The organism is Luteitalea sp., assembly GCF_022842525.1.
Lineage (GTDB): Bacteria > Acidobacteriota > Vicinamibacteria > Vicinamibacterales > Vicinamibacteraceae > Luteitalea.
Genome location: NZ_JALHPM010000006.1, coordinates 1 through 56,467, shown reverse-complemented (window position 1 = coordinate 56,467; position 56,467 = coordinate 1). Strand labels below are relative to the sequence as shown.

Annotated in this window: 52 protein-coding genes, 1 tRNA gene and 1 pseudogene (1 of these 54 cut by a window edge); 32 read left to right on the top strand and 22 right to left on the bottom strand. The window is 69.7% G+C overall.

The window, feature by feature from the left end:
• From Q0C41_RS02595 to Q0C41_RS02580, 4 genes are all read left to right on the top strand, one after another.
• Positions 1–723, top strand: partial view of a hypothetical protein gene (locus Q0C41_RS02595; protein WP_291980887.1) — the 3' portion only. It extends 678 nt beyond the left edge of the window; the window shows 723 of its 1,401 coding nt (coding positions 679–1,401); its start codon lies beyond the left edge, outside the window; the stop codon is at positions 721–723.
• 4 nt (positions 724–727) lie between these two features.
• Positions 728–2,131: a GMC oxidoreductase gene (locus Q0C41_RS02590; RefSeq protein ID WP_291980886.1), complete on the top strand. Its 1,404-nt coding sequence runs from the start codon at positions 728–730 to the stop codon at positions 2,129–2,131.
• On the top strand, positions 2,131–2,412 hold the full coding sequence (locus tag Q0C41_RS02585) for a hypothetical protein (protein WP_291980885.1): 282 nt from the start codon (positions 2,131–2,133) through the stop codon (positions 2,410–2,412). Before Q0C41_RS02590 ends, Q0C41_RS02585 begins: the two co-directional genes overlap by 1 nt.
• Positions 2,413–2,491: 79 nt before the next feature.
• Entirely contained in the window at positions 2,492–2,833 is a 342-nt protein-coding gene (locus Q0C41_RS02580) for a hypothetical protein (RefSeq protein ID WP_291980884.1), read from the top strand.
• A gap of 9 nt (positions 2,834–2,842) precedes the next feature.
• On the opposite strand, the gene Q0C41_RS02575 is transcribed toward Q0C41_RS02580, so the two are convergent.
• The 4 genes from Q0C41_RS02575 to Q0C41_RS02560 form a co-directional block, all read right to left on the bottom strand.
• Positions 2,843–3,634, bottom strand: coding sequence for an SDR family oxidoreductase (locus tag Q0C41_RS02575; RefSeq protein WP_291980883.1), 792 nt, complete (start codon positions 3,632–3,634; stop codon positions 2,843–2,845).
• Between the two features lie 4 nt (positions 3,635–3,638).
• Positions 3,639–4,949, bottom strand: coding sequence for a Gfo/Idh/MocA family oxidoreductase (locus Q0C41_RS02570; RefSeq protein WP_291980882.1), 1,311 nt, complete (start codon positions 4,947–4,949; stop codon positions 3,639–3,641).
• Positions 4,950–5,036: 87 nt separating this feature from the next.
• Positions 5,037–6,488 (bottom strand): Gfo/Idh/MocA family oxidoreductase, encoded by a 1,452-nt coding sequence (locus tag Q0C41_RS02565; RefSeq protein WP_291980881.1) that lies wholly within the window; start codon positions 6,486–6,488, stop codon positions 5,037–5,039.
• A gap of 130 nt (positions 6,489–6,618) precedes the next feature.
• Positions 6,619–7,404, bottom strand: coding sequence for a TIGR00730 family Rossman fold protein (locus Q0C41_RS02560; protein WP_291980880.1), 786 nt, complete (start codon positions 7,402–7,404; stop codon positions 6,619–6,621).
• A gap of 108 nt (positions 7,405–7,512) precedes the next feature.
• Here Q0C41_RS02560 and Q0C41_RS02555 point away from each other — a divergent pair, with 108 nt between their 5' ends.
• Genes Q0C41_RS02555 through Q0C41_RS02540 form a run of 4 tightly spaced genes read left to right on the top strand, consistent with a single transcriptional unit; the run spans position 7,513 to position 12,486 of the window.
• Entirely contained in the window at positions 7,513–7,815 is a 303-nt protein-coding gene (locus Q0C41_RS02555; protein WP_291980879.1) for a hypothetical protein, read from the top strand.
• 37 nt (positions 7,816–7,852) lie between these two features.
• On the top strand, positions 7,853–10,432 hold the full coding sequence (locus tag Q0C41_RS02550) for a sodium/solute symporter (RefSeq protein WP_291980878.1): 2,580 nt from the start codon (positions 7,853–7,855) through the stop codon (positions 10,430–10,432).
• Positions 10,405–11,574 (top strand): sialidase family protein, encoded by a 1,170-nt coding sequence (locus Q0C41_RS02545; protein ID WP_291980877.1) that lies wholly within the window; start codon positions 10,405–10,407, stop codon positions 11,572–11,574. Before Q0C41_RS02550 ends, Q0C41_RS02545 begins: the two co-directional genes overlap by 28 nt.
• A gap of 12 nt (positions 11,575–11,586) precedes the next feature.
• The gene (locus tag Q0C41_RS02540; protein WP_291980876.1) at positions 11,587–12,486 is read left to right on the top strand and encodes a dihydrodipicolinate synthase family protein; all 900 of its coding nucleotides are present in this window, start codon (positions 11,587–11,589) and stop codon (positions 12,484–12,486) included.
• Between the two features lie 30 nt (positions 12,487–12,516).
• On the opposite strand, the gene Q0C41_RS02535 is transcribed toward Q0C41_RS02540, so the two are convergent.
• The 3 genes from Q0C41_RS02535 to Q0C41_RS02525 all read right to left on the bottom strand — a co-directional run bounded on the left by Q0C41_RS02535 (position 12,517) and on the right by Q0C41_RS02525 (position 15,575).
• A complete protein-coding gene (locus Q0C41_RS02535; RefSeq protein ID WP_291980875.1) occupies positions 12,517–14,601 on the bottom strand; it encodes an ATP-binding protein in 2,085 nt (694 codons plus the stop codon).
• 81 nt (positions 14,602–14,682) lie between these two features.
• Positions 14,683–14,758: transfer RNA gene (locus tag Q0C41_RS02530), tRNA-Thr, on the bottom strand.
• 61 nt (positions 14,759–14,819) lie between these two features.
• Entirely contained in the window at positions 14,820–15,575 is a 756-nt protein-coding gene (locus tag Q0C41_RS02525) for an arginyltransferase (RefSeq protein ID WP_291980874.1), read from the bottom strand.
• A gap of 92 nt (positions 15,576–15,667) precedes the next feature.
• Here Q0C41_RS02525 and Q0C41_RS02520 point away from each other — a divergent pair, with 92 nt between their 5' ends.
• Positions 15,668–16,357 (top strand): DUF1080 domain-containing protein, encoded by a 690-nt coding sequence (locus Q0C41_RS02520; protein ID WP_291980873.1) that lies wholly within the window; start codon positions 15,668–15,670, stop codon positions 16,355–16,357.
• Positions 16,358–16,580: 223 nt separating this feature from the next.
• Here Q0C41_RS02520 and Q0C41_RS02515 read toward each other — a convergent pair whose 3' ends face one another.
• From Q0C41_RS02515 to Q0C41_RS02500, 4 genes are all read right to left on the bottom strand, one after another.
• Positions 16,581–18,875, bottom strand: coding sequence for an ATP-binding protein (locus Q0C41_RS02515; protein WP_291980872.1), 2,295 nt, complete (start codon positions 18,873–18,875; stop codon positions 16,581–16,583).
• Positions 18,876–18,970: 95 nt separating this feature from the next.
• Complete coding sequence (locus Q0C41_RS02510) at positions 18,971–19,966, bottom strand: hypothetical protein (protein WP_291980871.1); 996 nt, start codon at positions 19,964–19,966, stop codon at positions 18,971–18,973.
• A complete protein-coding gene (locus Q0C41_RS02505) occupies positions 19,959–21,278 on the bottom strand; it encodes an MFS transporter (RefSeq protein WP_291980870.1) in 1,320 nt (439 codons plus the stop codon). The genes Q0C41_RS02510 and Q0C41_RS02505 overlap by 8 nt, the downstream gene beginning before the upstream one ends.
• A 3-nt stretch (positions 21,279–21,281) precedes the next feature.
• Positions 21,282–22,037: a glucosamine-6-phosphate deaminase gene (locus Q0C41_RS02500; protein WP_291980869.1), complete on the bottom strand. Its 756-nt coding sequence runs from the start codon at positions 22,035–22,037 to the stop codon at positions 21,282–21,284.
• 99 nt (positions 22,038–22,136) lie between these two features.
• Here Q0C41_RS02500 and uvrA point away from each other — a divergent pair, with 99 nt between their 5' ends.
• The 3 genes from uvrA (at position 22,137) to Q0C41_RS02485 (ending at position 27,017) form a co-directional block, all read left to right on the top strand.
• Positions 22,137–25,019: an excinuclease ABC subunit UvrA gene (gene uvrA / locus Q0C41_RS02495; protein WP_291980868.1), complete on the top strand. Its 2,883-nt coding sequence runs from the start codon at positions 22,137–22,139 to the stop codon at positions 25,017–25,019.
• A gap of 42 nt (positions 25,020–25,061) precedes the next feature.
• A complete protein-coding gene (locus Q0C41_RS02490) occupies positions 25,062–26,318 on the top strand; it encodes a HEAT repeat domain-containing protein (protein ID WP_291980867.1) in 1,257 nt (418 codons plus the stop codon).
• Positions 26,319–26,393: 75 nt separating this feature from the next.
• The gene (locus Q0C41_RS02485; protein WP_367079090.1) at positions 26,394–27,017 is read left to right on the top strand and encodes a DNA-3-methyladenine glycosylase; all 624 of its coding nucleotides are present in this window, start codon (positions 26,394–26,396) and stop codon (positions 27,015–27,017) included.
• 15 nt (positions 27,018–27,032) lie between these two features.
• Here the strand turns inward: Q0C41_RS02485 and Q0C41_RS02480 are convergent.
• Positions 27,033–27,224 (bottom strand): annotated as a pseudogene (locus Q0C41_RS02480) (helix-turn-helix domain-containing protein); the annotation flags it as partial.
• Between the two features lie 135 nt (positions 27,225–27,359).
• Between Q0C41_RS02480 and Q0C41_RS02475 the strand changes: the two are divergent.
• Entirely contained in the window at positions 27,360–28,130 is a 771-nt protein-coding gene (locus Q0C41_RS02475; protein WP_291980865.1) for a type 1 glutamine amidotransferase domain-containing protein, read from the top strand.
• A 41-nt stretch (positions 28,131–28,171) separates the two neighbouring features.
• Here the strand turns inward: Q0C41_RS02475 and Q0C41_RS02470 are convergent, their stop codons facing one another.
• Together Q0C41_RS02470 and Q0C41_RS02465 are read right to left on the bottom strand one after the other, a co-directional pair.
• The gene (locus Q0C41_RS02470) at positions 28,172–29,296 is read right to left on the bottom strand and encodes a trypsin-like peptidase domain-containing protein (RefSeq protein ID WP_291980864.1); all 1,125 of its coding nucleotides are present in this window, start codon (positions 29,294–29,296) and stop codon (positions 28,172–28,174) included.
• 2 nt (positions 29,297–29,298) lie between these two features.
• Positions 29,299–29,685, bottom strand: coding sequence for an Hsp20/alpha crystallin family protein (locus Q0C41_RS02465; protein WP_291980863.1), 387 nt, complete (start codon positions 29,683–29,685; stop codon positions 29,299–29,301).
• An 86-nt stretch (positions 29,686–29,771) separates the two neighbouring features.
• Between Q0C41_RS02465 and efp the strand changes: the two genes are divergently transcribed.
• Entirely contained in the window at positions 29,772–30,335 is a 564-nt protein-coding gene (gene efp / locus Q0C41_RS02460; RefSeq protein ID WP_291980862.1) for an elongation factor P, read from the top strand.
• A gap of 115 nt (positions 30,336–30,450) precedes the next feature.
• Complete coding sequence (locus tag Q0C41_RS02455; protein WP_291980861.1) at positions 30,451–31,029, top strand: thymidine kinase; 579 nt, start codon at positions 30,451–30,453, stop codon at positions 31,027–31,029.
• A 158-nt stretch (positions 31,030–31,187) separates the two neighbouring features.
• On the opposite strand, the gene Q0C41_RS02450 is transcribed toward Q0C41_RS02455, so the two are convergent.
• The 3 genes from Q0C41_RS02450 to Q0C41_RS02440 are packed head-to-tail and all read right to left on the bottom strand — an operon-like array spanning position 31,188 to position 32,613.
• Positions 31,188–31,748 carry a hypothetical protein gene (locus Q0C41_RS02450; RefSeq protein ID WP_291980860.1) on the bottom strand — a complete coding sequence of 187 codons (561 nt, stop codon included), beginning with the start codon at positions 31,746–31,748 and terminating at the stop codon, positions 31,188–31,190.
• 59 nt (positions 31,749–31,807) lie between these two features.
• Positions 31,808–32,020 carry a hypothetical protein gene (locus Q0C41_RS02445; RefSeq protein WP_291980859.1) on the bottom strand — a complete coding sequence of 71 codons (213 nt, stop codon included), beginning with the start codon at positions 32,018–32,020 and terminating at the stop codon, positions 31,808–31,810.
• Positions 32,017–32,613, bottom strand: a complete 597-nt coding sequence (locus Q0C41_RS02440; protein WP_291980858.1) for a CDP-alcohol phosphatidyltransferase family protein — start codon at positions 32,611–32,613, stop codon at positions 32,017–32,019. The genes Q0C41_RS02445 and Q0C41_RS02440 overlap by 4 nt, the downstream gene beginning before the upstream one ends.
• Positions 32,614–32,743: 130 nt before the next feature.
• Here Q0C41_RS02440 and uvrC point away from each other — a divergent pair, with 130 nt between their 5' ends.
• From uvrC to Q0C41_RS02410, 6 genes are all read left to right on the top strand, one after another.
• On the top strand, positions 32,744–34,585 hold the full coding sequence (gene uvrC, locus Q0C41_RS02435; RefSeq protein WP_291980857.1) for an excinuclease ABC subunit UvrC: 1,842 nt from the start codon (positions 32,744–32,746) through the stop codon (positions 34,583–34,585).
• Positions 34,586–34,720: 135 nt separating this feature from the next.
• Positions 34,721–35,377: a site-2 protease family protein gene (locus Q0C41_RS02430; RefSeq protein ID WP_291980856.1), complete on the top strand. Its 657-nt coding sequence runs from the start codon at positions 34,721–34,723 to the stop codon at positions 35,375–35,377.
• On the top strand, positions 35,374–36,363 hold the full coding sequence (gene trpS / locus Q0C41_RS02425) for a tryptophan--tRNA ligase (RefSeq protein WP_291980855.1): 990 nt from the start codon (positions 35,374–35,376) through the stop codon (positions 36,361–36,363). The genes Q0C41_RS02430 and trpS overlap by 4 nt, the downstream gene beginning before the upstream one ends.
• On the top strand, positions 36,363–37,280 hold the full coding sequence (locus tag Q0C41_RS02420) for a segregation/condensation protein A (RefSeq protein WP_291980854.1): 918 nt from the start codon (positions 36,363–36,365) through the stop codon (positions 37,278–37,280). Before trpS ends, Q0C41_RS02420 begins: the two co-directional genes overlap by 1 nt.
• A complete protein-coding gene (gene scpB / locus Q0C41_RS02415; RefSeq protein ID WP_291980853.1) occupies positions 37,277–38,389 on the top strand; it encodes an SMC-Scp complex subunit ScpB in 1,113 nt (370 codons plus the stop codon). The genes Q0C41_RS02420 and scpB overlap by 4 nt, the downstream gene beginning before the upstream one ends.
• A gap of 17 nt (positions 38,390–38,406) precedes the next feature.
• On the top strand, positions 38,407–39,363 hold the full coding sequence (locus Q0C41_RS02410; RefSeq protein ID WP_291980852.1) for a pseudouridine synthase: 957 nt from the start codon (positions 38,407–38,409) through the stop codon (positions 39,361–39,363).
• 49 nt (positions 39,364–39,412) lie between these two features.
• Here the strand turns inward: Q0C41_RS02410 and Q0C41_RS02405 are convergent, their stop codons facing one another.
• Both Q0C41_RS02405 and Q0C41_RS02400 read right to left on the bottom strand, forming a co-directional pair.
• On the bottom strand, positions 39,413–39,802 hold the full coding sequence (locus Q0C41_RS02405) for a four helix bundle protein (protein ID WP_291980851.1): 390 nt from the start codon (positions 39,800–39,802) through the stop codon (positions 39,413–39,415).
• A 261-nt stretch (positions 39,803–40,063) separates the two neighbouring features.
• Complete coding sequence (locus tag Q0C41_RS02400; RefSeq protein WP_291980850.1) at positions 40,064–41,299, bottom strand: hypothetical protein; 1,236 nt, start codon at positions 41,297–41,299, stop codon at positions 40,064–40,066.
• Between the two features lie 60 nt (positions 41,300–41,359).
• Between Q0C41_RS02400 and cmk the strand changes: the two genes are divergently transcribed.
• The 7 genes from cmk (at position 41,360) to Q0C41_RS02365 (ending at position 47,501) form a co-directional block, all read left to right on the top strand.
• Complete coding sequence (gene cmk / locus Q0C41_RS02395) at positions 41,360–42,016, top strand: (d)CMP kinase (protein ID WP_291980849.1); 657 nt, start codon at positions 41,360–41,362, stop codon at positions 42,014–42,016.
• A gap of 209 nt (positions 42,017–42,225) precedes the next feature.
• Positions 42,226–43,914, top strand: coding sequence for a 30S ribosomal protein S1 (locus Q0C41_RS02390; protein ID WP_291980848.1), 1,689 nt, complete (start codon positions 42,226–42,228; stop codon positions 43,912–43,914).
• A gap of 7 nt (positions 43,915–43,921) precedes the next feature.
• Complete coding sequence (locus Q0C41_RS02385; protein WP_367079089.1) at positions 43,922–44,314, top strand: integration host factor subunit beta; 393 nt, start codon at positions 43,922–43,924, stop codon at positions 44,312–44,314.
• Between the two features lie 4 nt (positions 44,315–44,318).
• A complete protein-coding gene (locus Q0C41_RS02380) occupies positions 44,319–44,822 on the top strand; it encodes an HIT domain-containing protein (RefSeq protein WP_291980847.1) in 504 nt (167 codons plus the stop codon).
• A gap of 12 nt (positions 44,823–44,834) precedes the next feature.
• Positions 44,835–45,974 (top strand): acyl-CoA dehydrogenase family protein, encoded by a 1,140-nt coding sequence (locus Q0C41_RS02375; protein WP_291980846.1) that lies wholly within the window; start codon positions 44,835–44,837, stop codon positions 45,972–45,974.
• A complete protein-coding gene (locus tag Q0C41_RS02370) occupies positions 45,971–46,798 on the top strand; it encodes a GNAT family N-acetyltransferase (RefSeq protein WP_291980845.1) in 828 nt (275 codons plus the stop codon). Before Q0C41_RS02375 ends, Q0C41_RS02370 begins: the two co-directional genes overlap by 4 nt.
• A gap of 13 nt (positions 46,799–46,811) precedes the next feature.
• Positions 46,812–47,501: an HAD family phosphatase gene (locus Q0C41_RS02365; RefSeq protein WP_291980844.1), complete on the top strand. Its 690-nt coding sequence runs from the start codon at positions 46,812–46,814 to the stop codon at positions 47,499–47,501.
• Here the strand turns inward: Q0C41_RS02365 and Q0C41_RS02360 are convergent, their stop codons facing one another.
• Positions 47,502–48,317: a PEGA domain-containing protein gene (locus Q0C41_RS02360; protein WP_291980843.1), complete on the bottom strand. Its 816-nt coding sequence runs from the start codon at positions 48,315–48,317 to the stop codon at positions 47,502–47,504.
• 50 nt (positions 48,318–48,367) lie between these two features.
• On the opposite strand from Q0C41_RS02360, the gene Q0C41_RS02355 reads away from it, so the two are divergent.
• Positions 48,368–49,981, top strand: a complete 1,614-nt coding sequence (locus tag Q0C41_RS02355; RefSeq protein WP_291980842.1) for a SpoIIE family protein phosphatase — start codon at positions 48,368–48,370, stop codon at positions 49,979–49,981.
• On the opposite strand, the gene Q0C41_RS02350 is transcribed toward Q0C41_RS02355, so the two are convergent.
• Positions 49,968–50,777: a DUF5829 family protein gene (locus Q0C41_RS02350; RefSeq protein ID WP_291980841.1), complete on the bottom strand. Its 810-nt coding sequence runs from the start codon at positions 50,775–50,777 to the stop codon at positions 49,968–49,970. The genes Q0C41_RS02355 and Q0C41_RS02350 overlap by 14 nt on opposite strands.
• Positions 50,774–51,940: an acyl-CoA dehydrogenase gene (locus tag Q0C41_RS02345; RefSeq protein WP_291980840.1), complete on the bottom strand. Its 1,167-nt coding sequence runs from the start codon at positions 51,938–51,940 to the stop codon at positions 50,774–50,776. Before Q0C41_RS02345 ends, Q0C41_RS02350 begins: the two co-directional genes overlap by 4 nt.
• Positions 51,941–52,147: 207 nt before the next feature.
• On the opposite strand from Q0C41_RS02345, the gene Q0C41_RS02340 reads away from it, so the two are divergent.
• From Q0C41_RS02340 to Q0C41_RS02330, 3 genes are all read left to right on the top strand, one after another.
• Positions 52,148–54,235 (top strand): VWA domain-containing protein, encoded by a 2,088-nt coding sequence (locus tag Q0C41_RS02340; protein ID WP_291980839.1) that lies wholly within the window; start codon positions 52,148–52,150, stop codon positions 54,233–54,235.
• A complete protein-coding gene (locus Q0C41_RS02335; protein ID WP_291980838.1) occupies positions 54,232–55,809 on the top strand; it encodes a methylmalonyl-CoA mutase family protein in 1,578 nt (525 codons plus the stop codon). The genes Q0C41_RS02340 and Q0C41_RS02335 overlap by 4 nt, the downstream gene beginning before the upstream one ends.
• Positions 55,810–55,942: 133 nt before the next feature.
• Positions 55,943–56,359 carry a cobalamin B12-binding domain-containing protein gene (locus Q0C41_RS02330; protein WP_291980837.1) on the top strand — a complete coding sequence of 139 codons (417 nt, stop codon included), beginning with the start codon at positions 55,943–55,945 and terminating at the stop codon, positions 56,357–56,359.
• Positions 56,360–56,467: the final 108 nt, after the last annotated feature.

Genomic DNA, 56,467 nt, shown 5'->3' with positions numbered 1-56,467 from the left:
CTGTTCGACCGCCCGCTCACCGAGCGCCGTGGCACCGCGATTGGCGTGCTCACCGCCGTCCTGGCACTGGCGTACGTGGCATTCGTCCCGGTTGCCCTCCTCGTGCTCGTCACGTTCGCGCTGGCGCGCCGCGACGAGGCCGCGCGTGCCGTGCTCGCGACCGTGGTCACCGGCACCGTCATCGTCGCCACCTGCTGGCCGGAGGGCGTCACGCACTATGTGCGGGCGCTGTACGCCGTCATCAACGTCGGCGAGGCCAACCTGATCCCGCGCTACGCCGGGCAAGTGGCCGGCCCCACGTCGATCTTCTTCGGCGCTCACGCCACGCTCACGTCGACGCATGCGCGCGACGTGGCCTACGCGCTCGTCTGGGGCGGCGGCTGGTGGACCCTGCCGGCCCTGGCGGCCGCGGCGTGGTCGTGGCGGGACACGCCCGATGTCGCGTGGCGGGCCGCCCGCGACCCGCGGGCCTGGCTCGCGGCCGGGCTCCTGGTCTGGCACCTCGCCTATCTCGTGTGCATGGTGCCGCGCCTCGGGCCAGAGGCAGACATCGATCTCTTCTTTCCGACGTACGTGTACGTACCCTTCCTGGCGGGCCTCCTGCTGGATCTCCGGACCGCCACCACCGATCCCTGGCGCGGGCTGGTGGTCGCGGTGGCCTGCGGCGCGCTGGTCCTGACGGTGCCGTGGCTGGCCTGGTTCGGCCTTCCCGCTCTGCCCTGACCGCATGCGACTCACACATCTGGGAGCCGAGGGCCTCGCCCCGTACGACCTCATCATCGTGGGGACCTCGTTCGCCGCGCTGCCCGTGGCCGTGACGCTCGCTTCCAGGGCGCGCATCCTGCTCATCGACGGCGGCGACGTGCTCGAGCGCGACGACGCGACGGCGCAGACGCAGACCGATGACTACGGGCACTTCTCGGACGGGTACTGGGCCGGTCACTGGATCCGGGCCGTTGGCGGCACGTCTCGCCGCTGGTCGGGCGTGGTGGCCGCGCTGGAGGAGGAGGACCTGCAGGCGGGCCGTGGTCGCCCGGGGTGGCCCATCACACGTGCCGAGCTCGCGGATCCGTACACGCGCGCCGCTGCCTGGCTCGGGCGTCCGCGCGCCGTGTGCACACCGGCGCGTCCGTTCGGTGACACGTTGCTGGCCGCTCCGCTCTCGCACGACACTCCACGGCGCCTGCCCGACCTCGCGCTCGACCTGGCGCGAGGCCCGCAGGTCGATTTGCTGGTCGGGCACACGCTGGTCCGGCTGGTCAGCGCCGACCGACGGTTCGTCGAGGGCCTGGTCCTGTGTGGGCGCACCGGCGCACCGCGCCTCTGGCCCCTGACGGCCGGCCAACTGACGGTCCTGGCGTGCGGCGGGCTCGGCAATGCGCAGGTCCTGCTGCAGCCGCTTCCGGACTGCGGCGTGCCCGTCGGCAACGAGTCGGAGCAGGTCGGCCGCTACCTCATGGAGCATCCGCATGTCGCCAGCGCCGACGTCCTGGTGCGGACGGACCGCCTGCCACCACCTCCCGCGGGCTTCGGCCCAGGGATCGCCGCCTTCCGGTTGTCGGCCGCGACGATGACGCGTCACGATCTGCTTGCCTGTTCCCTGGCCGTCCAGGGCCCGATGCCGGCCGCGGCGGACGGGCTCGAGGTGCAGCGCTATTTCGAGCGCGCCTTCGGCGGTGCACTGGCGTGGGCGGCGCTGTTCGCGCGGACGGAACAGGAGCCCGCTGCGACCAACGCCGTGGAGGTGCTGGCCGACCGCACCGCCGCCGGCAGCCACCGCCTCCTGACGCGGTGCGTCTTCTCGGCGCGCGACCTGCGGTCCATCGAGGTCAGCACGCGTCTGGTGGGCGAGGCGCTGGTGCGCGCGCGCGTCGGCGTCGTCCGTCTGCACAACCGGCGGATTTACCGCGAGACCACCGGCGGCGGGCACACGATGGGCACCACGCGGATGGGCGCCACGCCAGGCGACTCGGTGTGCGACGCCAGCCTGCGCGTGCACGGCTATGGCAACCTCTACGTGGCCGGGAGTTCGGTGTTTCCGTCGGTGGGCGCCGCCAACCCGACCCTGACCATCGCGGCGCTGTCGTTCCGACTGGCCGACCACCTGCGCACCCGACTGCGAGCGGCTTGATGGACGCGACGCGACGCCATCTGCTCCGGACCACCCTGTGTGTCGCGGCCGCGACGCGCGTGCGCGCGCAGGCTGCTGCGCCCCCTCCGGCACCAGTCCTCCCGTCGTCGCTCGTTGGCTGCGGCCCTGATGAGGCCTTCGTCGATCATGCGGGCTGGATCATCCCGCGCGAGGACCGGGCCGCCCTGCTGGCCGGTGCGCCGCCGACGCCGGTGGCCCAGGCACGGCCGTCGCGGGTTGAAGCCGACGAGGCCGGCGCCGATTCATCGGGACGCAGGTGACACGCGGCCGGTGACCGCGTCCGCCAGGCTGCGGCGCACGACGTGCCGCGCCAGCCGCCCGAGAGCGGGGAGAGACGACATGCGCGCACGCGTTGCAGCCGGTGTATTGATCCTGGTGGCGTCCGGTGGCTGTGCCACCGTCAAGGACACGCTGAAGACCACGCCCGACACGATCGAGCGGCCGGCCACGGGGCTGCCCGGCACCTTCCTCCGCGCCGACGGCCTGCCGAATCTGGGCACCGTGTGCCTGACCCCGCTGGTGGATCCGCAGGACAAGAGCACGCTGGATCTGGTGCGCACCATCCGCGGCGGTCAGGGCGACTACCGGGTCACGGCCGGCAAGTACGGCGTCGGCGACAACGAGTTGCTGCGAGTGGACTGCACCACGGCCCGGCCGATGGGCGTGGTGCGCGTGCAGTAGCGGCGCGCGCTACGCGCCTGGCGGATCGGGCTGCTGCCAGGCGCTCATCCCGCCGTCCACCAGCAGCATCTGGCCGTGGATGTGCCAGGCCGCGTCGCCGAGCAGGAAGACGGCCGCCTCGCCACAGACGTCGGGCCCCGGCACGGCGCCGTTGGGCGTATGCATCTGCATCCAGGCCATGGCGCCGGGATCGGCGAGAAATCCGTCGGTCAGCGGTGTCCGCACCAGGCCCGGCGCCAGGCCATTGACGCGGATGCCCTTCGGCGCCAGCGCGACGCAGAGGGTCTTCACCATCATCTCGACGGCGCCCTTCGACGTGTCGTACGCCGCGTGGTTCTGCTCGGCGAGCCGGCCGTTGATCGACCCCGTGAACAGCACGCGCCCCTGCGTGCCGCGGGCGACCCAGTCGCGCGCGAACTGCTGGGTCAGGAAGAACGGGGCCTGCACGTTGAGCCGCATCGTGCGTTCGAACACGTCCGGCGTGACGTCGAGGAAGTGCGACGTCTCCAGATACGCCCCGGCGTTGTTGACGAGCAGGTCCACCCCGGGCATCAGCGCGCCGACGTCGCGAAACAGCCGCTCGGCGGCCTCGACCGGTCTCGACGACAGATCGCCCTCGACCAGGGCGACCTGCCCCCCCGCCGCGGCGCACTGCGCCCGCGTCTGTTCCGCCTGCGCGTCGATGCGCAGGCCGTGGACGACGAGGTCGGCCCCCGCGCGCGCGATGGCGACGGCGATCGCGCGTCCGACGCCCTGCGTCGCGCCCGTGACCAGGGCGCGACGGCCCTTCAGCGACGCCATGGGGTCAGTACTCCCGCTCCGTGACGAGGCCGGGGTTGGGCACCGGATAGCGCCCGTCGGGCCCCGCGAGCAGCGGCGCCGGGCCCTCGGCGGTCAGCGCATCGACACCCGGCGCGAACTCGTGGGAACTGTTCAGGATTTCGTCGTAGGTCACGATGCGCCCCGTGTGGGCCGCCATCCGGCCCATGCTCGTGATCAGGCTGACCTGGGCGCCGCGCCGCACCTCGTTCCACGGACGGTCGTTGCGGATGGCGTCGATCAGGTAGACCCACTCGACGCGGTACGGGCTGCGCTCCTCGGGCGGATAGGCCCAGGCGAGACGGGTGTCGTCCATGACCTGCCCGTCGTAGATGCGGCAGCGAGCCGGCGTGTGACGGTTGGTCGAAATCACCGCGAGCCCCTTCGTGCCGTGCGCATACGAGGCGAACTCCCCGTACGCGTTCTCGAGATTGCGGCCATCGAAGTGCAGCCTGGTGCCGTCCGGGAAGGTGTACTCGACCGAGTAGACGTCGAGGTTCTGATCGACGTGGTCCCCACGATAGTGCCGGGCGCCGACGGCGTGGGCCTTGACCGGCCACGCGTCCTTGATCATGCAGCACTCGTCGATGTTGTGGATGTTGTAGTCCGAAAAGACGCCCCCGGAGGCCCACAGGAAGGCGTGGAAGCGCCGCAACTGGAACATCACCTCCGGCATCGTCGGGTCGGGCTTGACGAAGACGTTGCCGCCGGGGCGCTGCATCCGGTAGGCGCGCATCGAGACGATCTCGCCGATCTGGCCGTCTCGCACGCGGCGCTGCAGTTCGCGCCGCGCATCGCAGTGACGGCACATCAGGCCGACGCCGACCTTGAGGTTCTTCTTCACCGAGGCATCGGCCAGGGCGAACATCCGGCGCGTCGTCGGCCCGTCCACCGTGACGGGCTTCTCCATGAAGACGTTGAGCCCCTTGCTGATCGCGTACTCGAAGTGCACCCAGCGGAAGGCCGGCGGCGTGGCGAAGATGGCGATGTCACCGGGACGCAGGCAGTCCATCGCCTTCTTGTAGCCGTCGAAGCCGAGGAAGCGCTGGTCCTCGGGCACCGCGATCGCGCCGGGGAACTTGCCGGACAGCGCGGCGTGACTCGACGCGAGACGGTTGGGAAAGATGTCGGCCATCGCCACGAGCGTCAGCGGCCCGTTCTCGGGGGACGAGAGCGCATCGACCACGGCGCCGGACCCGCGTCCGCCGCAGCCGATGAGGGCGATCTGGATGGTGTTGCCCTGCGCCCCGTGGACCCCGGGGGCATTCAGCGATGTCAGGGCGGACGGTTGCGTCACGGAGCACCTCGCGGAGTGGAAGTCACGGGAAGCATATCCCCGCTCGGGGCCTCCCGTGACGCCTCATCTCCGCGAGGCCGTGGCTCGTCAGTCCTGCTGGGCGGCAGCGGCGGTGGCCGGTGCCGGCGGGACGCCGTACTCGCGATCGGTCACGATGCCGGGCATGGGCACCGGGTAGCGGCCGTCCGGACCCGCGAGCACCGGCGCGGGGCCGTCCATCGTCAGCTTGTCGACGTCGGGGGCGAACTCGTGCGGGCTGTTGAGCATCTCGTCGTACGTCACGACGCGCCCCGTGTGCGCCGCCATGCGGCCCATGCTGGTGACGAGGCTGGCCTCGACGCCGCGTCGCACCTCGTTGTAGGGCCGGTCGTTGCGGATGGCCTCGATGAGGTTGATCCACTCGACGCGGTAGGGGTTGCGCTCGTTCTCCGGGTACGCCCACGCCAGGTTGGCCGGGTCGGGGTTGTGCCCGTTGTAGATGCGGCTGCGCGCCGGCGTGTGATCCTTCGCCGAGATGATGGCGAGCCCCTTCGTGCCGTGCGCGTAGGAGGCGAACTCGGCCCACGCGCCCGTCATCGTCCGGCCATCGAGATGCAGCTTCGTGCCGTCGGGGAAGGTGTACTCGACCGAGTAGGTGTCGAAGTTCTGATCCACGTAGTCGTCACGGTAGTGACGCCCGCCGACCGCCTGCGCCTTGACCGGCCAGGCCTGCTTCATCATGCAGGTCTCGTCGATGTTGTGGATGTAGAAGTCCGAGAACATGCCGCCCGAGGCCCACAGGAAGCCGTGGAACCGGCGCAACTGGTACATCACCTCGGTCATCGGCTGCGTGGCGTCGCCCACCACCTGCGGGGTGATGCCGCTCTTCACCTGCTTCTTGGTGAAGGCCGAGCCGCCGGGGCCGTGCATGCGGTAGGCGCGCATCGAGATGATCTCGCCGATCTGGCCGTCCTTGATGCGGCGGAGCAGCTCGTTGCGGGCATCGCAGTGGCGGCACATCAGGCCGACGCCGACCTTCAGGTTCTTCTTCACCGACTCGGCGCCCAGCTCGAACATCTTCTTCGACGTCGGGCCGTCCACCGTGACCGGCTTCTCCATGAAGACGTTCAGGCCCTTCTTGATCGCGTACTCGAAGTGCACCCAGCGGAACGCCGGCGGCGTGGCCAGGATGACGACGTCGCCCGGCTTGAGGACGTCCATCGCCTTCTGGTAGCCGTCGAAGCCGAGGAAGCGGTGCTCGTCCTTGACCGCCATGCCCTCGCCGAGGCGGTTCGCCAGGGACTTGTAGCTGCGCGTCAGCTTGTCCTCGAAGATGTCGGCCATCGCCACCAGCTTCAGCGGGCCGTTCTTGGTGGCGAACGCATCCACCACCGCACCGGTGCCGCGTCCGCCGGCGCCGACCAGTGCGAACTGGATGGTGTCGCCGACGGCGCCGTGCACCGCCGGCGCGTTCAACGTGGCCAGGGTCGACGCCGCGGCCACCTGGCCGAGACGCTGCGCGAAGCCGCGCCGTGAAAGTCCGGGTTGTTCGCCACTCATGGTCGTGTGTCCTCCAGGGGCCGTCGGGCACTCGCCCTGGCCAATGCGCTATCGCTCAAGCATATGCCCGATCGGCCGATGGCGCAGCGGCGGGTACCCGCCGCAGGACCTCTCTGACAGGCGCGTCCCGTCAGGGGCGACCGCGCTCGCCGAGGACCGCCCACGGGTGCGGCGATTGCCGGGGCTTCAGTCCGAAGGGCGTGATGGCGCGCGTCCGCACGTGCGCCATCGCCTCCTCGACATCGTCGGTGACGAGCAGCAGGTCGAGATCGCCCGCACCGATGGTGTTGGCGCTGACCATCTCGTGGAGCTGCTGCATCAGCGGCGCCCAGTAGGCTCGGCCCATCAGCACCACCGGGAAGGACTGGACCTTGCCGGTCTGAATCAGCGTGAGGACCTCGAACAGCTCGTCGAGGGTGCCGAGGCCGCCGGGCAGCGCCACGAAGGCATACGAGTACTTGAGCAGCAGCACCTTCCGCACGAAGAAGTACTCGCACGTCAACCAGCGGTCGAGATACGGGTTGGGCGCCTGCTCGAACGGCAGGCGGATGTTGCAGCCCACCGACCAGCCGCCGGCCTCCTTCGCGCCGCGGTTGGCGCCTTCCATGACGCCGGGGCCGCCTCCGGTCATCACCGTGAAGCCGAGCTGGCTCAGGCCGGCACCGACCTGACGGGCGAGCGCGTAGTAGGGGTGGGTCTCGTCGAAGCGCGCCGACCCGAACACCGTGACGCAGGGGCCGGCGAAGTGCAGCGTGCGGAAGCCCCGGATGAAGTCGCGCAGCGACGTCAGGACGAGCCGCAACTCGGTGGCGCGCGAGTGCGGACCTTCGAGCAGGATGCGGTCGGCGCCCCGGCTCGGCGGGGCGGGTTGCTGCGCGGCAGGGGGCGGCGGGAGTTCCATGGTCGGGGTACCCATGCCTCCAGTGTCGCGCAAGCCGTCGCGGCATGCATGAGTCGCCGATTCCCGACACCCACATGCGCACATGCGACGTCGCGTCGGGACGCGATGCCGTAGGATGACCTCATGACCACCGATGGGGCGCCGAAGAGCCGGCTCGAACTCGTGATGGAGAAGTTGCGGCAACAGGACGAGGCGCAGGGCATCACGCAGGTGACCCTGACCGACGCCCAGCGCGAGGCCATCGCCACGGCGAAGAAGGGCTACGAGGCCAGGGTGGCGCAGCGCCGAATCATGCACCAGACGGCGATGATGTCCACCTTCGACCCCGGTGCCGCGCTCGAACGCGAGGAGGAACTGCGGCGCGACCTCGCGCGCTTCGAGCGCGAGCACGAGGAGGTCCTCGCCGCCATCCGGCGCGGCGAGTGAACACGCGCGCGTCCTGTTGAGATAGCATCCGCCACACATGGCGGTCCTCACGACCCGGGCGTGCGCCGCAGCCGCGCTGATCGCGCTGCTCGCCGCTGCGGGGACGGCGCCCGTGCGCGCGCAGACGCCGTCGGTCGCGACGCTGACCTGGGCTGCCGGCCCCCCGCTGCCGGCACCCCGCAGCGGACAGATCGCCGGTCTCGTCGGCGACGCCCTCATCGTCCTCGGTGGCACCGACTTCCCGATCAGCCTGTTCGACGGCGGTCCCAAGACCTGGTACGCCGATGGCGTCGTGCTCGAACGCGGTGCGACGACCTGGGCGCCAGCACCGGCCGGTCTGCTCCGGCGGCCCCTGGCCTACGCCGCGGTCGCTGCGGACGGCGATCGTCTTGTGGTCGTCGGCGGGTCCGACGGCGCGGCCCACACGGCTGACGCCTTCATCCTCGTGCGGCGCGCGGGACGTGTCGTGCGCGAGGACCTGCCAGCGCTACCCGTGCCCCTGGCGATGGGCGCAGGCGCCGTGCTCGGCCGGACGATGGTGGTCGTGGGTGGCCAGACCTCGCCCGTGGCCACGGCGGCGTCGACGACTCTCTGGACACTCGACCTCGATCGCCCCTCCCTCGGGTGGCGTGAGGCCGATCCGCTGCCGGCGCCCGCCCGGATTCTTCCTGTGGTCGTGGCGCAGGCCGGTGCGCTCCATGTCGTGAGCGGGGCGTCCCTGGCCGCGGGGGGCGACGGCGTGGCCCGGCGGACCTACCTCACCGATGCGTGGGCCTGGCGTCCCGGCGCCGGGTGGCGCGCGCTGGCTCCGGTGCCGCGTCCGGTCGTGGCCGCGCCGGCCGTGCCCTGGGGACAATCGCACCTCCTCGTGCTCGGTGGCGACGAAGGGGCGCTGGCCGATCAGGTGCAGACCCTGCGCGACCGGCATCCCGGCTTCAGTCGCCGCGTGCTGGCCTACCACGCGGTCACCGACACATGGGTCCCCATGGGCGACCTGCCAGCGGGTCTCGTGACGACGACAGCGGTGCGGGATGGTGAGACGGTGATCGTGCCGGGCGGCGAAGACCGGCCGGGCCATCGATCGACCACCGTCCTGCGCGGTCGGCTCGACGTCACCGCGCGCACCTTCGGGGCCGTGGACTACGCGGTGGTGGCCGCCTACCTGTTGCCCCTGGTGTGGATCGGGAAGCGGTTCTCGCGCAGCGACGACACGCGCGAGGACTTCTTCCTCGGCGGTCGACGGGTGCCCTGGTGGGCGGCCGGCCTGTCGATCTACGCCACGCAATTGAGCGCCATCACGTTCCTGGCGATTCCGGCCAAGGCCTACGCCGAGGACTGGACGTACCTGCCCGGCAACCTCACGCTCATCCTCGTCGCGCCCATCGTCACGGCGTTCTACCTGCCGCGCTTCCGCCGGCTGCGCGTGACCACCGCCTACGAGTATCTCGAGCACCGCTTCAACCTCGCGGTCCGGTTGCTTTGCAGCGGGGCCTTCGTCGCGCTGCAATGGGCGCGCATGGCCATCGTGCTCTATCTGCCAGCGCTCGCTCTGGCCGCCGTGACGGGCATCGACATCCGCCTGTCCATCCTGGTGATGGGCGTCCTCTGCACCGTGTACACGCTGCACGGCGGGATGAACGCCGTCATCTGGACCGACGTCGTGCAGTCGGTCGTGCTCGGGGGCGCCGTCCTGCTCAGCCTCGTGCTGATCGTGCTGGGCACTGGGGGAAGTGCGGCGGAGGTCGTCCGGACCGGGTACGACGCCGGCAAGTTCCGCATGGCCATCTGGACGCCCGACGCCACCATCGCCTCCGTGTGGGTCGTCGTCTTCGGCAATCTCATCTCGCACCTGGTGCCCTACACGGCCGATCAGGCCGTCGTGCAGCGCTACTTCACGACCCGTGACGAGACGCAGGCCTCGCGCGCCGTGTGGCTCGGCGCCATCCTGGCGGTGCCGAGTTCGGTGGTCTTCTTCGCGGTCGGCACGGCCCTGTTCGCGTTCTACCGTGCCCATCCGCAGTTGCTGAACCCCGCGAGCCCGACCGACGCGACGTTCGCGTGGTTCATCGCGCAGCAGATGCCGGTCGGTGTCTCGGGCCTGGTCGTGTCCGGTGTCTTCGCCGCAGCGATGTCGACGCTGAGCGGGAGCATCAACAGCATCGTCACGGCGGTGATCACCGACTTCACGGCGCGGCTCGGCCCGCCACGGCCCGAGGCCGCCCAGATGCGTCTGGCGCGGGTCCTGACGCTGGTGATCGGTCTGGCCGGGACGGCCAGCGCCCTCGTCCTGGCGACGTGGAACGTCCGTTCCCTCTGGGACGTGTTCCTGCAGGCGCTCGGGCTGTTCGGCGGGGGACTGGCCGGCATCTTCGCGCTCGGCATCTTCACGCGGCGCGCCCATGGCACCGGGGCCCTGGTCGGCTTCGCGGCGAGCGCGGCGGTGCTGGCGATCGTGCAGCAGCGCACCCCCGTGCACTTCCTGCTCTACGCCGGCATCGGCATCCTCAGTGCCTTCGTGATCGGCTACCTGGCCAGCCTGGTGCTGCCCGCCCGAGTTGGGCGCGACGTCAACGATGGAGGACTCGTCTCATGCAGCGACGCATCGGACCCACGCTGATCGCGGCGTGTCTCATCCTGGTGTCCGGCCGCGAGCCGGCCCTCGCCCAGTCGGCGCCAGCCTCCGCCACACGTGAGGGCGACCCCGAGCAGATCGAGGTGTTCCGGAGCGGTGAAGGCGGGTACCACACGTATCGCATTCCCGCCGTCATCCTGACGCCGCGCGGGCACCTCGTGGCGTTCGCCGAGGCGCGCCGCGCCGGCCAGGGGGACTCCGGGGACATCGATCTCGTGTCGCGCCGCAGCGAAGACGGCGGCCGCACGTGGTCGTCCGTCGCGCTGGTCGGCGACAACGGTGCGAACACCTTCGGCAATCCGTGCCCCGTCGTGGACCGGTCCACGGGCACCATCTGGCTGCTGACCACCCACAACCCCGGGGACGCTCCGGAGCGCGACATTCTCGCTGGCACCGCGCGGGGCACGCGCACGGTCTGGGTGCTGAAGAGCATCGACGACGGCCGGACCTGGAGCACGCCGGTCGAGATCACGGCGAGCGTGAAGCGGCCCGACTGGACCTGGTATGCCACGGGCCCCGGCATCGGGGTCCAGTTGCGCAGCGGCCGCCTGGTGATCCCGGCCAACCACGCCATCGCCGGCACGCAGGTGCACCGCGCGCATCTGTTCTACAGCGACGACCACGGCGGCACCTGGCAGATCGGCGCGGTCTCGGTCGACGGCACCAACGAGAGTCAGGTGGTCGAACTGGCCGACGGGGGCGTGCTGCTCAACAGCCGCAACCATCCGCCGCGCGCCGCCAACTTCCGGATGGTGTCCACCAGTCGCGATGGCGGGCTCAGCCTCTCGTCCGCCGCGCCCGACCCCGCGCTTCCCGAGCCCCCTGCGCAGGCGAGCCTCATCCGCCATCCCGGCGGGACGGCGTCGTCTGGCGTCGGGGGATTGCTGTTCTCGAACCCGAGCGGGCCGCAGCGCTCCCGGATGACGGTGCGCGTCAGCCAGGACGAGGGGCGCACCTGGCCGATCCTGCGCGTGTTGCACGAGGGGCCCGCCGCCTACTCGTGTCTGGTCGTGCTGCCCGATGGCACGATCGGCGTGCTCTACGAACGCGGGGACCGCACGGCGTACGAGCGCATCACGTTCGCCCGCGTCGGCCCCGGATGGCTCACCGGCGGCACCCAGAGGTAGAAGGGATCATCGATGGAATCGCTGAAGGGCATCCTGCCCGCACTGATCACGCCGTTCGACGACGAGGGGCGGGTGTCGCGCCGTGGTCTCGAGGCATTGCTGCCGCGCCTGTTCGAGGCTGGTGTCCACGGCACGTACATCTGTGGCACGACCGGCGAGGGCCTGCTGATGCCGGTCGCGATGCGCTGCGAGGTGGCCGAGATCGCCGTTGCCCTCACACCGAAGGGACACTCTGCCATCGTGCACGTCGGCGCCTCGTCGTTCGAGGACGCGCGCGACCTCGCACGACACGCGTCGCGCATCGGCGCCACGGCGATCAGCAGTCTGCCGCCGTCCGGGCCGGGCTTCGGCTTCTCGGAGGCACGCCGCTACTACGCGGCGCTGGCGGCAGCCAGCGACCTGCCGCTGGTCGTCTACTACTTCCCCGAGGTGTACCCGTCGATTCGCACGCTCGACCAGCTCGAGGAGGTGTGTGCGCTGTCCAACGTCGTCGGCGTCAAGTTCACCGACTTCGACCTGTCGGTGATGAGCGCCGTGGCCAAGCCGGGCCGCGTGGTGTTCAACGGGCGCGACGAGGTGCTCGCCGCCGGCCTGCTGATGGGGGCGCACGGGGGCATCGGATCGTTCTACAACCTCGTGCCCGAACAGTTCGTCGACATCGATGCGCTGGCCCGGGCCGGGCGCTGGTCCGAGGTGCGCATGCGGCAGGATGCCGTCAATGCCCTGATCACCGCGGTGCTGCGCTTTCCGCTGTTCCCGGCGATCAAGCAGATGCTGACCTGGTCGGGCATCGCCTGCGGCGGCTGTCTCGTGCCGCGGTCGGGGCTGTCGGTGGAGCAGCAGGATGCCCTGCGCAAGGCACTGGCGGCGCCGGCCGTGCGGGCCGTGCTCCCCGAGGCGTGGCGTGTCTGAGGGCGGCGTCGTTCGCGGCGCGGCGACGCGTCAGGCCGTCGGCGCGTCGTCGCGGCGGCCGATGCGACCGGCCAGGCTGGCGACCGTGGCCACGAGTTCGACGGGGCGTACCGGCTTGGTCAGGTGCCTCTGGTAGCCGGCCAGCAGCGCGCGAGCGCGGTCTTCGGCCCTGGCAAAGGCGGTCAGGGCGACGGCAGGGATGTGGCCGCCCTCCTCGGGTCCCAATGACCGCACCTGGCGAATCAGTTCGTAGCCATCGGCGACGGGCATGCCGATGTCGGCCACCAGGACATGCGGACGCTCCGTTCGGCACAGATGCAGCGCCTCGTCGGCTGACGAGGCCGTCAGCACGCGTGCGTCGAGGTCTTCGAGCAGACGCCTGATCACCGCGAGCGCATCGGGTTCATCGTCCACGGCGAGTACCGTCACGGCAGAGAGGTCGATGTCGGGCGGAGCCTGCAGGGGCACGGGGTGCGTGCCCAGGGCGGGCGTGTCCGGTGTGCGGGCCTCGAGCACCGCCGCCTGCCGCGGCAACTCCACCACGAACGCCGAGCCGCGATCGGGCCCGTCGCTCGTGACGGAGACGCGGCCCCCATGCAACTCGACGATCTGTTTGGCGATGGCCAGGCCGAGGCCGAGCCCCCCGTGCGCGCGCGTGGTCGAGGCATCGGCCTGACGGAAGCGCTCGAAGACGTGCGGCAGGAACTCGGCCGCAATGCCCTGCCCGGTGTCGGCGACGGTCAACGTCACGTGCGCGTCGGTGCTGACCAGCGTCACGCGGATCGTCCCGCCTCTGGCGGTGAACTTCACGGCGTTACTGAGCAGGTTCCACGCGACCTGTGGCAGGCGCATTGCATCGCCCCGCACCTCGGCGCCGTCCTCGCCCAGATCGACGTCGAGCACCAGTCCCTTGGCCTCGGCGGCGGGGCGGGCCGTCTCGATGGCGGCAAGCACGATCGGCTTCACGTCGACGGTCGCCACGTCGAGATGGATCGTGCCGCTGACGATGCGGCTCATGTCGAGCAGGTCCTCGATGAGTCGCGACTGCGCGAGCGCATTGCGCTCGATGGCGCCGAGGCCCTGGCTGATCGTCGAGGTGTCGGCCGCGCCGCGGGTGAGGATCTGCGCCCAGCCCAGCATGGCGTTGAGCGGCGTGCGCAGTTCGTGGCTGATCGTCGCGAGGAACTCGTCCTTCAGGCGACTGGCGCGTTCGGCGTCGGCGCGGGCGGCGCGCTCGCGCTCCAGCAACTCGGCGCGTTCGACCTCGGCGGCCTTGCGGGCGGTGATGTTCTTGAAGAAGATCGCCACCTGTCGCTCGTCGGCGGCACCGAACCGGAACGCATACACGTCGAACCAGCGCTCCATGGCGGCCGCGTGATTCTCGAAGCGGACCGGCTCGCCCGTCAGGCCCACCTGTCCATAGGTCCGGACCCACCAGCGGTCGAGTCCGGGCACGAGGTCGAGCGCCGTCCGTCCGCGAGCGTTGCGCAAGCCGGTGGCACCGTCGAAGGCCGGGTTGGTCTCCACGAACCGGTAGTCGGAGGGGGCTCCGTCGGCGTCCACCAGGATCTCGACGATGCAGAAGCCGTCCTCGATGGACTCGAAGAGCGTGCGATAGCGGGCCTCGCTGTCGCGCAGCGCGGCCTCCGCCTGGCGCTGCTCCGAGACGTCACGGAGGATGCCGCTGCGGAAGATCGGGCGCCCCTGCGCGTCGGCTTCGACGGCGTAGTGGTCGGCGATCCAGCGGTACTCGCCGGTGTTGGCCCGGAAGCGGTACTCGGTGCGACCGGCGCCCGCCCGGGGGCCGGCCTCGACGATGGTGACGGCCTGGGCGCGGTCGTCCGGGTGAAGACGATCGAGGAAGGCACGGACCGGCATCACCCGCAGCTGATCGGCGGTGACGCTCATCACCCGATCGACGGCAGGACTCAGGTAGTCGTAGGTGTCGGTGCGCAGGTCGCGACGGTAGGCCGCGTCCATCGAGTGCGCCAGCAGGCGGTGCAGGGCGGCGTCGTCGCTGCTCGCACGCAGGCGACGTCGGGTCAGCCACCAGGCGAGTGCGGCGCCGATGGTCGCCGAGAGCGGCAGCAGCGCGGCCCAGACTGGGGCTGGCATGGATATCGGCACTCTATCAGGGAACGCCGGCCAGGCCTCGGATCCTGCGGGCGGACGGGGGGATGCGGTGGGGGAGGAAACTGGAGCCGACGACCGGACTTGAACCGGTGACCTGCTGATTACGAATCAGCTGCTCTACCAACTGAGCTACGTCGGCGTGGGGTACTGGACCGGCGGGCGCCGGTGAACAACCGTGGAAGTGTACCACAGCCTCCTCCTCACCCGAGAGGTCCTCCTGCGACTGGCGCCGCCGTCCCCGCCGACCGGTCGAAACGCACCCACTCGCCCTCGATCCGGCGTTCGTGCGGGCGGAAGGTCGCCTTGTAGGAGAGGTGAGCCGAGTTGGCGACGTAGAGGCCCAGGTAGAGGTAGGGCAGGGTGTTGGCGACGCAATGCTGCCACTGCTTCAGGATGGTGTAGGTGCCCGGGCTGAAGCGCGAGTACGCCGGATCGAAGCAGCAGTAGACGGCCGAGAGCGAGCGGTCACCGCGGTCCGCGACCGCCACCGAGACCAGCCGCTCGCCGTCCCACAGGGTGAACTCGACGCTTTCGCAGCAGGTCTCGACCAGGAACGCGGCGTAGGTCTCGACGTCGGTCGTCTCCTCGTGGTCGTCGGAGGTCACCAGCCCGCGCCCCCACTTGTGGCGGGCGTACAACGCGGCGCGCGCCTCGTCGGCGACGGGGCGTCCGACCTCGAGACGGAAGCGGGCGTCGCCGGCACGCAGGGTGCGGCGATGGGTTGCCGACGGTGTGAACTCGGTCACCGGAATCCGGATCGGCTCGCACGCCTGGCAGGCCGGACAACTCGGGCGATACAGGAAGACGCCCTGACGACGGTCGCCGGCGGCGAGTGCGGCGTCCACCTCCGGGCGGGTGAGCGGACGCGCAGGGACGCGCAGCGGCAGTCGCGCGACATGGCCGGCGAGGTACGGACACCGGTCCAACTCGTCGTACACGATGAAGGTGGCGACCACTGTTGGTATGGTACGCCACGCCCCGGGGGGCTGCGGAGGGGGGCGTGGCGCCTCCGGTGGCGTCGGCCCGACGCTGCGATATAGTCGCGGCCATGCGTCTCTTCCACCCTCTCTCGCTCGCCCTGCTGTTCGTCACCGTCCCCGTGGTCTCTGCACTGGCGCAGGCGCCGCCCGCCCCGGCCGCGGCCCAGACGCCGCGCACGCCCCGCCCCAAGCTGCCGGGAGAACAGTGGGAGCAGATCTTCAACGGCAAGGACCTGACCGGCTGGCAGAAGATCGGCGAAGAGCAGTGGAACGTCGAGCCCGGCGGCATCCTGCACGGCGTGGCCGTGACCAAGGCCTACGGCTACCTCAAGACCGAGAAGAACTACAAGGACTTCCAGCTCTCGATGCACTTCAAGTGTGATGGCGACGGCAACAGCGGCGTCTTCTTCCACTCCGAGTTCAAGCCCGGCACGCCGAACATCACGCAGGGGCTCCAGTTCGAGATCGACTGCCAGGCGATGCACCACACGGGCGGCCTGTACGGTGACGGGCGCAACTGGATCGTGTGGCCCAAGCCCGAAGACGAGATGGTCGTCCGGCGCGGCGAGTGGAACGAGTACGTGCTGACCGTCGTCGGCAACCACTACATCTCGCGGCTCAACGGCGTGGTGCTCGTGGACTTCGTGGACCCGCAGCCCAAGTCGTTCGACGGCGGCATCGCCCTGCAGTTGCACTCGGGCGGCACCGGGGACATGAAGTTCCGCGAGATCTGGATTCGCGACCTGACGCAGCGCTAGGCCTCGAGGCGCACCGGCCGCCGGACTGAAGTCCGGCGGCTACTACCCTCGGCGGAGCCGGCGGAGTCCGCCACACCTCGTTGCTGCAGGCGTGACGCCGTGCAGCCTCGTGTCCTGACCACCTGCGAGCGCACCGCGCACGACTGTCGCCGTCGACCTTCCACCTTCGCCAAGGCTACGGCGGACGAGTCAGGTCGACGGTCCGCCGCAAGCGCTGCGCATGTCAGAGGTGCGGCACACGCCGACGGGCGTCGGCGAGCAGGTCGTGCAGCGTGACCGCCAGGTCGCGCAGGGAGAACGGCTTGGCCAGGCGGCCGCCGAACCCCACGGTCTGGTACTCGGCCAGCAGGCCGGTGTCGGCGTAGCCGCTCATCACCACGGCACACACGCGGGGGTCGTACTCGCGCAACTGCGCCAGCGCCTCGGCGCCGCCCATGCCCCCGGGCACCGTCAGGTCCATCACGAGCGCCTCGTAGGGGTCGCCCAGATCCATCGCATGCAGGTAGCGTTCGACGGCCATCTCGCCGTCGGACACGATGTCGGGCGTGTAGCCGAGCGACCGCAGCATCGACGCGGTCACCGTGGCGATCGACCGGTCGTCGTCCATCACCAGGATGCGTCCCTTGCCGTGCGGGATGGCAAGCGTCGGTGGGGAGGCCACCGGCGCCACCCGCTTGGTCGATCGCGGCAGCAGGATGTGGAAGACGGTGCCGCTGCCTACCGTCGATTCGGCTTGCAGCAGGCCGCCGTGGTTCTTGATCACCGCGTGCGACACCGCCAGGCCGAGCCCGGTCCCCGACGGCTTGGTCGTGAAGTACGGGTCGAAGATCCGTTCGAGATGCTCGGCCGGAATGCCGACGCCCTGGTCCTTGATGCTGATGCGGACGAACTGCCGCGACGCCCCCGGCATGTCCGGGCCGGGCGACAGCCGCGTGTTGCTGCACGAGACGTGCACCTGCCCACCGCGCGGCATCGCCTGCTTGGCATTGAGCACGATGTTGTGCACGACCTGCTCGAGTTGGCCCTCGTCGGCCTCGACGGCCCACAGCTCCGGCGCCACATCCACGCTGTATCGGACGTTGGAGCCGCTCACGGCGAAACGGACCGTGGCGTCCACGAGCGGGCCGATGTGCATCGGACGCTTCACCGGGTCGCCGCCTCGCGAGAAGGTCAGCAACTGATGGGTGAGCGTGCGCGCGCGGAGGCAGGCGCGCTCGGCTTCCTCGAGCCACGTCGCCGTCTCGCGCGAGAGCGTTTCGTCGCTGCGCGCCAGGGCGATGTTGCCGACCACGGCGGTGAGGACGTTGTTGAAGTCGTGCGCGATGCCGCCCGCCAGGACGCCGAGCGACTCCAGCTTGCTGGCCCGCACCCGTTCCTGCGTCAGGCGGACGCTCTCGGTGATGTCGCGCACCACCAGCACGACGCCCATCTTCTGGCCGTCGCCATCCGACATCGGCGCGCCAGTGAGGTTGACCGACAACCGGGCCCCGTCAGGGGCGATGAGCGAGGCGTTGGTCTCGGCCTCGGGCATGCGGCCCGACTCGAGGATGCGTGCCACCGGCACTTCCTGCACGGTCGCGCCCTCCGGATCCCAGAGGCACAGGACGTCGTCGATGGCCTTGCCGATGGCCTTGTCCTGGGTGCGGCCGGTCAACTGCTCGGCGACGACGTTGAGCATCGTCACGCGCCCCTGCAGGTCGGTGGTGATGACGCCGTCCCCGATGCTGCGCAGCGTGACGGCGAGGCGTTCCTTCTCGGCGGCGAGGTCCTCGCGCGCGCTGGCGTGCAGGTCGGCCATCGCCTGGACGCGCTTCTGCTCGTCGTGCAGACGCCCGAAGTAGACCTTGTAGGAGTGGTAGATGAACGCGACCGGAATCAGGACGAAGAGCGCGACGTTCCACGCCTCGTACTCGGCGACGAGCGTGGCCAGGAACACGACGGCGGCCGTCAGGAAGTATCCGGGCGCGGTCCACAGGAAGTTGTCGTGCCAGCAGCGCCAGAGCGCCTGCCCGGTGGACGTCGCGATCGCGGTCGAGACGATCAGCGAGTTCGTGAGGAAGTAGGCGGCAGTGGCGCCGATCAGGGGGCCGATGGCCGGCGCCGTATCGATGCTGCCCAGGCTGCCGCCGAGCAGGACGAAGGTGAGGCCGGCCGTCCCCACCGACAGCACCAGCATCATGCTGTTGAACAGGTGACGCCAGAGCGGCGACCGGGTCTTGCTGTGAAAGGCCGACTGCACCCAGCCGGAGACCGCGGCGATGACCAGGGCGGGGCCGACGTCCATCATCAGCATCGCCACGAACAAGGCCGCGAAGCTGGTCGACATCGTCGCCCAGCCGCGGGCGAGCGGGACGTGGATCTTGAGCGCCGACAACGCGGCCGCCAACACGAGGAGCCCCACGAACGGCAGCGACCGTCCCTGCAGGCTGGGCAAGGCCCATACCAGCAGGGCAAGCCCTGCCAGGATGACGCTGCCCACGTAGAGCGTCAGCCAGCGCTGTGTTCGTTTCGTCTGCACTCGGGTTCCAAGGTCACGCCCACCCTCACCTGTCTATCGGTCGGAGTGGCGTTTTTCATCATGGTGTGCGGAACCCCCGGCCGACACAAGTGGTTTTATCCGCCGTCCTGATGACTTTCTGGGCTGAATGCGACCTGTTCGACGGTCGCGCCGTCGTTCGACCAGCGGACGGTCGCCTCGCCTCTCGTGGGAAGTCCCAGGTAGTGGGCTGGCTGGGTAGAGGCCATGCCCCACGCCACCCCCATATCTAGCGATACCCACAGCGACGCCAGGCCTACGGCCTGCGGCATGGTCAGCGACGAGCCGGCCAGGGTGAGCGAGCCAGGTACGGCGACGCGGCCCGACGGGTCGGCCACGACCTCGAGTTCGCCCAGGCGGTAGCGCCCGGGCGCGGCGCCGGCCGCCATGATCGCGTCGGTCACCAGCAGGCAGCGCTCCGGCCCCTTGGCGCGAATCATGACTTTCACCGTCGCCGGAGGGAGATGGTGGCCGTCCACGATCAGCGACGCCCACAACTGGTCGGTCGCCAGCTGGTCCCAGATCACGTTGGGGTGGCGGGGGAGCACCGCCGGGCACCCGTTGCCGAGGTGCGTCGACATGGTGGCGCCCGCGCTGACCGCATCGGCGATCTGGGCCGTCGTCGCATTCGAATGGGCGAGGGCGACGCGGACGCCCATCGCCACGGCGCCTTCGATGACCGTCAGCGCGCCGGGCACCTCGGCCGCCAGCGTCAGCAGGCGGATTTGGCCGTCTGCCGCGTCCTGGCGGCGCCGGAAGTCGTCCATCGAGGCATCGACGACGCAGGACAGCGGATGCGCACCGCGGAAGCCATCCTGCGGCGAGATGTACGGCCCTTCCATGTGCAGGCCCGCGATGATGGGGTGCCCGGTGGCCAGGACCCGTCGCGCGCAGTCGCGGAAGTGCTCGAACGTCGACGTGATGATGGTCGGCAGGCAGAGGCCGACACCCGTGGCCTCCATCGCGGCGAACGACACCGCGATCTGCTCCGACGAGACATCCGCGTTGTAGTCGACGCCGGCGAAGCCGTTGACCTGCAGATCGACGAATGCGGGGCCGCGATGCTCACGCATTGGGGATCTCGCGAATGCGTCCGAGCTCACCGACGAGCACGACGACGAGGAAGAAGGCGACCAGGTAGGCCGACGCGCAGGCGAGGAACACAGGCGCATAGCCCGCCCCCTCGACGACATGACCGATCATGCGCTGCGTGATGACGCCGGCGACGCTGCCGAGCAGGCCGCCGAGGCCCGTGACCGAGCCGACGGCCCGTGCCGGGAACACTTCGGCCGGCAGGATCACGTTGCCCCACGCGCCGTGGCAGAACATGGCCAGCGTGACGCAGATGAGCGCGAGCGTGGTGATGTCGAGGCCGATGGTGGCTGCGTACGGCGCGATCGAGTCGATGCGGGCCAGGGCGAGGAACAGCACCAGCGCCGTGGCCGACACGGTGAACGTCGTCAGCTTGCGCGCCCGATTCACCGTCATGCCGATCGACGTGACGAGGTAGCGGGGGATGACGCCCGAGGCGATGTTGCCGGTGGCCAGGGCCGCGTAGGGCAGCCAGCCTACGGCCAGCAACGTCGTGCGCGGGATCGCGAAGGTGTCTTCCAGGTACTTCAGCACCCAGAAGTTCAGCAGATACGAGATCGGATCGGTCAGGACGCGGGCGGCCACGCAGCCCCACGTCTCCTTCATGCGCATGAGGACGCGCATCGGCGGCGGTGGCTGCGACTCGCTCAGGGTGCGATCGGCCGTGATGAGGGCGCGTTCCTCGGCGGTGATGTGCCGATGGTCTTCCGGCTTGTGATAGAGCCACCACCAGAGTGGCAGCCACAGCAGGCCGAGGGCGCCGGAGAAGATGAAGGCGGCACGCCAGCCGAAGTAGAGACTGATGGCGCCGATGAGCGGGACGGCCAGCGTCGACCCGAGCGCGGTGCCGGCATTGAAGATGCCGACCGCCAGGGCGCGCTCGCGTACCGGGAACCATTCGGTTGCGGCCTTGACGCCGCCCGGGATGACCGCCGCCTCCGAGGCGCCGAGCGCGAAGCGCGCCAACTGGAAGTGGAACGGCGTGCGCGCGAACGCGTGGCTCATCGCCGCCACCGACCAGGCCGCCACGAAGTACAGGTAGCCGCGCCGGGTCCCGATCACGTCGAGGATGCGGCCGCTGACGAGATACATGATCGAGTAGCTCATCAGGAACGCCGACGTGATCTGGCCGTACTGCGCGTCCGTGAAGCCGACGTCCTTCTGGATCTGCGTCGCCAGGACCGACAGGGCCTGGCGATCGAGATAGTTCAGCTCCGACGCGAGGCACAGCAGGACAGCGATGTACCACCGCAGGTGCGGGATCTTGCGCGAGTCGGCCGGAGCGGGCGTCACGGGCTAGCTGTGCGCTGCGGTCGTGCCCGGCTGCAGGCGCGACGCGGAGGCCGGATCGAGGAAGAGCCGCAGGCTGGCGTGCGTCTGCAGGATCGACGCAGGCACCTCGGGAGTCACGGGCCCCTCGAGGGCGGCCTGCACCGCGGCGGACTTCCGCTCGTCGGGCACCATGCAGAAGATGTGGCGCGTCTTGAGGATCTGCCGCACCGACATGCTCAGCGCCTGCGTCGGCACCTCGTCCAGACTGCCGAACCAGCCTTCCCCGACCTGCTGCCGGCGGCACGCCTCGTCGAGGGTGACCACCAGGTACGGTGACTCGGTCTCGAAGTCGGCCGGCGGGTCGTTGAACGCCAGGTGACCGTTCTCGCCGATGCCGCAGCAGCAGACGTCGATCGGCGCCGCGCTGATGGCGGCACCCGCCGCCGCCAGGACGGTGGCCGGGTCCCCCTCGCCATCGAGCAGCAGGGCCGACCCGATCGGCACCCGGCTGAACAGGCGCTCCTGCAGGTACTTGCGGAAGCTGGCCTTGTGGCTGAGCGGCAGGCCGACGTATTCGTCGAGGTGGAACGCATCCACCTGCGCCCACGGCACGTCGGTGCGCGCCACGAGGGCCTCCAGGAAGGTGAACTGCGAGGCGCCGGTCGCGACGATGACGCGGGCGCGACCACGAGCCTGGACGGCCTCGGCGATGGAGTGGGCGACTTCCGCGGCGGCGGCGACGCCGAGCGCCGTCGCGTCTGGATGAACCGAGATTCTCATTGCGCGCGACTCTAGCACACGGGGTTGGGCCCGGACGCCTCGGCGAGGCATCCCTCCCATCTCCGCCCCCGCGGGGAGGCGGGGTATGCTCAGAAGTTGATGTCCACCTCACCGACCTCGCCGATCCGCGACATCGTGGTCAAGGGCGCCCGCACCCACAACCTCAAGCAGGTCGACGTCACCCTGCCGGCACGCAAGCTGATCGTCATCACGGGCGTCTCGGGGTCGGGCAAGTCGTCGCTGGCGTTCGACACGATCTACGCCGAAGGGCAGCGCCGCTACGTCGAGTCGCTCTCCGCGTACGCCCGGCAGTTCCTCGAGCGGATGGAGCGCCCGGACGTCGACTCGATCCAGGGCATCTCGCCGGCGATTGCCATCCGCCAGAAGAACAGCATTCGCAACCCGCGGAGCACCGTCGGCACTACCACCGAGATCCACGACTACCTGCGCCTGCTCTTCGCGCGGGTCGGGCGGACGTACTGCCGCCAGTGCGGCCGCGAGGTCGTGCGTGAGTCCGCCGAGGTGGTGGCCCAGCGGCTGGCCGCCCTCCCGGAGGGCACCCGTCTGCTGCTCGGCTTCGAGATGCCCGTCGTCAGCATGCATGTCGCCGCCGACGAAGAACGCCGGGGCGACGACGAGGACGAGGCCGGCGGCGCCGGGCGGACGACGAAGAAGGACGCCCGCCTGTCACTCGAGGCCACGCTCGAGACGCTGCGACGTCGCGGCTTCACGCGCGTGCTCCTCGACGGCGAGATGACCAACCTCGCCGACGTCCCGATGACGGCGCTCGAAGGGCGGACGACGCTGGAGGTGGTGGTCGATCGCATCAAGGTCGGCCCGGACCTGCTCGCGCGTCTCACCGACTCGCTCGAGGTCGCCTATCAGGAGGGCGGTGGGGCCGCCTTCGCGATCGATCTCGAAGGCCCCGTCCGCCACGTCTTCTCCGAGCGGTTCGAGTGTCGCTCGTGCGGCATCCCGTACGAGGTGCCCCAGCCGCGCCTCTTCTCGTTCAACAACCCGTTCGGCGCCTGCCCGGTCTGCCACGGGTTCGGCAACGTCATGGAGCTCGACCTCGGGCTCGTCGTGCCGGCGCCGACCAAGACGCTGGCGCAGGGCGCCATCGATCCGTGGACCAAGCCGCAGTATCGCGGCTACCAGACGCACCTGAAGCGGCAGGGGCGCGAGGGCAAGGTCCGCCTCGACGTGCCGTGGGAGCAGCTCACCGACGCCGAGCGCGCCTTCGTCGTCGATGGCGATGGCAGCTACGAGGGCGTGCGCGGGTTCTTCGCGCTGCTCGAGCGCAAGAAGTACAAGGTGCACGTCCGCGTCTTCCTGAGTCGCTACCGCGGCTACCAGGTCTGCCCCGACTGCGGCGGCGCCCGCCTGCGCCGCGAGGCGCGCGACGTGCAGGTGCAGGGCCTGACCATCGATCGCGTCGGCGCGATGACCGTGCGCGAGGCCCTCGACTTCTTCGCGGGGCTGACGCTGTCGGAACGCGACGCCGCCATCGCCGACAAGCTGCAGCACGAGATCGTCAAGCGCCTCACGTTCCTGAGCAACGTCGGCCTCGAGTACCTGACGCTCGATCGCCTGTCGTCGACGCTGTCGGGCGGCGAGTCGCAGCGCATCAGTCTCGCGACGTCGCTGGGCTCGGCCCTGGTCGGCACGCTGTACGTGCTCGACGAGCCGTCGATCGGCCTCCACCCGCGGGACAACCTGCGCCTGATCGGCATCCTGCGGCAACTGCGGGATCAGGGCAACACCGTGCTGGTCGTCGAGCACGACGCCGACATGATCGCCGTCGCCGACGAGATCATCGACATGGGCCTCGGCGCCGGAGAACTCGGCGGCCGGGTGGTCTATGCCGGCTCGCTCGAGGGCCTGCGCAAGGACCCGCGGTCGCTCACGGGCAAGTACCTGCGCGACGACCTCGCCATTCCGGTGCCGGCGACGCGCCGCAAGCCGACAGGGCAGAAGCTGCGCGTGCTCGGCGCCTCCGAGCACAACCTGAAGAACGTCGACGTGGAGATCCCGCTCGGCCTGTTCACCGTCGTCACCGGCGTGTCGGGGTCGGGCAAGTCGACGCTCGTGCACGACGTGATTCACGCCGGCATCAAGCGCGCCAAGGGCGATTGGGACAAGGCCGTGGGCGCGTGTCGCCGCCTCGAGGGCATCGAACTGGTCTCCGACGTCATCCTGGTCGACCAGGCGCCGATCGGGCGCACGCCACGGTCCAACCCGGTGACGTACCTCAAGGCCTTCGATCCGATCCGCGAACTGTTCGCCTCCACCAAGGACGCGCGAACACGCGGGCTGACGGCGAGCAGCTTCTCCTTCAACGTCCCCGGCGGCCGGTGCGATGCGTGTGAAGGCGAAGGGCAGGTGCGCGTCGAGATGCAGTTCCTCGCCGACGTCTTCGTGCCATGCGACGTCTGCGAAGGCACCCGCTTCCGGCCGCAGGTGCTCGAGGTCACGTACCGCGGCAAGAACATCCATCAGGTGCTCGACCTCACCGTGCGTGAGGCGATCCAGTTCTTCAACGGCTCGCCCAAGGTGCTGCGCCGCCTGCTGGTGCTCGAGGAGATCGGTCTCGGCTATCTGCGTCTCGGCCAGCCGGCCACCACCCTGTCCGGGGGAGAGGCGCAGCGCATCAAGATCGCCGCCCACCTGTCGACCCAGGGCGGTGATCGGATGCTCTACATCCTCGACGAGCCCACCACCGGCCTGCACTTCGACGACATCGCCAAGCTGCTCGCGGCCTTCCGCAAGCTGATCGCTGCCGGGCACTCGCTGCTCGTGATCGAGCACAACCTCGACGTGATCAAGACGGCCGACTGGGTCATCGACCTCGGACCCGAGGGGGGCCACGCCGGCGGCGAGGTCGTCGCCGTCGGTTCGCCCGAGACGATTGTCACCGTCGCGGCGTCGCACACCGGCCAGCATCTCAAGGCCGTCCTCGACGGCGCGAGCCTGCGCACGTAGCGGTCGGACAAAGTCCGCCACCTGCAGGTACACTGGGTGCCGATGCGAATTCACTCCGCGCATGTGTTCGTGGCGCTGCTGTGCGGCGCCGCTCCGCTGCTGGCCCAGGCGCCGGCGCCGGCCGCTCCTCGGGCCTCCTACGACCAGGTCGTGGCGCAGTTGCAGTCGCCCGACGCGGATGCCCGACGCGATGCACTCCGGTCCCTGGGGGCCACGGCCTATCCGGAGGCCATCGCGCCGATCAGTCAGCTGCTGACCGACCCCATCGACGACATCCAGCTGGAGACGATCTACACCCTGTTGAGCTTCTACCATGTCGAGAAGCCGACCATCGTCAAGCGCCGCAGGGGCCTCGTCGTCGAGACCAGGTCGCGCAGCGCCGCGCAGGGCATCTACGACCTCGGCCCCTACGGCCTGATTCCCCAGCCGGTGCCGGTCGAACTCACCAACGGCCTGGCGCAGTCGATGTTCGACCCGAACCCGCGCGTGCGCATCGAGTCGGTCTACGCCCTCGGCGTGATGGCCCGGCCGCCGCTCGACGGGTACGCGGCCGACGCGCTGGCGCGCCTGCTGCAAGACAAGGATGAGGACATCCGCGAGGCCACCGCGCGCGTCATCGGGGGGCTCCGCGTGTCGAGCGCCGGCGACGCGCTGGTCGAGGCGCTCAACGACAGGAGCACCCGGGTGGCCACGGCGGCCATGCGCGCGCTGGGCGACATCAAGGCGTGGCAATCGCTGCAGGCGCTGACCGATCAGTTCAACTACTTCGGCGGGAAGGGACCACGGGCCGAAGCCGCGATCGACGCTCTCGCCCGAATCGCGCACGCCTCGTCGCAGCAGTTGTTCGTGTCGCAGCTCACCTCGTCCTCCGCCAACCTCCGTCGCCTGGCGGGGGAAGGACTGGCGCGCAGCGGCAATCGCGAGGCCGCGCAGCAGGCGGCGACGGCCCTGGCCGGGGACAAGCAGCGGGACGTGCTGCTGGCCGGCGCGTTCGCGTCGGTGACGGCGGGCCCACAGGGGGGCAGCGGCGTGGGTTTCCTGGTGCAGGCGCTGGATCATGGCGCCTTTCACGAGCAGGCGATGGCCTATCTCGTCGAGCTCGGTCCCCGGGCGGTCCCCGGGCTCGACCAGGCGCTGGCCTCCGACGACCCGGCCACGCGCGAGCGCGTGACCCTCGTGCTCGGCTTCATCGGTGGCGACGACGCGCTGGTCCTGCTCGAGCGCGCCCGTGGCGACAAGGATCTCCGTGTCGTGCGCGCCGCCGAGCGCGCCATCGCTCGCCTTCGCAAGTCGGCGTAAGCCTCCTGCGCCCATCGCCTCACGCGCACGCCGCATCCGGGTAGCGCCGGCTCTCCGAGCCGGCCGGCACCGCCCCTGGCTGCCACGTCCTCACTGACGCCATCGTTCTTCGCCAGGCCGACCCTCGTCGTGGCCCGCGATCTCATCGGCATGCGGCTCGTGCACGAGACGGCCACCGGGACGACCGCCGGGCTCATTGTCGAAGTCGAGGCCTACATCGGCGAGGACGACCCGGCCTGTCACGCCGCGCCTGGGCCGACGGCTCGCAACCAGCCCCTGTACGGACCACCGGGGCTGGCCTACGTCTACTTCAACTACGGCGTGCACTGGCTGGTGAATGCCGTGACCGAGGCCGATGGCTTTCCGGCCGCGGTGCTGATCCGCGCCCTCGAGCCCGTCGATGGGGTGGCGCTGATGCGATCACGGCGTGCGCCGCGCCGCGCTGGCGTCGAGGGCGTGTGGGCCGGCAAGGACCACGACCTCTGTCGCGGCCCGGGCAACCTGACGCGCGCGCTCGGCATCACCGGCGAGCAGAACCGCGTGCCGCTCACGACAGGGGCGCTGCGCCTCGAGCGCAGGCCGCGGCGGCCGACCGCTGCCATCGCGTGGAGTCCACGCATCGGCATCCGCGTCGGGCAGGACCGCCCGTGGCGGGCCTACCTCGCCGGCCACCCCGCGGTGTCTGGCCGGCCCCGATAGCCGAGATCCTGCGTGTCAGGCACCGCCGCGACGCCGACGGTACAGCGCACCCCACGTGCGCAACGCCTCGATCGCCGGCACCGTCGTCCGCCCCAGGGGCGTGATCGCGTAGTCCACGTGCGGCGGCACGACCGGGTGCACCGTGCGCGTGAGCAGGCCGTGCTGCTCCAGTTCGCGCAGGTGCTGGGTCAGCATCTTGTGGGAGATCCCCTGCAACGTCTGGCCCTCGAACTCGAACTCGGGCATCCATGCTCTCCTTCTGGTAAGTATCCCACCGGAATGTGCGTACTTCACATGCAGCGTGCGTGACGCTACCGTCGGATCTTCCATCACGGAGGACCCATGAGCCTGAAGGATCCGAACGTCACGCGCCCGGGCGCCCGCAAGCGCGTCGCCATCGTCATCGCCAATGCCACCGTGTCGACCACCACCGGCTGGCCGGTCGGGTTCTGGTGGTCCGAGCTGACGCATCCGTACCATGTCTTCACCGAGGTCGGGTACGAGGTCGCCGTCTTCAGTCCCGATGGCGGCCAGTGCGTCGCCGACGCGATGAGCGACCCCGGGGACGCCAGTGGCTACAGCCGCAGCGACCTCATCTCCCAGGGCTTCATCCACACCCCGGCCCTTCGGTCGCTGATCGACGACACACGTCCGGTTTCCGAGTTGGACCCTGCAGACTTCGACGCCATCGTCGTTGCCGGTGGGCAGGCGCCGATGTTCACCTTCGAGCAGGCGACGACGTTGCAGCAGGTGTTCGTCCGCTTCTACGAAGCCGGCAAGATCGCCGCCGCGCTGTGCCATGGCACCGCCATCCTGGCCTTTGCCCGCCTGTCGTCCGGCGAGTACCTGGCCGCCGGCAAGACGGTCACCGGCTTTGCCAACGTCGAGGAGGACTTCGCCGACAACGCCGTGTGGAGTTACGGCCTGCCGGCGCGCGACAGGCACGTGGTGCCGTGGCGCATCGAGGACCGGCTGAAGGCGATTGGGGCCAACTACGTGCAGGCCGGCCTGTGGCGCGGCTTTGCCGTCCGCGACGGCAATCTGATCACGGGGCAGCAGAACTTCTCCGGGGAAGAGACCGCGCGCGCCGTCGTCGCGGCGCTGGGTCGGTGAGCCCGGAGCCCGCCCCGAGCCCTGACCCTTGAGCCTGAGGCTTACCGCTGCCCGCGGAACGGCGCTTCGGTGATGGGCACCTTGATGTCGAACTCCTGGCGGGCTCGACGCACGCGCAGGGTGGCGACCGATCCGACCGGCGCGGTCAGCATCGACCGTTCGAAGGCCTCGGTGCCCGTGATCTCGGCGCGATTGAAGCCGACGATCACGTCGCCGGCACGCAGGCCGGCATCCCACGCATCACCGGAATTGCGAATCCGGTAGACGACGACCCCGTCGGTGGACGCGACGTCGAGATCCTGCGCCAGCCCGGGATTGAGCGGCGCGATGCGGACGATGCCGGCGATGGTGCCGCGGCGCACCTTGCCGAACTTCTCGAGTTGGGCGGCGACGTCGCGGGCCAGGTTGCTCGGCACCGCGAACCCGATGCCCTGATAGCCGCCGCTCTCGCTGTAGATCCAGGTGTTGATGCCGATCAGTTCGCCGCGGCGATTGACCAGCGCGCCGCCGGAATTGCCGGGATTGATGGCGGCATCGGTCTGGATGTAGTCGGCGACGACCGAGATCTGCGGGTTGGTACGGCCGAGGGCCGACACGATGCCGAGCGTCACGGTCTCGCCCAGCTGGTAGGGGTTGCCCACCGCCATGACCCACTCGGCCACGCGGAGGCGGGAACTGTCGCCCCAGGTGATCGGCTGCAGGCTGGGGTCGGTGACGCGCAGCAGGGCGAGGTCGGCGTATGGGTCGATCCCGACCAGCTCGGCCGGGCGCTCGCGTCGATTCCACAGCACGACGCTGAGCTGTGTGGCTTCTCCGATCACGTGGGCGTTGGTCAGGACGTAGCCGACGTTGCCGGCCTTGCGGATGACGACGCCGGACCCGGCGCTCTGTGTCGGCTGTTCGTCGATGAAGCCGAAGGGCAGGCGCATCTGCCGCGAGCCGACGGCCGAGATGTTGACCACGCTCGGGATGACGCGTTCGGCGACGTCGGCCAGTTCGGGCAGCGGTCCGCCCGAGACGGTGGCCTTGGGCGCTGCGGGCGCCGGGGGGGGAACGACGGGCGCCTGCGCCGTGGCGCGGTCGGCCGGGCCGAAGCGGCCGGTGACGACCATGCCCGCGAAGAAGCTCGCGACCACGAGGGCCAACGGGAGGAGCAGGCGCCGCACGACTAGCTGACCTCGACGCGTCGGCCGCGGGCCGACGCCGCCTTCGGGAGGGTCACGGTGAGAATGCCATCCTTGAAGTCGGCCTGCACCTCGTCCACGGCCAGTGGCGCCGGGAAGGTGAAGCGGCGGACGAACTGGCCATGCCCGCGTTCGAGGCGCACGTAACACGCCGGTTCGCAGCCCGGGTCCGGCCGATGCCCACGGATGGTCAGGGTGTCGTGGGTCGCGGCGACGTCCACATCGGCCCGACGCACGCCCGGTAGTTCGGCCACGACGACGAAGCTGTCCTCGGTTTCGCTGACGTCGGCCGGGGGTGTCCAGCCCGAGTCGCCCCGCCGATCGGACTGCCCGGCCCGGGTCCGGTATTCGCGAAGGGATTCCCAGCGCATGGGTTCATCGTAGCAAACCGGCGCGTGCTACCATCCTCCGGTTTGCGTACTCGACCGGGTACTTCCTCCGGTCTGCCAGGAGTGTCATGAGTACCGTCTCCGCCACGAAGCTTCGCAAGGGCAACCTCGTCAAGCACAACAACGATCTGTGCCGGATCGTCGAGACCCAGCACGTCACGCCGGGGAACCTGCGGGGGTTCGTCCGCGCCAAGATGCGCAAGGTCAAGGACGGCATCATGTTCGAGCATCGCTTCCGCTCGGAGGACATGGTGGAGCGGGCGCACCTCGACGAGCGCGAGATGCAGTACCTGTACAAGGACGGCGACACCTTCTACTTCATGGACACGTCGTCCTACGAGCAGACGGGCCTGTCCGAGGAGGCGCTCGGCGACTCCATGAACTACCTGCTGCCCGAGTCGATGATCAACGTCGAGTTCTACGAGGGCAACCCGGTGGGCATCGAACTGCCGCCGACCGTGGACCTGAAGGTCACCGATACCGTCCCGGGCATCAAGGGCGCCACGGCCAACGCCCAGACCAAGCCCGCCACGCTCGAGACCGGGCATGTGGTCACCGTGCCGGCCTTCGTCGAAGTCGGCACCGTGGTGCGCGTCAACACCGAGACGGGCGAGTACCTCTCCAGAGTGTAGCCGTCGGACGTTGTCCGACGGCCTGCTTCGGCCTTCGTCATTCGGCCTTCGGCCTTCGCAGGAGCGGTCGATGCGTTCGGCATTCCCGGCATTCGGCATCGCGGCATTCCCCTGAATGGACCAGAGCTCCCAGCGTCCCATCCCCTCGTCCGGCTGGATCGAGGTCATCGTCGGCAGCATGTTCAGCGGCAAGAGCGAAGAGCTCATTCGCCGCCTGCGGCGGGCCCAGATCGCGAAGCGGCGGGTGCTCGTGTTCAAGCCGGCCATCGATGACCGGTTCTCCGAGACCCACATCACCTCGCACAGCGAGATGCGCCTGCCGTCGCTGGCGGTCCGCACGGCGGCCGACATCCTCGAGGGCGTGACCGACGAGACCGAGGTGGTGGGGATCGACGAAGGCCAGTTCTTCGACGTCGAACTGCCGGCGGTGTGCAGCACGCTGGCCGACCGCGGCAAGCGCGTCATCGTGGCCGGTCTGGACCAGGACTACCTGGGACGCCCGTTCGAGCCGATGCCGCAGTTGCTGGCCGTCGCCGAGTACATCACCAAGACCCTGGCCATCTGCATGGTCTGCGGCGAGCCCGCCAATCACACCCAGCGACTGGTCAAGAGCCGCGAACTGGTGCTCGTCGGCGCGACGGACTCGTACGAGGCGCGCTGCCGCAAGTGCTTCGATCCTGCGCTGGCGGGGTAGGGGGGGAATGCCGCGATGCCGAATGCCGGCATGCTGGCATGTCCTTCGCCTTCAGCCTTCCCCCTTCAACCTTCAACCTTCAACCTTAGGTATTCGGCATTCGGCATGGCAGCATTCGGCATTGCGAGCGGAGCCTGTGCCATGAGGCGGAGCCACCCCTAGGCGTCGTCACGCTCGTCGTGGGCGCCGAGGTCGAGGGACTTGCCCCAGAAGTCGATGTCGTGGCGCGCGATCTTGTCGCGGAGCAGCCGGCGGGTCTCGCCGTAGAACTGCGTCGGCACGACCAGGCTGCGGGCCACCTGCTTCATGCGGGGGACCAGCAGGAGCGTCAGCGGTTCGCCTTCGCGCCACCGGAGCCCGCCGATCTTGTGGTACGGCAGGAAGCCCTGGTCCATCCAGACGCCGTCCTCGTAGAACCCGCGCCCGATGCGGATGCTCAGCGGCACGAGATAGCCGTAGTAGACGAGCATCATCGCTTCGCCGAACACCGCCGTCGGTGGCCAGCGCAGGTAGAACAGCTTGACCAGCAGGACCACGCCGAGCAGCGCCGCCATGCCGAGGAACAGGCCGTAGTACCGCGGCACGGGGCTCGGCCACGTCAGCAGCGCCCGGGAGCGCATGCGGAAGTTGCGCGCGACGTCCACCAGGATGCGGACGTTGGCCACGAGGAAGCCCGCGCCCATGAGGAGCAGCACGTGGGACAGGAAGGACGGCGGCACTGCAGTCCTTCTAGCGGATGCGGGCCGCTGGACGCAAGCGGCCCGGTGGCGACGCGGTCCTACCAGCCCAGCAGGCGGCCGAGCCACCCCATCCCGTGCGCGGTCGGGTCGCCGAGCCAGTCGGGCGGAGTGAGCCACACGAACGCCAGGATGGCGATCACCATCAGGTCGTACGGGATCGTCGTGCGCTCGTAGGTCCAGTAGAAGATGCGCCAGAAGAACAGCAGCGGGAGCGGCAGGCGCTCCTCGAGCGGGGCCGTGCGCGCGCTCATGCCGTCACCCCCCGCCCCTCGAGTTCACGCCAGGTGTGGTAGATGCGGCCGGCCACGGTCAGCACCGACAGCACGAGGATGACCCAGAGGACGGCAGCCATGCGGTTGGTGAAGGCGCCGATCATGAACAGGACGATCCGCTCGGGGCGCTCCATGAACCCGACCTTGCACTTGTCGATGAGCGACTCGGCGCGGGCGCGGGCGTAACTGGTGAGCACGGTGAACGTCATGGCCAGCGCGGTGATCAGCACGTAGTCGGCCCGCTGGAGCGAGGCGTAGAGGTAGACGAGGCCGAGAAACAGCGCCAGGTCGGAGAAGCGGTCCATGACCGAATCCCAGAAGCCGCCGAACGCACTGGCCGTGCCGGTCTGGTGCGCGACCTTGCCGTCGATGAAGTCGAACAGGTTGGCCGCGACCATGATGAAGCCCGCCAGCACGAATCGGCCCACGCCGAGCGCCCACGCGGCCGCCAGGTTGATGCAGACCCCGATGAAGGTCAGGACGTTGGGGTGAATCCGCAGCACGACGCAGATCCGGATGATCGCGCTCAGCGGGAACATGAAAATCGCGCCGACGGCGCCCGTGAAAGTCATTTGCCCGTCGATATAATGGAGGGTCCGGGTCGACTCCTGCAACCCGACCGATGGGATCGCGGGCCGGCACACGGCCGGGCGCGTCATCCCGACCGGCCAGGCGCCCCGTCGCGCCCCGAGGCGCACGCCCATGGCGATTGAAGATCTCAAGCCCCAAATCGCCCGTCTGCCGGAGCAGCCCGGGGTCTATCTCTACCTCAACCGGGCGGGCGAGACCATCTACGTGGGCAAGGCGCGCGCCCTGCGCGACCGGGTCCGCAGCTACCTCGGCGCTCGCGGCACGTCGCCCAAGACCGAGGCCCTGCTCGACGAGGCCGTCGGGCTCGAGGTCATCGTCACCGACTCGGTCGTCGAGGCGCTGGCGCTCGAGAACAACCTCATCAAGGAGCGGTCACCGCGGTACAACATCAAGCTCCGCGACGACAAGACGTATCCGTACCTGCGGCTGAGCACGTCCGAGGGATTTCCGCGCGTCTCGGTCGTGCGGCGTGTGGCCAACGACGGCGACTACTACGCCGGACCGTTCATGCCGGCGTCGCTCGCCTGGCAGACGCGGAGCCTGTCGCACAAGCTGTTCGGCATCCGGTCGTGCCGGGAGGTGATCACGGGCCAGCGGGGCCGGCCGTGCCTCGAGTACGACATCAAGCGGTGTCTGGCGCCGTGCGTCGCCACGATCTGCACGCAGGACCAGTACCAGCACGCCGTCCGCGATGCCCGCCTGCTGCTCGACGGCCGCACCGAGGAACTGGTCGCCGACCTCGAGTCGCGGATGTACGCGGCGGCCGACGAGGAGCGCTTCGAGCAGGCCGCGCAGCTGCGCGACACGATCCGGACGCTCGAGACCCTGCGGGACCGACAGCAGAAGATGGCGACGCCGCGGATGGGCGACCGCGATGCGATCGGCGTCAAGCTGGGACCCGGCGGGGCCGTGGTCCAGCTCTTCCAGGTCAGGTCGGGCCGCGTCGTCGACCGCGTGGAGATGGTGACCAACGCCGATCAGGCCCGTGACGCGCGCCTCGAGGATCTGCTCGATCGGGCGGTGGCCCATGTCTACGCCGATCACGCGCCGCCCCCGGAAGTGCTGCTGCCCGTCGCGCTGCCCGACATGGACCTGCTGGCGGAGTGGTTGTCGGCCCGCGCCGGTCGACAGGTGCTGGTCAGCGTGCCGCAGCGGGGCGACAAGAAGGCGCTGATCGACCTGGCGGCCCGCAACGCCGCGCTGTCCTACGATGCGCGTTTCAACGAGGACGGCGCCGCCAACCACGAGGCGCTGGAGACCTTACAGGCGGCCCTTGGGCTGGCCGCCCTGCCGCGCCGCATCGACTGCTTCGACATCTCGACCCTGCAGGGGGCCGAGACCGTCGCGTCGATGGTCGTCTGCCAGGACGGGCGGATGAAGAAGTCGGAGTATCGGAAGTTCAGGATCAAGGGCGAGGCCGGGAACCGGGAACCGGACACCGGAAACCGTTTCCTCGACGACTTCGCGGCCATGCACCAGGTGGTCGGGCGGCGGTATCGCAAGGTCGCCGACGATGATGGGCCGTGGCCGGACCTGATCGTGATCGACGGCGGCAAGGGGCAGCTCAACGCCGCCTACGAGGCCCTCGAGGCGCTGGGTCTGGACCACGTCGTGGCGGTGGGGCTGGCCAAGCAGGAGGAACTCGTCTTCACGCGGGACCGCGAGGACCCCATCGCGTTCGGCCAGGGCACACCAGCGCTGCGCCTGCTGCAGCGGATCCGCGACGAGGCGCATCGGTTCGCGGTGACCTTCCACCGCACGGCCCGGGCCGGTCGCGACCTGCGGTCCGAGCTGGACGACATCACCCAGGTGGGGCCGCGGCGCCGGCGTCAGCTGTTGACCACCTTCGGCAGCGTGGCCGGCGTGCGGCGGGCCAGCCGCGAGGATCTGACCGCCGTGGTCGGCGCCAAGGCGGCCGACGCCATCCTGCGCCACTTCGCCACGGGCGCCTGAAATTTCAGCATTTCAGAATTTCACGGACGGTCGACCTGTCCCGCTGCCGGAGGGCGGAGAGGGTGGGGCGCTGCGCGAGATGCCTGAATTCGGCAATTGCCGGCTTGGCTGATACTCTATGGGGTCTTTGTCATCGTGGAAATCAGTTCAATAGTTCTCGCGTTCATCGGGCTGCTGCTGGCCCTCACCGTGCACGAAGCCTCGCACGCGTGGGCGGCGTTTCGCCTCGGCGATCCCACGGCCAAGCACCTGGGGCGGCTGTCGCTCAACCCCCTCGTGCACATCGACCCGATCGGGACCGTGCTGCTGCCGCTGCTGGCCATGGGCACTGGCGCGCCGCTGCTCGGGTGGGCCAAGCCGGTACCGGTCGATGGCCGCTACCTGAAGAATTTTCGTCGCGACTTCATGTGGATCGCGCTGGCGGGGCCTGCCAGCAACGTGCTGCTGGCCATCCTTGCGAGTGGCCTGCTCCGGGCACTGACGCTGGTCCCGTCCTCCGTTGGTAGCGTCGAGTTGGCGCGTCCCCTCGAGATCTTTCTCATTGGCGCAGACCCGCAACGGTTGGGGGGCTTCTTCGCGATCAATGTGGTGCTCGCGGTTTTCAACATGATTCCGGTGCCGCCGCTGGACGGCAGCAACGTGGTGGCGGCGCTGCTTCCGCCTCAACTCGCCGTCCGGTGGGATGGGGTCCGACAGTACGGCATCTTCATCCTGTACGGGCTGATGCTTTCGGGCGTCCTCGGCACCATCATCGGACCGCCGTACCGTTTCCTCGCTGGATTGCTGTTGTGACCAAGCGCGTTGTCTCGGGCATGCGCCCGACCGGAAAGCTGCATCTGGGGCACCTCGTGGGTGCCTTGCGGAACTGGACCGAGCTGCAGGCGCAGTACGACTGCTTCTATTTCGCGGCCGACTGGCATGCGCTCACGACCGACTATGCCGACACCAGCCGGCTGCAGTCGTACGTGATCGACAACGTCATGGACTGGATCGCGGCCGGCGTCGACCCCGAGCGGGCGACCATCTTCGTCCAGTCGCTGGTGCCCGAGCACGCCGAACTGCACCTGCTGCTGTCGATGATGATCCCGATTCCGTGGCTCGAGCGCGTGCCCACGTACAAGGAGCAGCAGGACCAGCTGACCGAGAAGGACCTGACCACCTACGGGTTCCTCGGCTACCCGCTGCTGCAGACCGCCGACGTCATCATCTACGACGCCCACTTCGTGCCGGTCGGCGAGGACCAGGTGCCGCATCTCGAGCTCTCGCGCGAGGTCGTGCGCCGGGTCCATCACATGCACGGCAGCATCTTCGTGGAGCCGCAGGCCCTGTTGACGAACTTCCCGCGTCTGCCGGGGCTCGACAACCGGAAGATGAGCAAGAGCTACCAGAACACCATCGACCTCTCGGACAGCGCCGCCGACGTCGAGACCAAGGTCCGCGCGATGTACACGGACCCCAAGCGTGTGCGGGCCGACATTCCCGGGACCGTCGAAGGCAATCCGGTGTTCGTCTATCACGATGCCTTCAATCCGGATCGCGACGAGGTCGAGGACCTCAAGACGCGCTACCGCGAGGGCCGCGTCGGCGACGTCGAGGTCAAGAAGAAGCTGTCGAAGGCCCTCAATACCGCGCTGGAGCCGCTGCGCGAGCGGCGGTCGGTGCTCGAAGCGCATCCCGAGCGGGTGCGCGAGATCATCCACGAGGGGTCGCGCAAGGCGCGCGCGGTCGCCGTGCAGACCATGCAGCGTGTCCGTGACGCGCTGCACCTGGCGTACTGATGGCGCGCTCCAGGACACGCCGGGACGACGGCTCTGCACCGAGCGACGAGCAGGCCGCAGGCCCGGCGGCCACCCGGGGAGGAGCCCCGAGCGGAGTCGAGGGGTTCGAGTCGTCGCTCGAGCGCTTCCCCGTGAAGCTCGAGGTCTTCCAGGGGCCGCTCGATCTGCTGCTGCACCTGATCAAGAAGCACGAACTCGACATCTACGACATCCCGATCGCGCTGATCACGCGGCAGTATCTCGACTACATCGGGTTGATGGAGGAGTTGCAGCTCGACGTCGCCGGCGACTTCCTCGTGATGGCGGCGACGCTGATCCACATCAAGTCGCGCAGCCTGCTGCCGCGCCCCGCGCCCGAGCAGGAGGACCCGGAAGAGGACCCGCGCGAAGCGCTGGTCCGCCGGCTCGTCGAGCACCAGAAGTTCAAGGCCGCGGCCGAACTGCTGCACGACAAGGAAACCGTCCGCAGTGCCCAGTGGGCGCGGCCGGACGAGCGCATCGCCGCGCTGGCCGGCGAAGGTCTCGACAAGGAACCCGAGCTCGAGGTCGATCTCTTCAGTCTCATGACGGCCTTCAAGGCCGTCGTCGAGCGCGCGAAGCAGCGGCCGGTGACCTACCTGCCGATGGAGCAGATGTCCATCGAGCAGCGGATCGAGCAGTTGCTGCATCGGCTCGAGGGCGTCGAGGCCGTCGGGTTCGAGGAGCTCTTCGACGACGTGGCGGGCAACGCTCACCTGATCGTCACGTTCCTGGCCGTGCTGGAGATGATTCGCCTGAAGGTGCTGCGGGTGTTCCAGAGCGGCACCGGTGGCCCCATCCGGGTCTACAAGCGTGACCGTCCGCTGGACGCGCCGCGCCCGATCGATTACCACGAGCCTGCCGCGCGGCCGCAAGGTACGCCCGGATCGCAGTCATGAGCGACGAGCAGACACCTGACGTGACCGTCGAAGACGACGTCAACGACGCCCCGGCGCCCACGCCACGGGGCCGCCGCGGCAAGGGGCGTGCGTCCACCGCCGTCGCACCGGCCGAGACCGAGACCGAGACCGTGCCCGCGCCCGACGAGACGGACGCATCGTCCGCGCCCCCGGTCGACGACGACGCGGTGGCTGGCCCGACGGACGTCGACGACGCGGATGGCAACAGCAAGGTGGTCCGCGAGGACTCGATGTCGGCCAGCGACTTCGAGGCGATCACCGGCGAACTGCGGGACCCCGAGCTCTTCGATCCGGCCGAGGTCGCCAACGCGCCGCGCGCGCCGCATCCGCTCAAGCCGGTGGTCGAGGCGCTGATCTTCGCCTCGCCGGAGCCGCTCACGCTCAAGGCGATGAGCCGCCTGCTCGACGACCAGCCGAAGGAGGACATCGAGGCGGCGCTCGGGGAGGTCCGCGACTCCTACCTGCGATCCGACGGCCTGCAGCTCGTCGAGGTGGCGGGCGGGTTCCAGATCGTCACGCGGCCCGAGCTCTACGAGTGGGTGCGTCGCCTGTTCAAGGAACGCACGACGTCCAAGCTGTCGGTGCAGGCGCTCGAGACGCTCGCGGTCATCGCCTACAAGCAGCCGGTGACCTCGGGCGAGATCGCCGAGATTCGCGGCGTCAGCGCCACCACGGGCGTGCTCAACACGCTGCTGGACCGCAAGCTCGTGAAGATCGTCGGCCGCAAGCAGGTCGTCGGTCGTCCGTTCATGTACGGCACGACCCGCGAGTTCCTCGACAAGTTCGGTCTCAAGGACCTCAGCGATCTCCCGAAGGTCGAGGACATGTCCGAGGCCCTCGGGTTCGATCTGCCGACGCCGGTGGACGAAGACGACGGCGTGTCGCTGCCCTTCGACGACGCGGCGCCGGTCGAGCCGCTGCTGTTCGAGGAAGAGGAACTGCGTGCCGCAGCCGCGGCGCTGGCGGCCGGCCCGACGATGCCCGTGGGCACGGCGCGGGTGGCCACGCCTGCCCCGGCGACGGACGTCGAGGCGCCGGCCGATGCCGATGCGCCGGCCGCGTCCGACACCCCAGACGAGGAACGCTGAGGCGGGAGCCTCGCACCATGCCCCAGGAGCGACTGCAGAAGATTCTCTCGGCCGCCGGTGTCGCATCGCGACGCGTGGCTGAAGCGCTGATCACCGAAGGCCGCGTGCGGGTCAACGGCGAGGTCGCCAGCGAGCTCGGCGCCAAGGCCGATCCCGATGTCGATCGCATCGAGGTCGACGGTCGTCGCCTGCACACGGCCGTGCCGCGCCGGTACATCCTGCTCTACAAGCCGGTGCACTACGTCACGACCCGGTCGGATCCACAGCGTCGGCCGACCGTGCTGACGCTCCTCGGCCAGGCCGGCCAGGGCCTCTATCCGGTCGGACGTCTCGACTTCGACTCCGAAGGGCTGATTCTGCTGACCAACGACGGCGAGCTCGCCGACCGGCTCACGCACCCGCGTCACGAGGTGCCGCGCACCTACGAGGTGCGCGTCTTCGGTGTGCCGACCACCGAGACCCTGCGCCGCCTCGAGGGGGGCGTGCCGCTCGATGGCCGCCGCACGGCACCGGCGAGGGTGCGCATCATCGAGAGCTTCACCAAGAGCTCGGGTGAGCAGTCCCTGTTGCAGATCGTCATCCACGAGGGCCGCAACCGCCAGGTGCGTCGCATGTGCCAGGCCGTCGGCCTGCCGGTAATCACGCTGGCGCGCACCAGCATCGGCACCTTGACCGATCGCCGCATGAAGCCCGGCATGTACCGCGAGCTGCGCCCGGCGGAGGTGCAGCAACTGCGGGCCGACGCCGGTCTCGCCGCGGGCCCCGCGCCGGCGAAGACCCGCACCAGCACCGAGCCCCAGGCCGGCGTCCGCTTCGGCCACGCGCCGACGCCCAAGCACATCACGCGCACGGTCGGCGGCAAGCCCCGCGTGACCAAGAAGGCGGCCAGGAAGCGCGTCTCGAAGAAGATCACGCTCAAGGAGTACGCCCGGGCCGTCGCCCCCAAGCGGGGGCCGCGGAAGCGAACGAAGTAAGGCCGCGATGCCGAATGCCGGGAATGCCGGATTGCACTCTCGCCGCAGGCTAGTCCCCGCGGCTCGTTGAGCGCTTCGCGCTACGGGCGATCGCCGACACCACTCGCGACACCTCCTCCGCCTCCTGCAGCAGGCCGGTCCAATCCGCGGCCTGCACGACCCCAGCTTCCTGTCCCAGCCGAAGCCAGAACTGTACCTCCCGTGCCTCCTTGCGGGCGATGCCTACTCTGGCGATGAAGTCGGCTTTGGATTGCGCTCCCGTCGCTTCCTCCAGATTCGCGCCGATGGACGTTGCCGCCCGGACCAACTGTTCGACGATCACCCGCCGCACGGTGACACGGAACGAGTCGTCTCGTTCGAGAGTCACCACGCGAAGTGCAAGCGCGAACGCCCGCTCCTGAATGTCTCGCGGCATGCCTGAGGTGATGGCACGTCCCATGCCAGTTCACGCACAGGCGGTTCGCGCGCGGTCCCGCACCGAGCGATGCCTCCACGTCGCAGCTTCAACACCACCGCGCCCTTCGCGGTGTGGCATCAACTGCAACGTTCGAGCAGCTTGCGTCGCGTGACGTGGCGAGATCTCACTGGCGGCCGGCGTGACGGCCTGTCATCACGTTGCCTCTGCCGTCGCATCGAGCATGCGGCCTTCGGCATCGCGGCCTTCGGCATTGCGGCGTTCCGGCATCGCGGCATTCTCTCGTCACCACGGCAACTCCGCCCACATCCGCACCAGCGTGAGCAGTTCACCCGCCGTCGGTGGGCGTGCCACCTCGGCGTGGCTCATGAGCGAGGTCACGTGGACGCGCGCGGGCGTGCCGTGCCCGCGCAGGAACGCGCCAAGGGCCGGGGCCTCGCTGTCGGGGATCACGTCGTCGTCCTGCGCGTGCATCACGAAGACGGGAGCGCGTGGGGCCGGCGAACTGGCCGGCGACAGGGCGGGATCGGCGCCCCAGCGGTCGATGAACGGCAGCAGGCGTGTGCCGAGGCCGGCGGCGTCGCGCGTGTTCACCAGGTGCATGAGCGACTGCGCCTCTGGCGGGAGGCCCTCTTCCATCGCGCGTGCGCGGGCGAACTCCACGGCCGCCTGCGGCTTGTCGAACATGTCGACGTGCGACGCATGCAGGAACTGATGGACCGCGGCGCGCAGCGGGGCGACCTGGGCGGCCGGCACGACGTCCTCGGCCACGTTGGTCAGCAGGATGACGGCGCCGTACTCGTGCGGCGGATGCAGGCGGCCGTCTGGCTGCCGGCCGGTGCACAGGTAGCGCATGACGCCGGGCAGGCGGGCGTGCCCCCCGACCGAGAACACGAAGCCCACCCGGTCGCGCAGCGCCTCGCGCCCGGCGGCGACGATGGACAGACCGCCCGCGAAGGAGATGCCGAGCAGCCCGATGCGGCCGTCGGCATCCTGTGGCACCTCGGCCGCCGCGAGGACGGCCAGCGCGGCGTCCTCGATGTCGTCGGTGAGGCGCGGCGTGATGCGGTACTCCTTGAGATCGGGCAGCGACGGCGTCACGACCGGCGTGCCGGACCGCGCGAGCGCCTCGGCAAAGGCGATGAGGCGCGGTTCGTCGATGCCGAGTGCGTGGACGCCACCACTGAGCAGGAGCGGGCGCGTGCGGACGCGCTGCGGGCGGTAGAGTCTGGCGACACGGTCGCCGTGCCGTCCGGTGAACGACAGCATGACGCGGTCCACCGTGGTCGTCTGCCAGCCGCCGATGTGCGCGGCCACCGGGCCCGGCACCTTGCCCATCCGGACGAGCAGCGACATCGCGCGTCCGTACCGGCTCTGCGACAGGCCGAGCCAGCCGACCAGCAGCAGCGCGAGCACGACGACGCCCCCCATCAGCAGCAGACGCACGCTGGCATTGTAGGGGCGACCCGCGAACGGACCGTCGACCTGAAGGTCGACGGCTACAGTCGCCGGCGGAGCCATCAGGCATCCTTCGCAGGTCGCCGCTCTGGGACTCGGGCGAAGGCGGGTATCCTGTGCGCCGTGTTGATCGCAATCGATGGGCCGTCAGGGGCAGGGAAGGGCACGGTGGCGCGAGCCATCGCCGAGGCGTTGCGGTGCCGGCACGTGGACACGGGCGCGATGTACCGCGCGGTGGCGTGGCGGGCGCTCGATCGCGGGGTGAGTCTGGACGATGAGGCCGGGGTGGCCTCGGTCGCCCGGGATGCCGCCCTGCAGGCCGAGCAGGGCCGCGTCGTCATCGACGGTCACGACGTGACGCGCGCCATCAGGACGCCCGACATGGATGCGGCGGCGGCCCGAGTCGCGCGCCTGGCCCCGGTGCGCGACGCCCTGGTGGCCCGGCAGCGCGGCTACGCCGCCGATGGCGACCTGGTCATGGAGGGGCGGGACATCGGCACCGTCGTGTTGCCCCAGGCCGACGTGAAGATCTTCCTGGACGCCTCGGCCGAGGAGCGGGCCCGTCGGCGCGCCGGCGACACGGCGCATGCGGCCAGCGGCGGCGATGTCTCGACCATTGCGACCGCGCTCACCCAGCGGGACCACAGCGACCGCAGCCGGACGGTGTCGCCGTTGACGCAGGCGTCCGACGCCACCTACATCGACACCACGGGCCTGCCGATCGACGACGTCGTGGCGCAGGTGCTGGCCCTGGTCCGCGCCGCCCAGGCGCGTCCGTAGGCGTCGGGCGTTTTGACGGGCGCGCGCTAAATGGTGTAGATTCCGTAGGTTGCCCGCATAGCGCGTGCCACAACCGACAGCCGCCGGCGCTGTAAAGACCGGCAAACGCCACCGAGGAGGATTTACCACGCATGTCAGATCAACTTACGGACCAGCCGGAAGTGCGCGAAGTATCTGCCCGGCAGTCCGCTGCCGCGACCACGAAGCCCATGTGGACGGCAGATGATCAGGAGATGGACGCGCAGGACTTCGCCAGCCTGCTCGACCTGTACGACAACAGCTTCCGGAACATCACGGAAGGCGAGGTCGTCAAGGGCACGGTCCTCTCAGTGTCCGCCTCGGCGGTGATTGTCGACGTCGGGTTCAAGTCCGAGGGGATGATTCCTCTCGACGAGTTCCTCGACGAGAACGGTGAAGTCATCGTGCAGCCCGGCGACACGGTCGACGTGCTGCTCGAGCGCACCGAAGATCGTGACGGCCACATCGTCCTCTCGCGCGAAAAGGCCGAGAAGATGAAGATCTGGGACGAGGTCGAGAAGGCCTTCGCCGATCGCAAGGTGGTCATCGGCCGCGTCATCGAGCGCATCAAGGGCGGTCTCGCGGTGGACATCGGTGTCCGCGCCTTCCTGCCCGGCAGCCAGATCGACGTTCGTCCCGTGCGCAACCTGGACGCCCTCAAGGGCCAGGAACTGCGCATGCGCGTCATCAAGGTCAACAAGAAGCGCGGCAACATCGTCCTCTCGCGCAAGGTCCTCCTCGAGGAGGAGAACGCCGAGAAGAAGAAGCACACGCTCGAGACGCTGGCGGAAGGCAAGGTCATGCGCGGCGTGGTCAAGAACATCACCGACTACGGTGCGTTCATCGACCTCGGCGGCATCGACGGCCTGCTCCACATCACGGACATGTCGTGGGGCCGCGTCCAGCACCCGTCGGAGCTGTTCAAGGTCAACGACGAGGTCGAAGTCATCGTCCTCAAGTTCGACCCGGAGAACGAGCGCGTGTCGCTCGGCCACAAGCAGCTGACGACCGACCCCTGGTCGGACGTGGTGGAGCGCTACCCGGTCACGGCGCGCGTCACCGGCCGCGTGGTCAGCCTCACCGACTACGGCGCCTTCATCGAACTCGAGCCGGGTGTCGAGGGCCTCATCCACGTCAGCGAGATGTCGTGGAGCAAGCGGGTCAAGCACCCGTCGAAGATCCTCAACGTCGGCGACAGCGTCGAGGCGATGGTGCTCGGTGTCGATCCGTCGGCCCGCCGCATCTCGCTCGGCCTGAAGCAGGTCGAGACCAACCCGTGGCACGAGCTCACCGACAAGTACCCGGTGGGCACGAAGATCAAGGGCAAGGTCCGCAACCTGACCGAGTTCGGCGCGTTCGTCGAGGTCGAGGACGGCATCGACGGCCTGATCCACATCTCGGACATGTCGTGGAGCAAGCGCCTCAAGCACCCGTCGGAGATGCTGAAGAAGGGCGACGTGGTCGAGGCCATGGTGCTCAACATCGACGCCGAGAACCAGCGGCTCTCGCTCGGCCTCAAGCAGCTCGCGGCCGACGTGTGGGACGACTTCTTCGGTCGCGTCCAGGTCGGTGACATCGTCGAGGGCAAGGTCGTCCGCATGACCTCGTTCGGCGCGTTCGTCGAGCTGGCCGAGGGCATCGAGGGGCTCATCCACGTGTCCGAGTTCGATGCGGACAGTGGCCAGGAGAAGGTCGAGCTCGTGGTCGAGCAGGCCTACCCGATGAAGGTGATCAAGCTGAGCCCGTCGGAGCGCAAGGTCGGCCTGAGCATTCGTGCGCTCAAGGACGACAACTACCGCGCCGACTGGGGCCAGTACATCAGCGAAGCCGCCTCCACCGGCGGTGCCACGCTGGGCGATCACTTCAAGCAGCAGGGCTAGTCGCCCCATCGACGCCGGGCGGAGGGGCTGCCTCCGCCCGGCGTCTTTTTATGTCGAGGCACTCATGACCAAGGCGGATCTCGTCGAAGAGGTCTCCCGCGTCTCGGAACTCACCAAGAAGGACGCCGAGCTCATCGTCGAGACGGTCTTCCTGTCGGTCATCCGTGCCCTCCACGCGGGCGACAAGGTCGAGCTCAGGGGCTTCGGCAGTTTCCGCCTGCGTCGTCGCGAGCCCCGCAAGGGCCGCAATCCGAAGACCGGCGACCGTGTGGACGTGCCCTCCAAGCACGTGCCCTACTTCAAGCCGGGCAAGGAACTGAAGGACATCATCAACGCCAGCGCAGGCACCGACGCCGAGATCGTCCTGCCCGAGGCCGACCCCGCGCCGGTCGCGTCCTGAGGTGATGGATCATCTCTGGTCTCCCTGGCGCCTGCAGTACGTGACCGCCGGTCACGCCCCGCCGGGGTGTGTGTTCTGCACGGCCGATGCCGGTGCCGACGCCGGCCAGGCCTCGCTCATCGTCCAGCGCGGCACCACCTGCTACGTCATCCTCAATCTGTTCCCCTACAACAACGGCCATCTGATGGTCGTGCCGGGGCGCCACATCGCGACTCTGGCCGAGGCGACGCCCGAGGAGCTGCACGAACTGATGCAGCTGACCCAGCGCGCCGAGATCGTGCTGCGGGCGGCCTATCAGCCGCACGGCATCAACGTCGGCATCAACATCGGCCGGGCGGCTGGCGCGGGGGTGGCCGATCATCTGCACATCCACCTGCTGCCACGCTGGAACGGCGACACCAACTTCATGACCACCGTCGGTGAGACCCGCGTGTTGCCGGAGGCCCTCGAGGCCACCGCGCTGCGCCTGCGTCCCCTCTTCGCCGACGCCGCCACCGCCGCCCTCTGATAGCCTACGGGCGTGAAGGTCCAGCCCACCGAACGACAGCACGCCTTCGCGGCGCGCGCCCGGCAGTTCGCGGCCGAGCATGTCGCGCCGCGTGCCGCCGCGATCGATGAGCAGGGCGCCTTCCCGCGCGACCTCATCGCGCAGGCCGGCACGCTGGGCCTGATGGGCGTGACCCTCCCCGAGGCGTGGGGAGGGGCCGGGGAAGACGACGTCGCGTATGTGCTCGCGCTCGAAGCGGTGGCACACGCCAGCGCCACCGTGGCGGTCATCCTCTCGGTGAACAACTCCCTCGTCGCCGAGACCCTGCTGCGGCACGGCACCGACGCGCAGCGCGACCAGTGGCTGCGTCGCGTGGCGCGCGGCGAGGCCATCGGCGCCTTTGCCTTGTCGGAGGAGCAGGCGGGCTCCGACGCCGCGAACCAGCAGACCACGGCCACCGCCGATGGTGTCGGATATCGCCTGCGCGGCAGCAAGGTCTGGGTCGCCAACGCAGAGGCGGCCGATGTCGCCATCGTGTTCGCCGCCACGCGGCCCGACCTGCGCGCCCGCGGCATCTCGGCGTTCCTGCTCCCGATGGACGCGCCGGGACTGGTGCGACGCAACCGCACGGACTCGCTCGGCGTACGCGGTCTCGGCTGCATGGACCTGCGGCTCGACGATGTGTTCGTCGATGCCAGTCAGCTGATTGGCCAGCCGGGCCAGGGTTTCGGCATCGCGATGGAGGCGCTCGATGGCGGGCGCGTGGCGATTGCCGCGCAGGCCCTCGGCGTCGGCGAAGCCGCCCTCCAGGAAGCCCTCGGCTACGCGAAGCGGCGCGTGGCGTTCGGCCAGCCCATCGCCCAGTACCAGGCCATCCAGTTCATGCTCGCCGACATGGCGACCGGGCTCGAGGCCGCCCGGATGCTCACCTGGCAGGCCGCCACGACACGCGCGCGCGGGCTGCGCGGCACCCTCGAGGCGTCGATGGCGAAGCTGGCGGCGTCCGAGGCGGCGCACGCGGCTGCCGATCGCGCGATGCAGATTCTTGCCTCGGAAGGCTATCGCCGTGGGTCGACCGTCGAACGCCTGTTCCGCGACGTGCGAGCCACGGAAATCTACCAGGGGACGTCCGAAGTCCAGCGCATGATCATCGCCGACGCGGTGCTCGGGTGATCGGCACGATTGCGCTGGCGAGGCGCATCGAGGCCGCAGAAACACGACTGAGCCTCGCGATGGCCGACGTGACGCAGAGGTCCGGGCGCACCGCCGCGTTCGGCCTGCGCGTCGGGGCCGGCGCGGCCGTCTACTGCGGCCCGGGCTCCCCGATGACCAAGGTGATCGGCGTGGCGATCGCCGAGCCCCTCACCGACGAGAACATCGATGCCATCGAGCGCGCGTACGCGCCGTTCGACGAGCGACCGGGAGGGGACCTCTCCACGCTCGCCGACGTCGACTCGGTGCGCCGGCTCGAGGAGCGCGGCTACCGCCTGCAGCGCATCGAGATGGTGCTCGGATGCGAGATCGGCGCGCTGTTGCCGCAGGTGCTGCCCGATGGCCTGACCGTGACCCGCGGTCCCGAGGCAGAGTGGGCCCGCATCTCGGTGGAGGGGTTCGCCGCCGCCGAGACCGTGGACGGGCGCGAGGCTCCCGCCGAGCACTACGACACCAGCGCGCTCGAGATGGTGGTCGAGCAGTTCGCCGGTGTCGGAGAGGTGCGCCGGTACGTGGCGCACCTGCACGGCGTGCCGGCCGGCGCGGCCTCGGCCCGCGTCGACGAGGGCATCTATCAGTTCTGCGGCGCCGCGACGCTGCCGACGCACCGGCGCCGTGGCGTGCAGTCGGCGCTGCTCTCGGCCCGCCTGGAAGAGGCGCGCGCCGAGCGGTGCGATCTCGCCGTCGTCACCGTGGAGCCGGGATCGCGCTCGCAGGCCAACGTCCAGCGCCGCGGGTTCGTGCCACTCTACAGTCGCCTCGTCATGGCCAGCCTTGAGACCTGAGACCTGAGACCCTGTGACCGATCTGTCTGCCTTTCGCCCCCGCGCCGTCGTCTTCGACCTGGACGGCACACTCGTCGACAACATGTCGCTGCACGCGCAGGCGTTCGAGCGGTTCGCCGAGGCGCACGGGTTACCGCCGCTGACGATGGACCTGCGTCGCCGCATCGACGGCAAGCGCAACAGCGAGATCTTCCCGATGCTGTTCGAGCGCGAGATGTCGATGGACGAGATGCTGCAACTCGAAGAGGACAAGGAGGGGGCCTACCGGCAGTTGTCGCGTGGCCGGCTGGTGCCGGTGCGCGGGGCGCTGACCCTGCTCGCCCGACTCGAGGCGCATGGCATCGGCGTCGCGGTGGCCACGTCGGCGCCGCTCAAGAACGTCGTGCACACGTTCGCGGAGACGGGCCTGGATGCCCGCCTGACGATCATCGCGCGCGGGGACGAAGTGCCGCGCGGCAAGCCATTCCCGGACGTCTTCGCGCTGGCCGCGCAGCGACTGCAGGTGCCGCCGGACGAGTGTCTGGCCTTCGAGGACGCGCCGATCGGCGTGGCGGCCGCCGTCGGGGCCGGCATGGTCTGCGTCGGCGTGGCGACGACCTTCTCGGTGGAGCAGTTCAATGCCCACATCCCGGCCCCGCATGCCGTGCTGACCGACTACGAGGCGTTCCTCGAGGGGCCTGGCGCCTGGCTGAGGGACGCGTAGCTACCGGGGGCGTGCGGCGTCGACGTCGCGGTGGAAGACGAACAGCGGGTCGGCCGTGGCGGCCCTGGTCGTGAAGTTCCAGGTGCGACCGCCGCGCTGCTTCAGGCGCAGCCGCTTCTCGGTGTACGCGATCGTGAACGTCTCGACCTGGGCCAAGGGCAGCGAGAAGGCGTCCTTGTGGGTGGTCTCGTAGCGCAGGCCGTCGCCGGACGCCCGCAAGGTGCCTTCGCAGGACCCGACGGCGTGCTGATGCACGACGGCGACCTCGGCGGCGAGGGCCGCGGCGGCGGCGGGCGTCGACGCGGCGGCGGGCAGGGTGACCGCGATGTCGGTGACGCCCTCCGGCGTGATGTCCACGCTGCGCACCACGGGCGGGCGGCCTTCGACCTGGACGTTGAGCTGATGGGGGCCCGGCGTGACGTCCCGTGAGGTCAGGGGCGTCGTGCCAAGGAACTTCCGGTCCAGGAAGACGTAGGCGCCGGGCACGTCGCTGGTGACGCGCAGTTCGCGGGCGGCTGGCGGCGGTGTGGCCGGTGGTGGCATCGGCCGCGCCGACACGGTGGACCGCGCGGCGCGCTCGACCGGCGTGCGCGGGTCGGTCGCCGGCGCGTTTCGTTCGGTCGAGCTCGGCGGAACGTTGCTCGAAGGTGGGGCGTCCGACGTCGGAGCGGTCGCCGAGGGGCTCACGGGGCGGCCCGTCGGTGCGGACCGGTCCGCGACGTACCAGACGGCCAGGCCGCCCAGCATCGCGATGCCCAGTAGAATCCACAGCAGACCGCGCCCTCGGGGGGCCTCCGGCTCCTCCAGGCTGCGCATGGATGCCAGCCTACCACGTGACGACGTAAGCCTGAACTAACGCGAATCGCATGCCTCCCGCCCGCCTGAAGCTCGTGCCCAGCTCGCCCGAAGCGACGACCGAGATCGTCCCCGGTGACCAGCCCATCATCATCGGTCGCGACCCGCTGTCGGGCGTGGTCCTCTCCGAACCCAGTGTCTCTCGTCGCCATGCGCAGCTGGTCCGCCGGGAGGGCACGCTCGTCCTGGAAGATCTCGGCAGTGCCGTCGGCACGTACGTCAACGATCAGCGGGTCCACGCCCACATCCTGAGCGACGGTGATCGGGTGCGGTTCGGCCGGCAGGTGCAGTTCGAGGTGGTGTCGGAGACCATCGCGTCGCTGCTCGAGTCGGCCGGGATGGACGACCGCAGCACGGGCGTGCGCCATCTGCAGGAACTGCTCGACGTCGCGCGGCAGTTGAACAGTGCCGCCGTGCTGCCGGAGGTGCTCGCGGCCGTGTTGCGATCGGCCATCCGCATCATGCGCGCCGAGAGCGGCGCGCTGGCGCTGATCAACGGCGACCAGAAGCTCGAGCTGGTGCTGCGCCTGCCCAAGCTCGCGGCAGGGCCCGTGGCGCAGCAGGAACTCGACCTGCTCCGGCAGGCGGTCAAGGGGCATCGCACCATCACCAGCCAGGCGATGCACGAGACGCTGATCGGGGCCGCGACGGGCACGCGACCCGACATGGTCGCGACGCCGCTGATGGTGGCGCGCCGCGCGCTGGCCGACGACTCGTCGTTCATCGGTCGACTCGACGCCGTGGGGGCGCTGCTGGTGGCACGGACGGCCAGCACGCAGGTCGTGCCGCGCGAGGAGATCGCGATCTTCGAGTCGCTGGCGGCCGATGCGGCCATGGCCATCGACAGCGCGCGTCTCTACAAGGAAGCCCGCGCCAAGGCCAAGTACGAGCACGAGATGACGCTCGCCAAGGACATCCAGGCGGCGCTGCTGCAGGCGCCGCCCGAGGTGTCGTTCGCGACGACCTTCGCGACCACCGAGTCGGCCGCGTCGGTCGGCGGCGATCTCTACCAGGGCGTCACCCGCCCGGACGGCAGCCTGGCACTGACGCTGGGGGATGTCTCGGGCAAGGGCGTGGGCGCCTCGCTGATCATGGCGCTGGCCACCGGGATGCTGCGGCTCCTGCACGACCTCGGGCAGCCGCTGTCGCAGATCCTGCCCACGTTGCACACCCAGTTGCTGAACTACAGTCCCGGCAACAAGTACCTCACGCTGGGCGCCACGGTCCTGTATCCGGACGGGCGGCTCGAACTCGCCAATGCCGGGCACTGCGCACCGGTGCTCGTCCGCAGGTCCGGCGAGGTGACGACGCTCGAGGCCGGCGGTCCCGTCCTGGGTCTGCTCCCGTTCGGGTCGTGGGAGGTCGAGACCCTTCAACTGGAGCCTGGCGATGCGCTGGTGATCTACAGCGATGGCGTCAGCGAGTCCACCGCGCACACCGGCGAGGACTTCGGCCCCAACGGCGTCGCCACCACGCTGGCGACGGTGGCAGGGCGTACACCCTCGGAGATGGCCAGCACCCTGCTCGATGCCTCGGTGCGCTTCCGCGACGGGCGTCCGGCCGGCGACGACGTCTCGCTGCTGGTCGTGCGCTACGAGGGACAGCAGGGCGCTACACGTCCCTGAACTTCCACACCAGTCGATCGCCGTCCACCGTGATCGTGCTGCGGCCGATGCGGAGGACCTCCCGGCCGGCGGCGCGGCGCAGGCGGCACACGATCTCCTGCACGCCGTGCCGGCCATCGTCGGCCTCGGACAGGCCGATCGTCAGGTCGCCGTTCGACAGCACGCGCGACGCGCCGACGTCGCGCGTCTCGACCGCGAAGGCCGCGGCGTGGCGCTCGAAGAAGCCGCGCTCGCCCGGCGTCACGGCCAGCGTCACCGCCACGACGTCGTCCAGCAGGGGCGAGGCGGGGCCGGCGCTCAGTGCGGCGTAGCGCTCGAGAATCTCGGCGCGGGTGATGCCGCGGGCCCCGGTGTGGGCTGGGTGCCACGAGGCCAGGAAGTCGGCGTGGTACTCCATCGACCAGAGCTTCAGGCGGCCGCGATGGTCCGGCAGCGCGTTCGCGATGTGAAACCAGGGCACGGCCTCGTCGCCGAGGGGCCGCACGACGAGGCGGTGTTCCGCCTCCCCGAGTGTGTCGCGCCAGGCGGCGGCGATGGCCGCCGTGGCGCCTGGCGTCTCGATCGCGAAGGCCATGCCGCTGGCGCCTGGGGGGCCCTGGGCCCCTTCCTCGAACAGCTCCAGGTACGTCGTGGTGCCGTACCAGTAGAGGCCCGTGTAGGTCCAGTCGGGGCGACGCGTGGTCCTCAGCTCCGACGGCGCGAAGAGCTCGCGCAGCCAGGCCGAGTCGCGGGCCGCGGCAAACGTCTCGCCGTCGACGACGCGAAAGACGTGATTGAGGAGCAGCGGCTCGGTCATGCCAGCAGCGCCCGGGCAATCGTCTGCAACTGCAGGTTCGACGTCCCCTCGTAGATCTGCCCGATCTTGGCGTCCCGATACAGCTTCTCGACCGGCGCGTCCTTCACGAAGCCGTAGCCCCCGAACAGATTGATGGCCAGCGAGGCGGTGCGCTCGGCCACCTCGGAGGCCTGCAGCTTGCACATCGCGGCCTCGGTGAGGAAGGGCAGCTTCGCATCGCGCAAGCGCGCCGCGTTGTACACGAGCAGCCGCGTGCTCTCGACCTCCATCGCCGCGCGGGCCAACTGGAACTGGACGCCCTGGAAGTCGGCGATGGCCTTGCCGAACTGCGTGCGTGTCTTCGTGTATCGCACCGCATGGTCGAGCGCGCCCTGCGCCAGCCCGAGCATCTGGGCGCCGATGCCGATGCGGCCCTCGTTCAGCGTTTCGATGGCGACCTTGTAGCCCTTGCCGACGTCGCCGAGGACGTGCGAGGCGGGCACGCGGCACGACTCGAAGACGAGCTCGCAGGTGCTGCTGGCGCGGATGCCGAGCTTGTCTTCCTTCTTGCCGACGGCAAAGCCCGGCGTGTCTCGCGGCACCAGGAAGGCCGTGATGCCGCGATAGCCGGCGGCCGGATCCACGGTGGCGAACACGATGAAGAGCTCCGCCTCGGCGCCGTTTGTGATCCAGAGCTTGCGGCCGTCCAGCACGTAGCTGTCGCCGTCGCGCACCGCCCGCGTGGTGAGGGCGAAGGCGTCGCTGCCCGAGCCGGCCTCCGAGAGCGCGTAGGCGCCGATGGCCTCGCCCGCCAGCCGCGGGAGCCATTCGCGCTGCTGGTCGTCGCTGGCCCAGCGGAGCAGGGCGTTGATGACGAGGGTGTTCTGGACGTCCACCAGCACGCCCACCGACGGATCCACTCGCGACAGCTCTTCGACGACGAGCACGGAGTGGAAGAAGGTGCCGCCCTGGCCGCCGAGGCGCTCGGGCACCTCGATGCCCATCAGCCCCATCGCAAACAGGCTGGAGACCAGCGCCGGGTCCATCCGCGCGGCCTCGTCCATGGCGCGCGCCCGCGGCGCGAGTTCCTGTGCGGCGTACTCACGGACGCTCTGCCGGAGCAGGCGTTCGTCCTCGGTGAGGGTGGTCAGGGCGTCAGGCAGGGTCACAGCGGGCGTGGTCACTGGAGCGTCCTTGCGAGGGGGCGGATGGCCGGGGGCGGCCCGTCGACGCCGGGGGGCGACTGCGCGTGAGCGAGCCGACCGCGAGGGCACGGCGGGGCGTCAAAAGGGAGCAATCCCGCACCGGAAGTGCCTCGAATCGTGATGCTATCATCACTCTCACGCATGATCAGGACAGGGTTTCGGAGTGTCGCAGTCTCTCTGACGCTGGTGGCGACGCTCGTCGGCGTAGCGGCGCAGCAGCCGTCGCCCCCCCCTGCCCAGCCGCGTCCCGCTGCCGGCACCCCGGCAGGCCAGCCCGCGCCGGCTCCCGACCCTCAGGCGCCGGCGGATCCCAACGCGCCGCCGCCGCAGCCGACGTTCCGCACGGACATCAACTTCGTGCGCGTCGACGCCATCGTCACCGACAAGCAGGGGCGGCCGGTCGCCGACCTGAAGCCGGAAGACTTCGAAGTCCTGGAGGATGGCCAGCCGCAGTCCATCGAGACGTTCAAACTGATTCGCGTCGACGGCAACCCGCCGCCCGGCGAGTCGGCGCCGCGCGAGATCAACTCGATCTACGCCGAGGAGAGCGAGGCCCGGCGTGACGACGTCCGGCTGTTCGTCATCTTCTTCGACGACTATCACGTGCGGCTCGGGGCCAGCCTGGCCGTCAAGGCGCCGCTCGTCAAGTTCATCGAGACGCAGGTCGGCCCGCTCGACATGATCGCGATGATGTATCCGCTCGATCCGCTGCGCGCCGTCAGCTTCACGCGCAACAAGAAGGCCGTCATCCAGCAGATTCTCAGCTGGCAGGGGCGCAAGTACCAGTACATCCCGCCCCGCAACATGTACGAGGAGCAGTACGCCAACTACCCGACGCAGATCGTCGAGCGCATTCGCAATCAGGTCAGCCTGTCGGCGCTGCGCGGCCTGATGACGCGGCTGGGCGGCATGCGCGAGGGGCGCAAGACGGTCATCGTCGTCAGCGAGGGCTACACGGACTACCTGCCGCCGCAACTGCGTGGCAACAACGCCAGCTCCGGCATGGTGGGACGCGGCACGTCGGCGCTGACCGGGGATGCGTCCATCGATCCTGTGGGCGCCATGGCCGAGGACCGCAACCGCTTCTTCGGGGACATGGACATCCGCATGCTGATGCGGGACGTCACCACGGACGCCAATCGGAACAACGTCTCGATGTACATGCTCGATCCGCGCGGCCTGGCCGGCTTCGAGTTCGACATCAACGAGGGCGTCGGCCTGACGATGGACGCCAACTCGCTGCGGACCACGATCGAATCGCTGCAGACGATGGCCGAGGAGACCGACGGCCGCGCCATCATCAACAGCAACGACCTCGGCAGCGGCCTGGCGCAGATGATGCGCGACGCGAGCGCCTACTACCTGCTCGGCTACTCGTCCTCTGCGGCGCCGACCGACGGCAAGTTCCACCAGATTCGCGTTCGCGTGAAGCGGCCGGGCATCGAGGTCCGGGCCCGCAAGGGGTACTGGGCGTTGCGGGCGGACGAGGCGGCCGCCGTGATGGCGCCACCCAAGCCCGGCCCCCCGCCGGACGTCAACGTGGCGTTGTCCGAGATCGACAAGGTGGCGCGGGCGCGGACGGTGCGGACGTGGGTCGGCTACGCCCCGGATGCGAGCGGCAAGACCCGCGTCATGTTCTCGTGGGAACCCGTGGGCGGCGCCACGGGAGGTCCTCCGTCGACCGGCGAGCCGGTATCGCAGGTCACGGTGATGGCCGTCAACGAGGCCGAAGGACCCGTCTACCGCGGCAAGGTGGCGGCAGCCGGCGCGGCCGGTGCCGCGCCCTCACCGGGCGGCGGACAGACGTCGTTCCTGATCACGCCGGGGGCGGCCCAGGTCAAGGTGTCGGCCGAAGGCACCGGCGGTGGCGTGCTCCAGTCCGACGTGATCGAGATTGCGGTGCCCGACTTCACGAAGGAGCCGCAGGTCGTCGGCACGCCGGCGCTGTTCCGGGCCCGCACGGCGCGCGACCTGCAGGCGCTGGTGGCCGCACCCACGGCGCAGCCGACCGCGGCGCGGCAGTTCAGCCGGACGGAGAAGCTGCTGCTGCGTGTGCACGTGACCGGCGCAGAGCCGGCCATCCGTCTGATGAGTCGCACCGGCGATGGCATGAGTGCCCTCGTGGTCCGGGCGGCGCCGGCGGGCAGTCCGTTCACGCACGAGGCGGAGATCCCGCTCGCGAGCCTGCCGGCCGGGGACTTCCTCATCGAGGTGAAGGCGGGCGACGCGGCTGATGCCCCGCGCCGCCTCACGGGCGTCAAGGTGACGGGATGACGCCCGCGGACACGCCGGCCACCGCGCCAGCGGCCTACACGCCGGAGGACACGTCGCGCATCGACTACGGGCGTGACCTCGGCGACCCCGGGCAGTTTCCCTACACGCGCGGCATCCACGCCTCCGGCTATCGCGGCAAGCTGTGGACCATGCGGCAGTTTGCCGGCTTCGGCAGCGCGGCCGACACCAACCGCCGCTACCGCGACCTGCTGGCGGCCGGCGGCACGGGCCTGAGTGTGGCCTTCGACCTGCCGACGCTGATGGGGCGCGATCCCGATCATCCGCTATCGCTCGGCGAGGTCGGCAAGTGCGGCGTCAGCGTGGTGACGCTGGCCGACATGGAGGCGTTGTTCGACGGCATCGACCTCGGGGCCATCACCACGTCGATGACGATCAACTCGCCGGCGTCGATCCTGTTCGCGATGTACCTGGTGGTCGCCGAGCGCCAGGGGGTGCCGTGGAGCCAGCTGTCGGGGACCATCCAGAACGACATCCTGAAGGAGTTCATCGCACAGAAGGAGTACATCTACCCGCCGCGTCCCTCGATGCGCCTGGTCGTCGACGTCTTCCGCTTCTGTGCCGCGCACGTGCCGCGCTGGAACACCATCTCGATCAGCGGCTACCACATCCGCGAAGCCGGGGCGACGGCCGCGCAGGAACTGGCCTTCACGCTTCGCGACGGCATCGAGTACGTGCAATGGGGCGTCGACGCCGGGCTGGACGTCGACACGTTCGCGCCGCGGCTGTCGTTCTTCTTCAACGCGCACAACGACTTCTTCGAGGAGATTGCCAAGTACCGCGCGGCCAGGCGCCTCTGGGCGCGGGTGATGCGCGACCGGTTCGGGGCCCGATCCGAGAAGTCGTGGCAGCTCCGCTTCCACACCCAGACGGCCGGTGTCACGCTCACCGCGCAGCAGCCCTACAACAACGTCGTGCGCACGACGCTCCAGGCGCTCGCGGGTGTGCTCGGCGGCACCAACTCGCTGCACACCAATTCGCTCGACGAGGCGCTCGCGCTGCCGACCACCGAGGCGGCGACGCTGGCCCTGCGCACGCAGCAGGTCATCGCCCACGAGAGCGGCGTCGCCGACGTCGTCGATCCGCTCGGCGGGTCGTACTACGTCGAGGCGCTGACCACCCGGATCGAAGCCGAGGCCCTGGCCTACATGGAGCGCATCGACCGCATGGGGGGGATGGTCGCGGCGATCGAGCAGGGCTATCCGCAACGGGAGATCGCCGAGAGCGCCTATCGCGATCAGCAGGCGGTCGAGTCCGGCCGCCGCACGGTCGTCGGGGTCAACGCCCACGTCGCGGCGCAGGAGACGCCGCTGCCAATCCTGTACATCGATGACGAGGTCGGCGCGCAGCAACTGGCGCGTGTGGCCGAGATCAAGGCCGCGCGCGATGCCGCGCGTGTGACGACCGCGCTGCACGGCCTGCAGCAGGCCGCGCGGGGCGATGGCCCCCTGATGGAGCCGATCCTCGAGGCGGTGCGGGCCCACGCCACCGTCGGCGAGATGTGCGATGCGCTGCGGGAGGTGTGGGGGGAGTACACCGAGCGCACGGAGTTCTGAGCGCTCGGAATGCCGAATGCCGAATGCCGAATGCCGAAGGTCGAAGGTCGAAGAGGGAAAGGTCGACGCGTGAAGGGCACAACGAAGGCCGAAGGCCGAATGACGAAGGCCCCCTCGATGAAGGCTATCTGTGATGCGTGAGCGTCCCGTTCGCGTGGTGATTGCCAAGCCGGGACTCGACGGCCACGACCGCGGGGCCAAGGTCATCGCGCGGGCCTTGCGGGATGCCGGCATGGAGGTGATCTACACGGGCCTCCGGCAGACGCCCGAGCAGATCGTGTCGGCCGCCCTGCAGGAGGATGCCGACGTGATCGGCCTGTCGATCCTGTCTGGCGCGCACCTGCACGTGTGCACCCGCCTGATGGAACTGCTGCGCGCGGAGGGGCTGCACGACGTGCTGGTGCTGGTGGGCGGCATCATCCCCGACCAGGACGTCCCGCGTCTCCAGGCGATCGGTGTCCGCGGCATCTACCTGCCGGGAACGCCGATGCAGGCCATCGTCGACGGCATCCGTCGAGACGTGCGCCGGCACGCGCCGCTCGACGCGTAGGTCGCCTAGCAGGCTGCTGAAAAAGAAGGTTGAAGGGATCGACAGGTGGATCCCCGTGACTTAGCATCGACGCCATGCGTGGCGACGACGAGCAGAGCGGTCATCTCT

Bases quoted from the DNA above. Each gene is read 5' to 3' on its own strand.
- Q0C41_RS02590 (WP_291980886.1), top strand. From the start codon at position 728: ATGCGACTCACACATCTGGGAGCCGAGGGCCTCGCCCCGTACGACCTC.
- Q0C41_RS02585 (WP_291980885.1), top strand. From the start codon at position 2,131: ATGGACGCGACGCGACGCCATCTGCTCCGGACCACCCTGTGTGTCGCG.
- Q0C41_RS02580 (WP_291980884.1), top strand. From the start codon at position 2,492: ATGCGCGCACGCGTTGCAGCCGGTGTATTGATCCTGGTGGCGTCCGGT.
- Q0C41_RS02575 (WP_291980883.1), bottom strand. From the start codon at position 3,634: ATGGCGTCGCTGAAGGGCCGTCGCGCCCTGGTCACGGGCGCGACGCAG.
- Q0C41_RS02565 (WP_291980881.1), bottom strand. From the start codon at position 6,488: ATGAGTGGCGAACAACCCGGACTTTCACGGCGCGGCTTCGCGCAGCGT.
- Q0C41_RS02560 (WP_291980880.1), bottom strand. From the start codon at position 7,404: ATGGGTACCCCGACCATGGAACTCCCGCCGCCCCCTGCCGCGCAGCAA.
- Q0C41_RS02555 (WP_291980879.1), top strand. From the start codon at position 7,513: ATGACCACCGATGGGGCGCCGAAGAGCCGGCTCGAACTCGTGATGGAG.
- Q0C41_RS02550 (WP_291980878.1), top strand. From the start codon at position 7,853: ATGGCGGTCCTCACGACCCGGGCGTGCGCCGCAGCCGCGCTGATCGCG.
- Q0C41_RS02545 (WP_291980877.1), top strand. From the start codon at position 10,405: ATGCAGCGACGCATCGGACCCACGCTGATCGCGGCGTGTCTCATCCTG.
- Q0C41_RS02540 (WP_291980876.1), top strand. From the start codon at position 11,587: ATGGAATCGCTGAAGGGCATCCTGCCCGCACTGATCACGCCGTTCGAC.
- Q0C41_RS02535 (WP_291980875.1), bottom strand. From the start codon at position 14,601: ATGCCAGCCCCAGTCTGGGCCGCGCTGCTGCCGCTCTCGGCGACCATC.
- Q0C41_RS02520 (WP_291980873.1), top strand. From the start codon at position 15,668: ATGCGTCTCTTCCACCCTCTCTCGCTCGCCCTGCTGTTCGTCACCGTC.
- Q0C41_RS02510 (WP_291980871.1), bottom strand. From the start codon at position 19,966: ATGCGTGAGCATCGCGGCCCCGCATTCGTCGATCTGCAGGTCAACGGC.
- Q0C41_RS02500 (WP_291980869.1), bottom strand. From the start codon at position 22,037: ATGAGAATCTCGGTTCATCCAGACGCGACGGCGCTCGGCGTCGCCGCC.
- uvrA (WP_291980868.1), top strand. From the start codon at position 22,137: ATGTCCACCTCACCGACCTCGCCGATCCGCGACATCGTGGTCAAGGGC.
- Q0C41_RS02490 (WP_291980867.1), top strand. From the start codon at position 25,062: ATGCGAATTCACTCCGCGCATGTGTTCGTGGCGCTGCTGTGCGGCGCC.
- Q0C41_RS02475 (WP_291980865.1), top strand. From the start codon at position 27,360: ATGAGCCTGAAGGATCCGAACGTCACGCGCCCGGGCGCCCGCAAGCGC.
- Q0C41_RS02465 (WP_291980863.1), bottom strand. From the start codon at position 29,685: ATGCGCTGGGAATCCCTTCGCGAATACCGGACCCGGGCCGGGCAGTCC.
- efp (WP_291980862.1), top strand. From the start codon at position 29,772: ATGAGTACCGTCTCCGCCACGAAGCTTCGCAAGGGCAACCTCGTCAAG.
- Q0C41_RS02455 (WP_291980861.1), top strand. From the start codon at position 30,451: ATGGACCAGAGCTCCCAGCGTCCCATCCCCTCGTCCGGCTGGATCGAG.
- Q0C41_RS02445 (WP_291980859.1), bottom strand. From the start codon at position 32,020: ATGAGCGCGCGCACGGCCCCGCTCGAGGAGCGCCTGCCGCTCCCGCTG.
- Q0C41_RS02440 (WP_291980858.1), bottom strand. From the start codon at position 32,613: ATGACTTTCACGGGCGCCGTCGGCGCGATTTTCATGTTCCCGCTGAGC.
- uvrC (WP_291980857.1), top strand. From the start codon at position 32,744: ATGGCGATTGAAGATCTCAAGCCCCAAATCGCCCGTCTGCCGGAGCAG.
- Q0C41_RS02420 (WP_291980854.1), top strand. From the start codon at position 36,363: ATGGCGCGCTCCAGGACACGCCGGGACGACGGCTCTGCACCGAGCGAC.
- scpB (WP_291980853.1), top strand. From the start codon at position 37,277: ATGAGCGACGAGCAGACACCTGACGTGACCGTCGAAGACGACGTCAAC.
- Q0C41_RS02410 (WP_291980852.1), top strand. From the start codon at position 38,407: ATGCCCCAGGAGCGACTGCAGAAGATTCTCTCGGCCGCCGGTGTCGCA.
- Q0C41_RS02405 (WP_291980851.1), bottom strand. From the start codon at position 39,802: ATGGGACGTGCCATCACCTCAGGCATGCCGCGAGACATTCAGGAGCGG.
- Q0C41_RS02400 (WP_291980850.1), bottom strand. From the start codon at position 41,299: ATGGCTCCGCCGGCGACTGTAGCCGTCGACCTTCAGGTCGACGGTCCG.
- Q0C41_RS02390 (WP_291980848.1), top strand. From the start codon at position 42,226: ATGTGGACGGCAGATGATCAGGAGATGGACGCGCAGGACTTCGCCAGC.
- Q0C41_RS02380 (WP_291980847.1), top strand. From the start codon at position 44,319: ATGGATCATCTCTGGTCTCCCTGGCGCCTGCAGTACGTGACCGCCGGT.
- Q0C41_RS02360 (WP_291980843.1), bottom strand. From the start codon at position 48,317: ATGCGCAGCCTGGAGGAGCCGGAGGCCCCCCGAGGGCGCGGTCTGCTG.
- Q0C41_RS02355 (WP_291980842.1), top strand. From the start codon at position 48,368: ATGCCTCCCGCCCGCCTGAAGCTCGTGCCCAGCTCGCCCGAAGCGACG.
- Q0C41_RS02350 (WP_291980841.1), bottom strand. From the start codon at position 50,777: ATGACCGAGCCGCTGCTCCTCAATCACGTCTTTCGCGTCGTCGACGGC.
- Q0C41_RS02335 (WP_291980838.1), top strand. From the start codon at position 54,232: ATGACGCCCGCGGACACGCCGGCCACCGCGCCAGCGGCCTACACGCCG.
- Q0C41_RS02330 (WP_291980837.1), top strand. From the start codon at position 55,943: ATGCGTGAGCGTCCCGTTCGCGTGGTGATTGCCAAGCCGGGACTCGAC.